Raw genomic sequence first — 56,877 nt, 5'->3', positions numbered from 1 at the left:
CGAAGTCGCCGTTCCAGCCGATGAAGCCGCCCTTGTCGGTGCCGAACGCGAGCCCGAAGCCGTACAGGACCCACAGGATCGTGACGATGCCCAGGCTGATGAAGCTCATCATCAGCATGTTGAGCACGCTCTTGACCCGGACCATGCCGCCGTAGAAGAAGGCGAGCCCGGGGGTCATGATCATCACCAGGGCGGAGCAGATCAGCATGAACCCGGTGTTCGCCGGGCTGAGCGTCACCTTGTCTGCTGCAAGCGTCAGGATGCCTGGGGGCATCGGCGTCTCCTCGTCGTCGATGCGGCCCGTGCGGGCGTGTTTCTGGTGGGCCGGCTTCGCGATGAGGTTGTCGCAGCGCGGTTTCGGCCAAACCTTGCCGGTGTTTCGCCGCAGTGACGAAGAAGGCCCCCGTGTTACACCCCGGTGAACTCCCAGATCAGCCCCGGACCAGCCACAGACCGCCCCGCATCCCCCGGTCAACCCACCGAAACCCACAATTGAGCAACCCCCACGGCGAGCAACCACCTCCGCGAAAGCGGCGCCGGTTTAGGCGCAAAGGGGGCGAGCCCGGCCGCGGCTGCCGCCCGCGTGACCTGGCATGGGGGAGCCGAGTCGGGCTGTACGGGGCGGCGGCCGCGGCCGGAGTTGGGGAGGGCGTGCCGTCAGACGGCCGCCGCTGATTCGGGAAGCTGGCGGGTGAGCTCGTCGCTGAGCCGGATCACCTCGGCGACACCGCCGAATTCCCGCGCCGCGGTGTCCACGGTCTTGCGCAGCCGGGTGTTGACGCGCTCCGAGCGGACCTGCCGGGCGAACGGGATCGCCTGCCGCGCCATCGCCGCGCAGGCTTCCGGCTCCTTCTGCAGCAGATGCACGGTGGCCATCCCGATCAGGTTGAGCGCATACGACCGCTGGTGCTCGGGGTCCTGGCCGAACAGCTCCACGGCGCGCTGCATGACGGGCTCGGCGAGCGAGGCGTAGGTGGGGCTGCGGCCGGCGACATAGGCGAGATCGCGGTAGGAGTGGGCGTTCTCGGCGTTCAGCTCGGCCTCGGAGAAGAAGCGGATCCAGTCCGGTTCGGGTTCGCCGGGCAGCACGTCGGAGAAGGTGTCCTCGGCCATCCGGACGGCTCGCTTGACCTTGCTGGGCTGGCCCATTCCGGCGTAGGCGCGGGCCTCCATCGCATACAACATGGCCTGGGTGCGCGGGGTGGCCGTTTCGCGGCTGCCGTACTGGGCCAGATGGATGAGCTCCAGTGCGTCGTCGGGCCGGCCGAGGTGGATCATCTGCCGGCTCATGCTGGAGAGGATGTACGAGCCCAGGGGCCGGTCGCCGGCCTCCTTGGACGCGTGCAGGGCCAGCACGAAGTATTTCTGGGCGGTGGGCTGCAGCCCGATGTCGTAACTCATCCAGCCGGCGAGTTCGGCGAGTTCGGCGGCGACCTTGAACAGCCGCCGGGACACCGCCGCGGGCTGGGGCTCCTGGAGGAGGTCGGTGACCTCGTGAAGCTGGCCGACCACCGCCTTGCGCCGCAGCCCGCCGCCGCACTGCGCGTCCCACTGCCGGAACATCGCGGTCGTCGACTCCAGGAGGTCCAGCTCCGGCTTGGACAGCCGCGCGTGCCGCCGGCCACGGTCGGGCTCCGCGACGTCGTCCTGGCCCGCGGGCACCGGGACCAGCCAGCGCTGCATCGGCTCGATGAGGCTGGGTCCCGCGGCGAGGGCGAGGGAGGTGCCGAGGAAGCCGCGGCGGGCCAGCATCAGGTCGCTGCGCGAGAACTCACTGATGAGGCTGACCGTTTGGGCCCCGGCCCAGGGCAGGTCCACACCGGAGACGGACGGGGACTGGTGCGCGGAACGCAGCCCCAGCTCCTCGATGCCGACCACACAGCCGAAGCGCTCGGAGAACAGCTCGGACAGGATCCGCGGGATGGGCTCGCGCGGCTGCTCGCCGTCGAGCCAGCGGCGGACCCGGGAGGTGTCCGTGCTGATGTGGTGCGCGCCCATCTGGCGTGCCCGGCGGTTGACCTGCCGCGCCAGCTCGCCCTTGGACCAGCCGCTGCGCATGAACCACGAACCCAGCTGTGCGTTGGGTTGTTTGGCGGCGTCGGTGCCGCCACTGCCGCCGTTGCCTCCCACTGGAAGCCCCCATCCCGATTGCTGCCTTGATGTCTGTGCCCGGTGCGTGCCGCGAACCCGCCACAGCCTGCCGCCTGTTGCGACGCCTGTCCGGGGTACATCTACCCGACCACGGATTCCGGCCACACCTTTTGGCCTGTGCCCCACCGGTCGTTGCCACCGGCATACCCGTGCGAATGATGCCTCTCCGGGGTTCGTGCACCGAAAGTAATCCTACGATCACCCCTCACGCGAGGGCGATTGCGGAAACGCCACCATTCGCCACCCCTTCGTATGAACTCCCCGACAGGCTCCCGCGATTGACTTGACACAGGTCGAGCAAGGCCGGGCGGAGCGAAGCGCGCCAGGGCTCGCACGGCACACCGCACCACCCGGCACACCACGTCACACCACCGGCACCACGGGCCGGCGACGGAGCGTGAAGGGCACGACGCCGTCAACCCGCCGACTCGTAACCACTGGCACGCACCACCCGTTGGAGGGGGCATGGGCTTCACGATCGGCGGCATCCGAGAGATGCGTTCCAGCTCCCGGCGCCGCGCCCGCTCGACCGACATCACGGCGGCGGCGGAGTACACCGGGCTGTGGGGCTGGGACGTCGTCCCCGGCGCCAGAGCGGTGCGCACGGGCAGCGGCGGCACGGACTGCTCGTGCGGCGCCGCGGACTGCCCCGCTCCCGGCGCCCATCCGCTGGCCTTCGCCGCGGAGCTGACGGCCGGGGCGAGCTGGGAGACGGCCGCCGCGGCCTGGGCGGAGACACCGGGCGCCGCGCTCTTACTCCCGGTGGGCCGGACGTTCGACATCCTCGACGTGCCCGAGGCCGCGGGGCGCAACGCCCTGGCGCGCCTGGAGCGGATGGGACTGCCGCTCGGCCCGGCCGCGGTGACCCCGACCGGCCGGGCGCTGTTCTTCGTCGCCCCCGGCGCGGCCAAGGAACTCCCCGACCTGCTCTACCGGATGGGCTGGGACGACGCCACCCTCGATCTGCGCTCCCTGGGCCCCGGCGACCACATCACCGCGCCGCCCTCCGACCTCGGCGGCCACGGCCCGGTGCGCTGGCTGCGCCCGCCGACGCCGGCCACCACGGACCGGCCGCCGCAGGCGCGGCTGGTGGTGGGCACCCTGGCGTATGTGTGCCACCGCGCGGCGGTGTGAGCCGGGGGTCCGGAGCGCACGACGCCGGCCCCCGGTACCCGCCGTGTGCGGGTCCGGGGGCCGGTGACTGTCCGGGGCGTGGTGTCCGGCGGCGTCAGTCGATCAGGGCGTCGACGAAGGCCTCCGGCTCGAACGGCGCCAGGTCGTCCGCGCCCTCGCCCAGGCCGACGAGCTTGACGGGGACGCCGAGCTCGCGCTGGACGGCGACGATGATGCCGCCCTTGGCGGTGCCGTCGAGCTTGGTGAGCACCACCCCGGTGATGTCCACGACCTCGGCGAACACCCGGGCCTGGACCAGACCGTTCTGGCCGGTGGTGGCGTCCAGGACGAGCAGCACCTCGCCGACCGGGCCGTGCTTCTCGACGACCCGCTTGACCTTGCCGAGCTCGTCCATCAGCCCGGTCTTGGTGTGCAGCCGGCCCGCGGTGTCGATCAGTACGACATCGGCGGCCTCGGTGATGCCTTCCTTCACCGCGTCGAAGGCGATCGAGGCGGGGTCGCCGCCTTCGGGTCCGCGGACCGTACGGGCGCCGACCCGCTCGCCCCACGTCTGCAGCTGGTCGGCGGCCGCGGCGCGGAAGGTGTCGGCGGCGCCGAGGACCACGGACTTGCCGTCGGCGACCAGGACACGGGCGAGCTTGCCGGTGGTGGTGGTCTTGCCGGTGCCGTTGACGCCGACGACCATGACGACGCCGGGGATCTCGTCCCCGCCGTTGCCGATGCCATTGGCGGTGTGCACGGTGCGGTCGGCGTCCGTGCCGATGAGGGTGAGCAGTTCCTCGCGCAGCAGGGCGCGCAGCCCCTCGGGGGTACGGGTGCCGAGGACCTTGACCCGCTCGCGCAGCCGCTCGACGAGCTCCTGGGTGGAAGCGACGCCGACGTCGGCGGTCAGCAGGGTGTCCTCGATCTCTTCCCAGGTCTCCTCGTCGAGGTGTTCCCGGGACAGCAGGGTCAGCAGGCCCTTGCCCAGGGTGTTCTGGGAGCGGGAGAGCCGGGCGCGCAGCCGGACCAGCCGTCCCGCGGTGGGCTCGGGGACCTCGATCTCGGGCGCGGCGGGCGCCTCGGGCTCGGCGGCCGGTGCCTCGGCCACGGGGGCCTCGGCGGTGGGCAGCGTGACTTCTTCGATGGTGCGACGTTCTTCGTCGCTGGGGGTCTCGGCCTCCTCGCCGACCTGCGGTTCGGCGGGGGGCGCGGTGACGGAGGGCTTCGGGGCGGCCGGCGGGGACGGCGGCAGCTGCTTCTTCTTACGGCCGCTGACGACGAGCCCGCTGATCGCGCCGAGCACGACCACGGCGATGATGACGGCAAGGATGACGGTTTCCATAACCCCTCCAGTATCAGCCACGCCCCGCCCGTGGGGACCGCACGCGCCGAAGCCACGGCCGGCGGGAACCGGGCACGATCAAGGGGCCGGAAAGGGGCGCCCAGGGGCTCGGTTCGAGCCGGTGGCGAGACGCGGATCTCCTCGCCGGCCGATGCCCCGCAGGAGCTGCCGCGACGGGCTGGCGACCCGGCGGGCGGGGCGACGGAACGTACCGGTGCGGCGACGGTCCGCACTGCCTCCGCCCTGCTCGGAAACGCTCGACTGGACCGTTCGACGAAGGTGGGCGACACTCGTTCTCGTCGTGGGGTCCAACGGATCGAATCGGTAGAAGTTGGATCAAAGTACGATGGTGAGCGGCCGCGCAACGCGCGTAGAGTCCTGGCAACCAATTCTGGCCAAGGCACCACAGCCGCTGCCTGCACCTCCTCTCCCCGGGGGTGCCTCCAGATCCCCGCACGGAGATACCTGCACCAATGGGCACCACCACGTCCGCTCCCGCATCCGAAGGCGCCGTCGAGACCCGCGGCATCGAGCCCGTTCCCGACCACGAACGCCAGGGCCGCGTCCGCGAGCTCTTCCCGACCTGGGTCGCCGCCAACATCAGCGTGTTGTTGCTCACCATGGGCGCCTCGCTCGTGGTCAGCAACGGGCTGAACTTCTGGCAGGTCCTGCTGGTGGCCGCGATCGCCGCAGCCGTCGCGTTCGGCATGGTGGGCGTGCTGTCGGTCTCGGGCAAGTGGGGCGGCGCCCCCGGCGCGATGCTCTCCCGGGCCGCGTTCGGCGTCCGCGGCAACTACTTCCCCGGTGCGATCCTGTGGGTCGCCCGCTTCGGCTGGGAAACGATCAACGCGGTCACCGGCGCCTATGCGGTGCTGACCGTGCTGCACCTGCTGCTGGGGATCGAGACCAACAACGTCCTCGTTGTCGTCACCCTGCTCGCGTTCGTGGCCGTCACCTACCTGGTGAGCGGTCTGGGCCGCAAGGCGCTCAACGTCTGCAACCGGTACTCGACGTACCTGTTCGGCCTGTTCAGCATCATGGTGCTGGTCTACCTGGTCGCCACGATGAACTGGGACGCCATCTTCGCCAAGAAGGCCGGCACCACCGCCATGGTGATCGCGGGCATCGGCACCATCGCGGCCGGCGGGATCAGCTGGGTGCCCACCGGTCCCGACTTCGCGCGCTACCTCCCGCACTCCACGTCCGGCAAGAAGATCGTCGGCACCACCGTCTCCGGCGCGGCCCTGGTGCTGCTGCCGATGGTGCTGATGGGCGGCGTGATGGCCGTCTCCAACCCGAAGCTGGCCGGCCAGAACACCGACCCGATGTCCTTCCTCGGCACCATCCTGCCGCCCTGGCTCGCGGTTCCCTACCTGGTCACCGCGCTGGTCGGCATGGTGCTGATCAACAGCCTGTCGATGTACTCCGCGGGCTTCACCGCCCAGACCATGGGTGTCAAGCTGCCGCGGGCCCTCGCGGTCAGCATCAACGCCGTCATCAGCCTGGTCGGCGGCCTGTTCATGATGCTGGTGGCCAAGGACTTCATCGGCCAGTTCATCGCCTTCCTGACGCTGCTCGCGGTCTCCTTCTCCGCCTGGATCGGCGTCTACGGCGTCGACATGGCCCGGCGGCGCAAGCTGGCGGTGCGCTATGACGCCGACAGCCTGATGAACACCGGCCGCACCAGCCGCTACTGGTACACCGGCGGCTTCTGCTGGCAGGCCATGACGGCCTGGGCGGTCGCGCTCGGCGCGGGGCTGTGCTTCACCAAGGTCCAGTGGTTCACCGGCCCGCTGGCCACCACCTGGATCGGCGAGAACGGCCTGGGCTGGGCGGCCACGATCGCGCTCGCCGCGCTCGTCTTCGCCGTCCTGCCGGCGCCCCGGGAGTCCGTCCCGGCGGCCGGGGCCGGCGACGCGGCCGGGGCCCGGGAGCCGGCCGAGGTGGGCTGACCCGGTCGCCGCGCCGCGGGCCGGAACCGCCCCCTAGTGATCTGACGTAACGTCAGCTAGCGTCCCCTTCGCCAACCGCCTTGGCGAAGGGGACGTTTGCCATGTCTGCCCTGCCCTCCCTGCCTGACCTGCCCTCCCTGCCTGCCCGGCCGGTCACGGTCCTGCGCATCAACCTCGTCGACCCCGCGCCCACACCCGACGCACTGTCCGCCCGCTACCGGGCCGCCGTCGAGATGGCCGCGTTCGCCGACGACCGCGGCCTGACCATGGTCCAGACCGAGGAGCACCACGCCACCACCAACGGCTGGATGCCCTCCCCGCTCACCTTCGCGGGCGCCGTCTTCGGTGCCACCCGCCGCATCGGCGTCACCGTCTCCGCGCTGATCACCCCGCTGCACGACCCGCTGCGGCTGGCCGAAGACCTCGCCTCGCTCGACCTCCTCAGCGGCGGCCGGCTGGTCACCGTCGCCGGCCTCGGCTACCGGCCCGAGGAGTACGCGGCGCACGGGAAGGACTGGCAGGGCCGTGGCGCGCTCCAGGACGAGGTGCTGGAGACCGTACTGTCCGCCTGGACCGGTGAACCGTTCGCCTACCGGGGGCGCACGGTCCAGGTCACCCCCCGCCCGTACACCCGGCCGCACCCCCTGCTGCTGATCGGCGGCAGCTCCCGGGCCGCCGCCCGGCGCGCGGCCCGCCTGGGGCTCCCCCTCTTCCCCAGTGCCCACCTCCCGGAGCTGGAGGCCTACTACCACGAGCAGCGCACCGCCTTCGGCACCGAAGGCTGGGTGATGCAGCCGCCCGCACACACCTCGCTGCTCCACCTCTCCGAGGACCCGGACCGCACCTGGGCCGATTACGGGGGCCATCTGCTGCACGAGGCCCGGATGTACGCCTCCTGGCAGGCGGCCGGCACCCGCTCCGCGGTGCGCTCGTCGGCCCGGGACGTCGCGGCGCTGCGCGAGGAGGGTGTCTACCGCATCGTCACCCCGGACGAGTGCCTGCGGCTCGCCCGGCAGGCGGGCGCCCAGGGCTCGCTGATCCTGCATCCGCTGTGCGGCGGGATGCCCGTCGACGAGGGGTGGCGCTCGCTGCACCTGTTCGCCGAGGAGGTGCAGCCGCACCTCAAGGACTGACGGCCGGGGGCGGGTTCAGCCTTCCGGGGAGAAGACGAAGAGGGTGCAGCCGGCCGCCGGCTGCGCACCGGCGGGCGTTCCGTGCGGCGGGCGGCGCGCCCCGGGCCGGCGACGACGCCTGAGGCGCCGCGGCGCACCGGCACGGAGCAGCGGCGCACCGGCACAAAAAACGGGTACTGCCCGGGGTCCCTGTTGACCCGGGGCAGTACCCAGTACTGAGGAGAAGGACTGGCGGGGGGTTAGCCCATCTCCTCCAACGCCTTGCCCTTCGTCTCCTTGACGTACTTCAGCACGAAGGGGATCGAGAGCAGAGCGAAGACCATGTAGATGACGTACGTACCCGAGAGGTTCCAGTCCGAAAGGCTCGGGAAGCTGGCCGTGATGGCCCAGTTGGCGATCCACTGCGCGGAGGCGGCGACGCCCAGCGCGGCGGCGCGGATCTTGTTCGGGAACATCTCGCCGAGGAAGACCCAGACCACGACGCCCCAGGAGAGGGCGAAGAAGAGCACGAAGACATGGGCGGCGATCAGGGCCACGGTGCCTTCGGTGGCCGGCAGGGTGCCGGCCGCGGTCTTGGCGGAGAAGGCCCACGCCTCCAGGCCGAGCGCGATGGCCATACCGGCCGAGCCGACCAGCGCCAGCGGGCGGCGGCCGATCCTGTCGACGAAGATCATCGCGATCACGGTGCCGATGATGTTGATGATCGACGTCGTGAAGCTGTAGAAGAACGACGCACTCGGGTCGATGCCGACGGACTGCCACAGCGCCGAGGAGTAGTAGAACGCGACGTTGATGCCGACCAGCTGCTGGAAGACCGACAGTCCGATGCCGACCCAGACGATCGGCAGGAAGCCGAACTTGCTGCCGAGCAGGTCCTTGAACGACGCCTTGTGCTCGCGGCGCATCGCGTCCTCGATCTCCGCGACCCGCTTGTCGAGGTCCACGGCCTTGCCCTCGACCTCGGCAAGCACCTCCTTGGCCTTGGAGACCTTGTTGACGGAGATCAGGTACCGCGGCGACTCGGGGATCGCGAAGGAGAGCAGACCGTAGAGCACGGCCGGGATGACCATCACGCCGAGCATCCACTGCCAGGCCTCCAGGCCGGCGATGACGCCGCGCTGCTTGCCGTCGGCGAGGTTGAGGATGCCCCAGTTGACGAGCTGGGAGACGGCGATGCCGATGACGATCGCGGCCTGCTGGAACGAGCCGAGACGGCCGCGGTAGGCGGACGGCGAGACCTCGGCGATATAGGCCGGGCCGATGACCGAGGCCATACCGATGGCGAAACCGCCGATGATCCGCCAGAAGGCGAGGTCCCAGAGGGCGAACGGAAGAGCCGAGCCGACGGCGCTGATGGTGAACAGCACCGAGGCGATCTGCATCACGCGGATACGGCCTATGCGGTCCGCGATCCGGCCCGCGGTGGCGGCGCCGATGGCACAGCCGATCAGCGCGATGGCGATCACCTGGGCGAGTACGGCGGAACCGACGTCATAGCGGCCCCGGATCGCCTCGACGGCACCATTGATGACAGAGCTGTCATAGCCGAAGAGAAAGCCGCCCATCGCGGCAGCCGCGGTGATGAAGATGACATGGCCGAGATGTTCGGGATGGGCCTTGCGGCCTTCCGAACCCGTCGGCTGCGCGGTGCTGGTCAACGTGAACTCCAGTGGCCCGGCTGCGCTGCCGGGTTAGGGGGCTGGCCCTACAAGTGGTGCATAGGTTGGGGGCACCCACCACTTGAAGGTAAAAGCGACGTTGCAGAGACTATGCCTTCAAGTTTCGAAGTCAATAGGCCGAGATGAATTTGTTTCTCGGCCACTCGAGAGGCAGTTCGTTCAAGTTCTGAACTGATGCAGTGTCGGACACTCCGGGCGATCAAAGGCGGCTCCGAGGAGGGCCCCGACAGACACCGATTCCGGTCGATATCACCCCTGACCGACGCGGGCCCGCTCCGCCGCCACCGCGCTCAGTGCAGCCGCTGGCTGATGACCTTGGTGACGCCGTCCCCCTGCATCGATACCCCGTAAAGGGCGTCCGCGACCTCCATCGTCCGCTTCTGATGCGTGATCACGATCAGCTGGGAGCTCTCCTGCAACTCCTCCATGATCCCGATCAGCCGCTGCAGATTGGTGTCGTCCAGGGCGGCCTCCACCTCGTCCATGACGTAGAACGGGCTGGGCCGCGCCTTGAAGATCGACACCAGCAGCGCCACCGCGGTCAGCGACCGCTCACCACCGGACAGCAGCGACAGCCGCTTGACCTTCTTCCCCGGCGGGCGCGCCTCCACATCCACCCCGGTCGCCAGCATGTCGTCCGGATCGGTCAGCACCAACCGCCCCTCGCCACCCGGGAAGAGCCGCGCGAAGACGCCCTCGAACTCGCGTGCGGTGTCGTGGTAGGCCTCGGTGAAGACCTGTTCCACCCGCTCGTCGACCTCCTTGACCACCTGCATCAGATCGGCGCGGGTCTTCTTCAAGTCTTCAAGCTGCTCGCTGAGGAACTTGTGCCGCTCCTCCAATGCGGCGAACTCCTCCAATGCCAGCGGATTCACCTTCCCGAGCTGCTGATACGCCCGCTCGGCCGCCTTGAGCCGTTTTTCCTGCTCGGCCCGTACGTAGGGCACCGGCTGGTGGCGCGGATGCTCCGGATCCTCCGGAAGCACCTCACCGTCGGCGGCCGGCGACGGCGGGACCAACTGCTCGGGGCCGTACTCGGACACCAGCCCGGCCGGCTCCACCCCCAGCTCCTCCAGCGCCTTGGTCTCCAGCTGCTCGATCCGCAGTCGCTTCTCCGCGCCCAGCACCTCGCCGCGGTGCATCGAGTCCGTCAGCTTGTCCAGCTCGGACTTCACCTCCCGGCCCTGGTTGCGCTCGGCCACCAGCGCCTGCTCCCGCTCGGCCTTGGCCCGCTCCGCCGCGCCCCGCTCATCCTCGGCCCGTACGGCCGACACCTCGACATGGGCCAGCAGCTGCCGGGCCCCGGCGGCGACCGCCCCGGCCACCTGCGCCTCGTGCCGCAGCCGTGCGCGCCGCCGCTCGGCCCGCAGCCGCGCCTCGCGTTCGGCGCGCGCCCCCCGGTCCAGCGCATCCGCGCGCCCGGCGAGCGCCTTGACCCGCTCCTCGTGCGTCCGCGCCTGCAGCCGGGCCTCCATCTCGGTCTGCCGCGCATTGGCACCGTCGGCGGCCAGCCGGTCCCGCACGGAGGTATCGGGCTCCTCGTCGCCGACGCCCGGCTCCTCCTCGGCCACCGCAAGGCGCTCGGCCAGCTCCTCGGCCTCCTCGGTGGCCCGCGCCAGCGCCTCCTCGGCCTTGGCCGCCGCCGCGCCGGCCCGCTCGGCCTCCCCCGCGGCCGCCCGCGCCTGCCCGCCGAGCCGGCCGAGGTCCCCGGCGACCTTCGACTTCTCCCGGTCCGCCGCCCGCCACCGCTCGGCCAGCTCCTCCACCAGCGCGGCACACGCCGTATGGCGTTCCGCCGCGGCCCGCTGCGCCCCTGCCAACTCCTCGCAGCGCGCTGCCAGCTCCTCCAGCTCGGCGGCCGCCTCGTCGACGGAGGCCTGCACCTCCAGCAGGCTGGGCGCACCGGCGGAGCCGCCGTGTGCGAAATGCGCCCCGAGCAGATCGCCCTCACCGGTCACCGCCGTCAGCTCCGGGCGCGCGGCCACCAGCTCCTCGGCGTCCTCCAGCGTCCCGACCACCACGACATCCCGCAGCAGCCGGGCCACGGCGGCCGTCAACTCCGCGGGCCCTCGCACCAGTTCCTCCGCGGGTACGGGTCCGGAACGGGGCCCGGGAACGCGGTGCCCGGCGGGCCCGGCGGCGCCCGGTCCCGCGACCGCGCCCCCCGGCACCTGAACGGCGGCCGCGGCGACCTCCGAGGCCCCGGTGATCTCCCCGGCCTCCGCCGCCCGCGCGGGCGCAGGTACCCGCCCCGCACCCCGCAGGCCCCCGCTTCCCCCCAGCACCATCGCCGCCCGCCCCGCGTCCTGGCTGCGCAGCAGCCGGATGGCCTCGGCGGCGGCGTCCGGGCCGGTGACGGCGAGGGCGTCCGCGGCCACGCCGAGGGCGGCCGCCACCGGGATCTCGAAACCGGGGGTGACGGTCAGCAGCTCCGCCGCCGGACCGAGCAGGCCGGTGAGCCGGCCTGCGGCGGCCAGCAGCGCACCGGTGCCGTCCTTGCGGCGCAGTCCCAGCGCCAGCGCGTCATGCCGTGCGGCGGTCGCGGCCCGTTCGCGCTCGGCCGTGCTCAGCGCCTCCCGCGCGGCGGAGAGTGCGGACTCCGCCTCCGCCAGATCGTGGCGGGCCGCCTCGTGCCGCTCGGCGATCTCCTGGTCGTCCGCGTCCAGCCCGTCGACCTCGGCCTTGAGCTGTTCGTACTCCTCCTGGGCGGTGGCCGCCCGGCGCCGGGCGTCGTCCCTGGCCTCGGCCAGCCGGCCGATCTCCGCCTGCGCCGAGGCGGCCCGGCCACGGGCGGCGGTGACCTGTCCGCTCAGCCGGGCCAGGCCCTCGCGGCGGTCGGCGATGGCCCGGGCGGCGTCCCGCAGCCGGCGCTCCTCGTCCGCCAATTGCCGCTCCAGTTCGGCACGGTGTTCGACGGTGTCCTCCAGCGCCCGGCTCGCCGCCTCCAGCGCGGCCGTCAACTCCGCCTCCTGCTCGCGGATCCGGGCCGCCTCGCGCTCCATGTCCTCGGGGTCGCGCCCGTGCCGCTCCTCCGGCGGGGCCGCCGAAGCGCTCTTGACCCGCGCCTCGGCCAGCGAGATCGTGCCGCGCACCCGCTCCGCGAGCTGGGAGAGCTCATGCCAGGTCTGCTGGGCGCGCTGCACCCGGGGCGTCAGGGTGCGCACCTCCTCCTCCAGGGCCGCCTCGTGCTGCTGAGCGGTGCGCAGCCGGATCTCGGCGGCCTCCTTGCGTTCCTTGAGCGCCGCCTCGTCCGCGATCTCGGCGCGCAGCGCCCGGCGCAGGCTGACGAGGTCGTCGGCGAGCAGCCGCAGCCGGGCGTCCCGCAGGTCCGCCTGGATGACGGCGGCGCGCCGGGCGACCGCGGCCTGCCGCCCCAGCGGCTTGAGCTGGCGCCGCAGCTCATCGGTCAGGTCCTGGACGCGGGCGAGGTTGGCCTTCATCGCGTCCAGCTTCCGCAGCGCCTTCTCCTTGCGCTTGCGGTGCTTGAGGACACCGGCCGCTTCCTCGATGAAGGCCCGGCGCCCCATCGGGTCGGCATGCAGGACGGAGTCGAGCTGGCCCTGTCCGACGATGACGTGCATCTCCCGGCCGATACCGGAATCGGAGAGCAATTCCTGGATGTCCAGCAGCCGGCAGGTGTCGCCGTTGATCTGGTATTCGCTGCCGCCGTTGCGGAACATGATCCGGGTCAGGGTGACTTCGGCGTATTCGATCGGCAGTGCACCGTCGGCGTTGTCGATGGTGAGCGAGACCTCGGCACGGCCGAGCGGCGGCCGCCCGGTCGTCCCGGCGAAGATGACGTCCTCCATCTTCCCGCCGCGCAGCGACTTGGCTCCCTGCTCACCCATGACCCAGGACAGCGCGTCCACCACATTGGACTTACCGGAGCCGTTCGGGCCCACGACGCAGGTGATGCCCGGTTCGAACCGGAGCGTCGTGGCGGAGGCGAAGGACTTGAAACCTCGCAGGGTCAGACTCTTGAGATGCACGCCGTGGGACTCTACCGGCCGCCCATCGGGGGACGACTCCCAACATTCCGGCGCCGATCACCCACCCGTACGGCCCCCGGGTATACCGCACCGTTCATTTTCGGTTTCATCGCCGAAAGCGCAGGGCACATCATGCGGTAAGGGAGGGGCGGCACTGCTGAAGTGGCCGGAAGGTCCGAATAGGCCGCAAATCGAAAGAGCCGGAAACGACGAAGGGACGCCGAAGCGTCCCTTGCAGATCTTGAAGAGAGCGGTGCCTCAAGCGGCTGGCGAGCAGCCCTACCGGCCCTGAGGTGGGGGTCAGGTGAGCGCGGGCTCCGCCTGGGGTACGTCGATGTCGAGCATCGAGTCGTCGCGACGTGCGGCAGCGGACAGCATGTCGTTTTCGGCCTGCATCCGAATAAGTTCGGATTCAAGGTCTTGGACGCGCTGCTGAAGCCGTCGCATCTCGGAGAGGACTCGAGGGTCGGAGCCGCCGACGTAACCGAGAAGCGCCTTTGCCATGATGGATGGTCCTCCACAATGAGTGACCGACCGAAGCGGTGTGGGTCGTGAGGGATTCGCACCCGCGGTGCTTGTCATTCTCTGCGTGTACTCAATGCCAAACAGCTAAGGTGCGCGGGGATTCCAGAGTCTCACCAAACGGTTTGACGGTCAACACGATCACGCCCCGTATCCTCGGGCACCTGAGAGTGCGCGGCCGCGAGGGCGCTGCGCCGACTCCCCAGAAAGGTCCCGCGGGGGCGTAGAGATCATCCGTACAGCGGCAGCCTTGCACGGGTCGGCCGGATTGGCAACCACCAGGCCTTATCTCCTGTGAGCAGCCGACAAGGACGCCTTGGCAAGATCGCCCGTGACGGCCGCGGGGGCGGTTCCGGCGGACCCGCTCAGCGGATTTCGAAGCCGTCGTAACCGCCGCGGGGCGTGTCCCATATCTCAGTGACTCCGTCGACCCGCCCGGGCGTGTCTCCGGTGCGGAGCCAGTCCAGCAACGCGTCGCAGTGATCCTTCGGGCCCTCGGCGACCACCTGGACACGGCCGTCACCGAGATTGACCGCAAATCCGGAGAGTTCGCCGATGCGAAGGGCGTTGGCCCGGGTGAACCAACGGAACCCGACGCCTTGGACTTGACCACGCACCCAGGCGGTCACACGGACATCTTCGTTCATGTGTGCACGCTAACTGGCCAATTGCTCAGCAGTCACTTCTGCCCCTCCGTCATGGCGTACAGTCCCCCGACAAGCGAGGCTCACTCTTATGGGTGAGCCGTCTTGACGCCCAAGAAGCTTTGCGGCGTTAGCCGCTCCCGTGGAGCCGGTGCTTGTACCCGGGGGAAGGAAGACAGCAGATGGGCCGCCATCGACGCTCTGCTCCCCCAGTCCCCGACGCCCCTGGTGCGGGACCTGTTGACGCACCGCCGGCAGGGTACCCGGGCCCGTCCGCCGAGGGTCTGCGCCGTGGACGTCGCGCGGCCCCGCGTCGCGGGCGGGCCCCCGTACGCACCGGACTGCTCGGCGCCTCCGCGGTGATGGCGATGGGAGCCGTCGCGGCCGCCTCCGGACTGATCCCGGGCCACGGCCAGTTCGACGGGGGGACAGGCGGCGACCAGGGGGACCGGGGACGGGCCGGCGCGCTGCCGGAGGCCACCGAGCCGCTGGGCGGCGGGTCGGCATCCCCGTCCGACCGTGCCACGGAACAGGCCGGCCGCGGCAGCGCCCGCGCCACGGCCCCCGGCACCGGCCGTCCCTCCTCCCCCACCACCCCCTCGACGTCCCCCTCTCCACACCGGACGGCCGCCTCCCCCGGGAAGTCCGGGGCCCGCCGGTCCGCCGGGCCCGCCGAGCGGCCGTCGTCAGCCACGCCCGCCCGCGGCGCGGCTCCGTCGAAGGCCACCGATACCCAGTCATCCGCCGAGGCCCAGGTCCTGTCCCTGGTCAACCAGGAGCGCGCCCGGGCCGGCTGCTCCCCCGTCACGGCGGACAAGGAACTGGCGGGGCTCGCACAGCAGTTCAGTGACGACATGGCCCGGCGTGGCTTCTTCGACCACGCCGACCCGGACGGCGACACGCCCTGGGACCGCGCCCGTGACGCGGGCATCGACGACCTGGGCGGCGAGGACATAGCCCGCGGCCAGGCCACCGCCCAGGCCGTGATGGACTCCTGGATGAACAGCCCCGGCCACCGCGCCAACATCCTCAACTGCGAGTACAAGACCCTCGGCGTCGGCGCCCATGCCGGGCCGGGCGGCCCGTGGTGGACGCAGGACTTCGGCTTCTGAGGCCCGGACGGACGACGCCCGGCCGGGCTGGGACAACCCCGACGGCATGAGACGCCCGCGCCGCCCCGTGACGGATCACGGGGCGGCGCGGGCGTCTCCCTGTGCGGGAGCCGCGGGCGTGCGGGCCTCGCGGGCGTCTCGCACGCGAGGACCGCAGGGCTTGCGTCCCCGCGCGCCGGTCAGGCAGCGACGGCGGCGCGGCCCGCGGCGAAGATGCGGGCCTGCTCGGCGATACGGCGTCCGAGGTGTTCAGCGGTGGCGATATCGGCCTTGTGGACCGCCTCCGCGCCCTGGTCGTTGTCGGACTGCGCGCCCGCCCCCAGGAAGAAGCCGAGCCGGTTGAGGTCGTTCTCCGAGGCGGTGGAGGAGTTCCAGCCGGGGAGCAGGTTGAGGCTGACCCAGCTCATGCCGTGCTGGGCGGCGAGCACCGTGAAGAACTGCAGGGTGTGCAGCTTGTCCCCGCTCTTGGAGGCGGAGTTGGTGAAACCGGCCGCGAGCTTGTCCTGCCAGGCACGGGTCGCCCAGCGCTTGGCGGTCGCCTCGGCGAAGGTGTGGAACGCCCCGGAGGCCGTCCCCATGTAGGTCGGCGAACCGAAGACGATCGCGTCGGAGGCATCGAGCTGATCCCACTGGGCCTCGGTGATCTCGTCGACCTTGATCAGGTGGACGGTGGCCCCCGCCCCGGCGGCAGCGGCGCGGACGGCCTCGGCCAGTACGGCGGTGTGGCCGAAGCCGGAGTGGCAGGCGACGGAGACAACGGGGGCGGGCAGGGCGGAGCTGGTCACGGCGGTCTCTCCTCAGGGTCAACGACACCCCGGGACGGTCGGCGCCCGGGGACGTCGGGGTGTGATGGGAGAAGAAAAGCACTAACTTTTAGAAAGCGCAATCCATTGGTTAGCGCTGTGCGGGGGTATGGTGTCGGTATGGCGACCGAGGACCCTGCCGAAACGGCCGAGGAGCCGCCCGCCGACTGTGCGGACGACCTGGCCTATGACGTTTTCGCGCGCGACTGTCCCTCCCGTGACGCGCTCAAGCACGTCACCGACCGATGGGGCAGCCTGACGCTGGGCGCACTGCTCGACGGCACCTTCCGCTTCAACGAACTGCGCCGCCGGGTGCAAGGGGTGAGCGAGAAGATGCTGGCCCAGACGCTGCACGCACTGGAGCGGGACGGACTCGTCCACCGCGAGGCGCAGCAGACCAACCCGCCCCGGGTGGATTACGCGCTGACACCACTGGGCCACCAGGTCGCCCGCCAGCTGCAGCTGCTGATCGCCCTGGTGGAGGACCGGATGCCGCAGGTGCTCGAGGCCCGGGAGCGCTATGACGCCCGGCACCCCGCGGGCTGAGCCGGCGACCGCGCCGGCCCGCCGGGTTCAGCCGCGCGGCGGCCGCTGGCAGCGGGGGCAGAAGTAGCTGGACCGGTTCATCCAGGGACGGCGGCGGATCGGGGTACCGCAGCGGCGGCAGGGTTCGTCCTCGCGGCCGTAGGCGTCCAGGGAGCGGTCGAAGTAGCCGGACTCCCCGTTGACGTTGACATAGAGGCTGTCGAAGCTGGTGCCGCCGACGGCGAGCGCGGCATCCATCACCTCCCGTACGTGGCCGAGCAGTTCGGCGGTGCGCGGGCGGGTGAAGGTGGCGGTCGGCCGCTCGTAGTGGAGCTTGCTGCGCCACAGCGCCTCGTCCGCGTAGATGTTGCCGACGCCGCTGATCAGCGTCTGGTCGAGCAGCGCCCGTTTGATGGTGGTGCGGCGACGGCGCAGCGCGTCGTGGAAGGCGGTGTCGTCGAAGGCATCGTCGAGCGGGTCGCGGGCGATGTGCGCGATCACGTCGGGGAGGTGGTCGGCGTCGCCGGGGACGGTGTCGTGCAGCGAGAGGCCGCCGAAGGTGCGCTGGTCGACGAAGCGGAGTTCGGTGCCGAGGTCGTCGGCGAAGCGGAGCCGGATCCGCAGATGCTTCTCGTCCGGGGCGCCCTGCGGCTGGACGAGCAACTGGCCGCTCATCCCGAGGTGGGCGAGGATCGCCAGGCCGTGGGTGACGGACGGTGTGACCCTCGGGGGAAGGCCTTCGGCGGCGGTCTGGGCGGCCGGGCCCCCGCCGGTCACCGGGAGCCAGAGGTACTTGCCGCGCCGGCGTGCCGCGCCGAGCCGCAGACCCATGAGCCGGGCCGCGAAATCGGCCGCACCGGCTGTGTGCCGGCGGATCGCGCGCGGGTGCCGCACCTCGACCTCGTCGATCGTACGGCCGCTGACCCAGCGCTCCAGTCCGCGGCGTACGACCTCGACCTCGGGCAGCTCGGGCACGGGACTCCTTGGGGCAACTGGGGGACGACAGCCGCAGCGTACCTCTCCCCTCCGGGGGCCCAGGCGCCCGCCCGGCACCGCGCGCACGGGGCTTGGGACAAGAAGGACCCCCGGTGCGCCGAAGCGCAACGGGGGTGGGGTGCCGCGCCGCAAAGGCGTGCGCCGTACGGCTAGCCGACGGTGTCCTCCGGGACGGTCTCGGCGGGCTCTGCCGCCTTGGCCGCCTCGGCCACCTTGGCCGCCTCGTCCGCCGCGGCGCGGATCTCGCGCCATGCGGATTCGGCCGCCTGCTGCTCGGCTTCCTTCTTGCTGCGGCCGGTGCCGGTGCCGTACGAGACACCACCGACGCGGGCGGCAGCAGTAAAGGTCTTCTCGTGGTCCGGTCCGGTCTCCGTGACCAAGTACTCCGGAACCCCGAGGCCTTCGGTCGCGGTGAGCTCCTGGAGGCTGGTCTTCCAGTCCAGGCCCGCGCCCAGGCTGGAGGACTTCTCGATGAGCGGGTCGAAGAGCCGGTGCACCAGCTCGCCGGCCGCGTCGAGGCCCTGGTCGAGATAGACCGCGCCGATCACCGCTTCGAGGGTGTCGGCGAGGATGGATGCCTTGTCCCGGCCGCCCGTGCCCTCTTCGCCCCGTCCGAGGCGGATGAAGGCACCGAGGTCGAGGCCGCGGCCCACCTCGGCGAGTGCACGCGAGTTGACCACCGCGGCCCGGAGCTTGGCCAGCTGGCCCTCGGGCAGATCGGGGTGGATGCGGTACAGCGTGTCCGTGACCACCAGGCCGAGCACCGAATCCCCGAGGAATTCCAGCCGCTCGTTGGTGGGCAGACCGCCGTTCTCGTATGCGTACGAGCGGTGCGTCAGCGCACGCACCAGAAGGGCGGACTCGAGCTTGTACCCGAGCCGCCCTTCCAGAAGCGTGTGAGACGAGGCCGTGTCCGCCGGAGTCGGTTCATCCCCGCGTTTGCGGGAAGTCGAATTGGCGTCTGACATGAAGCCTGTCACCAGCCGCTCAGACCTCGAGGACCTGGCGCTTGTTGTAGGTGCCGCAGCTCGGGCACGCGATGTGCTGCTGCTTCGGCTCGTGGCAGCGCTCGCACGCCACCAGGGTGGGGACCGCAGCCTTCCACTGCGACCGGCGGTGGCGCGTGTTGCTGCGCGACATCTTCCGCTTCGGAACAGCCACGGCTACTTCTCCTGCTTCTCGTCGACGCCCGCTTCGGCGCCGCCCATGTTGTCCTTCTCGCCGTCCTTGACGGTCCCGGCGAGTCCCTGCAGTGCCGCCCAACGGATGTCGACGGCGTCGTGGTGGTGGTCCGGGTCGTCCGCCAGCCGCACTCCGCAGTCGGAGCACAGGCCGGGGCAGTCGTCCTGGCACACCGGCTGCATCGGCAGTGCAAGCACCACCGCGTCACGCAGCACGGGTTCGAGGTCGAACAGGTCGTCCTCGAGGAAGAGGGTGTCCTCCTCGTCCTCGGCGTCGTCGCCGGCGTCCTCATGGACCCTGGCGTCGGCGTCGGGGTAGGCGAACATCTCCTGGAAATCCGCGTCGAGCTCTCGCTCCAGCGGCTCCAGACACCTTACGCACTCCCCCTTGACGGTTGCACGGCCGGTGCCTGTGACAAGCACCCCGTCCATGACCGATTCCAGGCGGAGGTCGAGCTCGATCGGTGCGCCCTCGGGCACGCCGATGACCTCATTGCCAAGGTCCCGGGGGGCCTCGACGGAGCGGGAAGTCTTCTTGAGCGCACCGGGACGCCGGCCCAGCTCGCGCGTGTCGAACACGAGAGGGGAACGGTGGTCGAGGCGGGCGTTGATGGCTTCCTGCTTTCTGTGGGTTTTCCGTGCCGTCCGTACTCCTGCGGGACAGGATCCGGGCAGCAGAGATCGCGGAGATACGCGCGACCGAAGAGCCAGGATACTGGACGGGCCCCGATAGGCCCAATCCGCTCCCGGCCCCCTCCCCGGCCCGCGGGCGGGGCCGCCTACTGGCGTCCCTCTTCGTACGCCCTGAGCTGGTCCAGGTCGATCATGCTGGTGTCGAAGAGGCTGGTCTCGTCCAGGGCGCCGGGCTGCGCGGGGTGGCCGTGCGGGGGCTGCTGGGGCTGCTGGGGCACCTGCTGCTGGAGGTAGGCGTTCGGGTCGTAGCCCTGCTGCTGGGCCTGCTGCCAGTCGTAGCCGTACGGGTCCTGCTGCTGGGCGTACGGGACCTCCTGGGGCTGCTGATAGCCGTAGACGTCCTGCTGCGGGTAGACCGCCGGGTCGGTGTAGTAGCCCTGCTGCTGGAGCTGTGGCTGGAGGGGCTGCTGGTGCTCCTGGGGCTGGGGTTGCGCCTGGGGCATGGGAGGTGCCTGGGGCATCGGGGGCGCCTGGGGCGGCTGCTGCTCCTGCTCGGCGCCGATGCCCGCCAGGCCGGCGAGATAGTCGGCGTCGGCCTGGTGCCCGGCCTGCGGGTCGCCCTGCGCGGCCAGGTGGAGGCCCAGCTCATCGATCGCACGGGCCCCCTGGAGTTTGTCGCGGCCCCGGCCGACCGCCTCCAGTGTCTTGGTCAGTACGGCCTGGAACGCCCCGAACTTGGCGTCCACATAGGCGTCGGCGCGCTGCCGCAGGGTCTCCGGGTCCGCGCTGCGCTCCGGGGGCTGGGTGCCGTCCTCGTCCGGGAAGGCCTGCCCCTCCGAGGCCGGGTCGCGGCCGAGCAGCTTCTCGCGCCCGCGGTCGACGGACCCGATGGTCTTGGTCAGCACGACCTCGAAGTTGGCGAGCTTGCTGTCGACGTAGTCGTCGGCCTCGGCGCGGATCTCCTCCGCCTCCCGGCGGGCCTCCGCGAGGATCCGGTCCGCCTCGTCCTGGGACTGCCGGGCGACCTCGGTGTCCGAGATCAGCGATCCGCGCTGGGCGTGCGCGGTCTCGATGATCCGCTCCGCCTCCGCCCGCGCCTGCTCGACCATCTGCTCCCGCCCGCCCAGCAGCTCCTGCGCCTGCGCGAGGGAACCCGGGAGCGCCGCCCGCACCTCCTCCAGCATGGCAAGCAGCTCGGCGCGGTTGACCACGCACGAGGCCGACATGGGCATGGACCGGGCACCGCCGACGGTCGCGACGATGTCGTCGAGCTTCTTCTGCACGTCCACCTTGGACTCGCCACTCTCTGAAGGGGTTGGAACGACGGAACGGGACGACTGTACGTCCACGGCCCCTTTCCCCGACACCAACTGACGCCCCATCAGCCGGGCATCGGGCCGGTGCGCCCGGCGGGCGTCAGCCCTTGTTCCGCAGGCGCTCGGTCAGCGCCTCCAGGACGAACGACGGCACCAGATGCGAGACATCACCGCCCCAGGCGGCGACCTCCTTGACGAGGCTGGAGGAGAGGAAGCTGTAGGTGGGGTTGGTGGGGACGAACAGCGTCTCCACCCCCGACAGGCCGTTGTTCATCTGGGCCATCTGCAGCTCGTAGTCGAAGTCGCTGACGGCGCGCAGCCCCTTGACGATCGCGGGGATGTCGCGCTGCTTGCAGAAGTCGACGAGCAGGCCGTGGAAGGACTCGACCTCCACATTGCCGTACTCGGCGGTGGCCCGGCGGATCAGGTCGATCCGCTCGTCGACCGTGAACAGCCCCTGCTTGGACTGGTTGATCATCACGGCGACGTGGACGACGTCGTACAGCTTGGAGGCACGGGCGATGATGTCCAGGTGCCCGTTGGTGATGGGGTCGAATGACCCCGGACAGACGGCGCGGCGCAACTCGGGTTCCTCGCTCTCCGATCCGGTCATGACACGCTTACTGACGTCGATTCGGCGGACGTCGAAGCGGCGCGACCGTACCAAAGCGTCCCCTCGCCGTAACGACGGGCCTTGATCGCTGCGAAACCGTCCGGCCAGGGGAACGCGCCGCCTCGGGTACTGCGTTCCACGGTGACGAGTGCGTCGTCGGCAAGCCAGCCCTGACCACGGAGTGTGAGCAGGATCTCGCACAGTTCCGCGTCGGTCACCACATAGGGCGGGTCCAGGAAGACGATGTCGTACGGCTCGCCCGGGGGCGGTGCGGCGGCGGTCTGCTCGGCCTTGCCGGCCCGGACGTCGACGCCCGGGAGGCCGACCGCACGGACGTTGTCCCGGATGGTGCGCACGGCGCGGGCATCGGCCTCGACCAGCAGGACGTGTGCGGCGCCGCGGGAGAGCGCTTCCAGGCCGACCGCGCCGGAGCCGCCGTACAGGTCGAGCACCCGGGCGCCGCCGAGCGGCCCGTCGAGGGATTCCCAGGTGGAGAACATGCCCTCGCGCGCACGGTCGGAGGTCGGGCGGGTGCCGTTTCCCGGGGGTACGGCCAGGCGGCGGCCGCCGGCCGTACCGGCGATCACGCGGGTCATGGGCCCGTCCTTACGTTGCGCGTGGTCGGTGAGGAGGAGCCGGGCGGGCTCCGCTCCTCCACGATATTCCGTCGGCCGGGGCCCGGCGTCCGGCCGGGGCTTCCCGGAGGCACACCCGGTGGTGATCGATCTCACGTGGTGGCGGGCCGTTGGGCCGTGGGCGGGCGGTCCGGGGCCGCGGGCGGCGGTCCTGAGCGGGGGCGGACGGTGAACCGGACGCCGCCGGACGCGTCCCGACAAGGCCGCGGACCCGGCTCACCCCTTGTCCAGATACTGCTCCCGGTCCTCGTCCAGCAGGGCGGACAGGGCGATCCGCAGCTCCGGATATCCGGTCAGCTCGGGGTCGGCGGTGACCAGCGCGGTGGCCTCCTCGCGGGCGGCCGCGATCACCTCCTCGTCCTCGATGACCGCGAGCATCCGCAGCGACGAGCGGACGCCGGACTGTGCCTGGCCCAGGACATCGCCCTCGCGCCGCTGTTCCAGGTCGATACGGGAGAGTTCGAAGCCGTCGAGGGTGGCGGCCACCGCGGCGAGCCGGGCGCGGGCCGGGCTGGCCTCGGGCATCTCGCTGACCAGGAGGCACAGGCCGGGCGCGGCGCCACGGCCGACCCGGCCGCGGAGCTGGTGCAGCTGGGAGACGCCGAAACGGTCGGCGTCCATGATCACCATGGCGGTGGCGTTCGGGACGTTCACCCCGACCTCGATGACGGTCGTCGCCACCAGCACATCCAGCTCACCGGCGGCGAACCGGCGCATCACGTCGTCCTTGTCGTCGGGCGCCATCCGGCCGTGGAGGACCGCCACCCGCAGCCCGGCGAGCGGCCCCTCGGCGAGCTGCCCGGCGATGTCGAGCACCGCGAGCGGGGGCCGCTTCTCCTCCGCGTCCTCCGGTGAACCCGCCTGGTCGGCGGCCCCCTTGGAGCCGGCCCCCTTCTTCGCCCCCTTGGGCGCGTCCTCCTCGTCGCCGATCCGGGGACACACCACATAGCCCTGGTGTCCGGCCGCCACCTCTTCGCGGACCCGCTCCCAGGCGCGAGCGAGGAAGTGCGGCTTGTCCTTGGCGGGCACCACATGGGTGGCGATCGGCGAGCGTCCGGCGGGGAGTTGGTCCAGGACGGAGGTCTCCAGATCGCCGAAGACGGTCATGGCGACCGTGCGCGGAATGGGGGTCGCCGTCATGACCAGGAGGTGCGGCGGTTGCTTGCCCTTGCCGCGCAGCGCGTCCCGCTGCTCGACGCCGAAGCGGTGCTGTTCGTCGACGACGACCAGGCCCAGGTCGTGGAACTGCACCTTGTCCTCGATCAGGGCATGGGTGCCGACGACGATGCCGGCCTCGCCGGTGACCAGATCGAGCAGCGCCTGCCGGCGGGCGGCGGCGCCCATGGACCCGGTCAGCAGCACCACCTTGGTGCCCTGCTCCGCGCCGCCGAGCATCCCGCCCTCGGCCAGCTTCCCCATCATCTCGGTGATCGAGCGGTGGTGCTGCTGGGCAAGGACCTCGGTCGGCGCCAGCATCGCGGCCTGGCCGCCGCTGTCGACCACACCGAGCATGGCGCGCAGCGCGACCATGGTGTTGTGGGTGACGGTGAAGTGGTCGGTCACATAGGCATGGTCCGGGTGCCGGACGCTGATGCACCGGACGGGCTTGCGGCCCACGTACTCGATGGCCCGGATCGCGCGCCCGAAGCCTGCTCCGCCCTCCTCCGGCAGCGCCACGTCGACGTCGTAGGTCCCCTCCCCCACGGCGCTCAGCAGCGCCCGTCCGCCCAGCGAGCGCACCAGCCACGCGAGGTCGTCGGCCAGCGGGCGGTGCGCGGCACGGAACACCGCGGCGGCGCCGGCGGTTCCGTTTCCGGCCTCCAGCAGGCCCCGCAGGACGGCCAGCCGGTCCTTGAGCGGCGCGTTGCGGTAGGCGTCCGGCACCCGGGCCGCCGGGTCGCGGTCCGCGGCCAGCCCCCGGCCCAGCAGATACGGATCGAGCGGCCGGTCCCCGCCGTCGTCGAGGTCCACCGCTACGGCCGCGGCGATGGACCACCGGGGGCGGCCGTCGGGGTCGTTCAGGTCCCGGCGCAGCTCGCGGGTGGTCAGCACCCTCTCCTGGGCCTCGCAGGACCGGACGATCCACAGATGCTCGTCGTCGCACTCGACGGCGCTGCCGTCCGAGAGCACCAGCCGCCACACCTCGCGCTCGCCCTGCGGGAAGACGCCGTCCACCACGGCGAGCTCACCGGTGGGCACCACCACTTCGGTGCCGACGGTCATCTCCCCCATGGGACGGAAGCCGCGCGGTGTCAGCACCAGCGCGTCCAGCGGCTGGGCCTTGCCGGAGCCCACCTCGCCCTGGAGGAGGCGGTGCATGGGGTGTTCGGTCGCCAGGTCGTCGAAGATCTCCCGGCTGACCTTCCGCTGGCCGTCGGTGAGCGTGAAGGGCAGCTTCGCGTCGAAGGCGTCGAGGATGCCGCCGGCGGTCGACGTCCTTGCCACCGCGGGGAGTTGGGTCTCCGCGAGGCGGCGCCGGGCGAGCGCGACCTGCAGGACGAACGCCTCGTCCCACTTCAGCCGGTCCCGCGCGGCGGCGATATCGGCCTTGCTCGCCGGGCGGTGGATCTTGAGCAGCGCCTCGGTGAGCGGGACCAGCTCCCGGCCGTCCCGGAGCGCTCCGGGCAGCGGATCGACGGCGTCGCGCGCGCTGGGCAGCACCGCGTCGACCGCCTTGGAGATCTTCCAGGACGCCATCTGCTGGCAGGCCGGGTAGATCGGCAGGAGCTGGCCGGCGAAGGCGCTCACCGCATCCGCCCCGCCCTCGGCGTCGCCGTCGAGGAGCTCGTAATCGGGGTGGGCGAGCTGGAGTTTGCGCTGGAAGACCGACACCTTGCCGGCGAACATCGCCCGGCGTCCGGGCACCAGATCCTTGTGCGGCTTGTGGATGCCCTTGCCGAAGAAGACCAGCCGGAGGCGGCCGCTGCCGTCGGTGAGCGTCACCTCGAGGCGCTGTCCCCGGCCGCCGTTGAACTTCAGCACCCGGGAGTCGGCGACCTGGGCGACGACCGTGACGTGTTCGTCCAGCGGGAGGTCCGAGAGGCGGGTCAGTTCGCCACGCTCGGCATAGCGGCGCGGATAGTGGTGCAACAGGTCGCCGACCGTATGCAGGTCGAGATGCTCGGCCAGCACCTTTGCGGTGGTGCCACCGAGAATTTTCTTGAGAGGTTCGTCGAGCGCTGCCACGCCTCTATTGCACACCACGCCTGTGACAATCGCGGCCGGCGCAGCCGCCCGGCGCGCTCCCACCGGCCCCGCACGCTCGCGCGGGCCCCGACGCCCGCCCCGGCCGCACCGCGCGCTCGCCCCGGCCCGCCCGGCGCGCTCACTCCACGCCGATGAGCAACGGCGTGGCGTGCTGGCCCCCGTCGTAGACGACCGTGTCCACGGCGAGATGACGCTCGCGGACGTACTCCTCCAGCCGCCCGGCGAGCCCGTCGGGCGCCTTGGCGCCGAGGACCAGGGTCACCATCTCCCCGCCCGCCGACAGCATCCGGTCGAGCACCGTCATCGCGGTGCCGGTGAGGTCGGAGCCGATCACCGCGACATCGCCGTCGATCAGGCCGAGGACGTCCCCGGCCTGGCAGACGCCGGCCATCGTCCACGACTGCCGCTCGGCGAGGGCCAGCTCGGCGTAGCGGGTGGCGCCCGCGGCCGCGGTCATCGCGACCACGTCCTCGTCGAAGCTGCGGCCCGGTGCGTGCACGGCCAGCGCCGCGAGTCCCTGGACGGCGGAGCGGGTGGGGATGAGCGCGACCCGTACGCCGTCGGCGCGGGCCTCCTCGGCGGCGGCCGCCGCGGTGTGCCGCAGCTCGGCGTCGTTCGCCAGCAGCATCACCTCACGGGCGTGCGCCTGCCGGATCGCCTGCACCAGTTCGCCGCTGGCGGGCGGCTCCCCGGGGCGTACCGGGACGGGGGTCGCGCCGGCCTGGGCGCACAGTCCGGCGAGCCCGGCACCCGGCACCACCGCGACCACGGCCCGCGCCGTCATCTCCGGTTCCTTGGTGCGGGCGCCGCCGAAGTGCGTGATCCGGATCCGGTACGGGCGGCCCGCCTCGATGCCGGCCTCCACGGCGGCGCCCGCGTCGTCGACATGGACGTGGACGTTCCACAGGCCGTCCCCGCCGACCACCACCAGGGAGTCGCCGAGCCCGTCGAGCCGGGCCCGCAGCCCCGCCACGGCGTCGTCGTCGGCCTCCAGCAGATAGATCACCTCGAAGGCGGGCCCGGCCGGGTCCCCCCGGCCGTCCGCCACCGCCACCCGGCCCGCGACCTCGCAGCCGGCCGGCTCGGGGAGCGGCGCGTCGGCGCGTACCGCGACCGGCACCGCCGAGACCTCTCCGGACAGCGCATCGGCGAGCGCGCCCAGCAGCGCGACCAGTCCGCAGCCGCCGGCGTCCACGACACCTGCCCTGCCCAGCACCGCGAGCTGCCCGGGGGTCTGCTGCAGGGCGCTGCGGGCGCCGTCGTGGGCGGCGCGGGCGACCCCGGCGGCCCCGGCATCGTCGCCCGTGGCGCGCTCCGCGGCATCGGCGGCGGCGGTCGCCACCGTCAGGACGGTGCCCTCCACCGGGTGGGCGACGGCCTCGTAGGTCGATGCGGCGGCCCGGCGCAGCGCCCGCCGCAGGGCGTCGGCGGAGCCGTCGGTGGCGGCCAGCACCTCGGTCATCCCGCGCAGCAGCTGCGCCACGATCGTGCCGGAGTTGCCGCGCGCCCCGATGAGGGCGCCGTGTGCCATGGCGCCGATGGCATCGGCGAGACGGGGGGCGGTGCCGGCCGAGGCGTGCCCGTCGAAGGCGGCCTCGACCGCGCGGGCCGCCGATTCGAGGGTCAGATAGAGGTTGGTGCCGGTGTCGCCGTCGGCCACCGGGTAGACGTTGATCGCGTCGATCCGCTCGCGTTCCCGTCCCAGCGCCTCCAGTGCCAGTCCGCACCAGGAGCGGACCGCGGCGGCGTCGAGCGGGTACGGCACGTCGTCCTCCTGAGTCGCGGGATGCCACCGCACAGTAGCCGCGCTGCGGGGGCGGGGCCGGGGCGGGGGCCGGTGGGTGCGTGGTAGTTTCGCTCTACGGGAGCGGCCGTTGTATGCTGCTCCGGTTGCCCGATGCGAATCGGGCCATTCCTCTCCTGACGGCGTCGTTCGGGCAATGCACTCGGCTCGTCGGGATTTCACCGTAAGTGCATCTGAAGTCTTTGGAGTGACCCGTGGCTGCCAACTGCGACGTCTGCGGCAAGGGGCCGGGCTTCGGCAAGAGTGTCTCGCACTCGCATCGCCGTACCAACCGTCGTTGGAACCCCAACATCCAGACGGTGCGTGCAGTGATCGGGCGCACGCCGAAGCGGCTGAACGCTTGCACCTCGTGCATCAAGGCCGGCAAGGTCTCGCGCTGACGTCTTAGCCGTAGCGCAGCCCAGCCGGTTGCTTGGAAAGCCGGTCCACCTTCGTGGTGGACCGGCTTCTTCCTTTTCCGGGACAGGACACCGCGGCACCGCGCCCGGCCGCGGTGCACCCCCTCAGTGCGCGTCGCGCCGGCGCCAGCCGTGGTCCACGGGGCCGATGCCCGCGCCCAGCCGGAAGCCGGCCGCGAGGGCGCCGGTGACATAGTCCTTCGCGGCCGCGGTGGCCTGCGGGACCGTATCCCCCTTGGCGAGCTGCGCGGCGAGCGCGCTGGCGAGGGTGCAGCCGGTGCCGTGGGTGTGCCGGTTGTCGTGCCGCGGGGCGCGCAGCCAGTGCTCCTCGGTGCCGTCGGTGAGCAGGTCGACGGCGCTCTCGCCACGGCCGGCGGCGAGATGGCCGCCCTTGATGAGCGCCCAGCGCGGACCGAAGTCCAGGATCGCGGCGGCCGCCCGGCGCATATCGGCCTCCTCCTCGACGCGGATACCGGTCAGCTGGGCGACCTCGTCCAGGTTGGGGGTGGCGACGGTCGCCGTCGGCAGCAGCGCCGTGCGGACCGCGTCCAGGGCGGTGGCGGCGAGCAGTGCGTCGCCGTGCTTGGAGACCCCCACCGGGTCGATGACGACGGGGGCCCGCAGTCCGGCGAGCAGTTCGGCGACGGTCTCGACGAGTTCGGCCGAGGAGAGCATCCCGGTCTTCACCGCCTGGACGCCGATGTCGTCGACGACGCTGCGGAACTGGGCCCGCACGGCCTCGGCCGGCAGCTCCCACGCGCCCTGTACGCCCAGGGAGTTCTGGGCGGTGACGGCGGTGACCACGCTCATGCCGTGGGTGCCGAGCGCCAGCATCGTCTTGAGATCGGCCTGGATGCCCGCGCCGCCGCCGGAGTCGGACCCGGCGACGGTCAGGACGCGTGGAGGTATGTGCATACCGCCGAATCTACTCGGCGGCGCCCCGTGGTTCTGCGGGCGCCCGTGGTGGCACTGCCCGTGGCGTCGCCGCCCGTGGCCGTACGCGGCCTACTCGGCATCCCCGTTGTCGCCGAAGTGGTCCCAGCCGGCCTTCACCCAGGGGGCGCCGTCCACCGTCACCTGGGGCAGTGCGGAGGGGTGGAGCACTTCGCCGATGACCTTCCACCGGGCGGGCAGCTTCACGTCGGGCGGGAAGGTGGCGACGATCGCGTGGTCCTCGCCGCCGTTGAGCACCCACTGCATCGGGTCCACGCCGACGGCCGTGCCGATGTCGGACATCTGCGAGGGGATGTCGATACCGGCGGACCGCAGGTCGATCCGGACCTTGCTGGCCTCGGCGATGTGCCCGAGGTCGGCGACCAGTCCGTCGCTGACGTCCGTCATGGCGGTGGCGCCGAGTCCGGCGGCGGCCGGGCCCGCGTGGTACGGCGGCTCGGGGCGGCGGTGGGCCTCCACGAACGCGCGCGGCGAGCGGAAGCCGCGGGAGAGGACGGCGTGCCCGGCGGCGGACCAGCCGAGCCAGCCGGTCACCGCGACCACATCGCCGGGCTGGGCGCCGGCCCGGGTGACCGGCTCCTGGTTGCGCAAATCGCCGAGCGCGGTGATGGAGACGGTGATGGTGTCGCCGCGCACCACGTCCCCGCCGACGACCGCGGCGCCGGCCACCTGGCACTCGTCACGCAGCCCGTCCATCAGCTCGGTCGGCCAGGTGGCGGGGAGCTCCGCGGGCACCACCAGGCCGAGCAGGATCGCCGTGGGCACCGCGCCCATCGCCGCGATGTCGGCGAGGTTCTGCGCGGCGGCCTTGCGGCCGACGTCGTAGGCGGTGGACCAGTCGCGCCTGAAGTGCCGGCCCTCCAGGAGGATGTCGGTGCTGGCGACCACCCTCCGGTCCGGCGCGGTGACCACCGCGGCGTCGTCACCCGGCCCGATCCGTACGGCCGGAGTGGTGGTGAGCCGGGAGGTGAGCTCCCTGATCAGCCCGAACTCCCCCAGCTCGCCCACGGTGCCCTTCATGCTGTTGCCCTTCCCATGTGTACGGACGGTCCGTACGTGGCTGACGACTGTGCCGTACTTGCCGTGTTCACCGCGCGGGTCTCCCCGCTCCGCTCGGTGACGCGGTACCGTGGCGTCCCTTCTTCCCACATGATCCTCGTAGCCGCCCTGGAGGTTCCGTGGTACAGGCCTACATCCTGATCCAGACCGAGGTCGGCAAGGCCTCGGCGGTAGCTGAGACGATCTCCACGATCCATGGTGTGCTGCAGGCCGAGGATGTGACCGGTCCCTACGACGTCATCGTGCGCGCTCAGGCCGGCACGGTCGATGAGCTGGGCCGCATGGTGGTCGCGAAGGTCCAGCAAGTCGAAGGCATCACGCGCACCCTTACCTGCCCGGTCGTCCATCTCTAGCACCCCCGTATCCTCGGCCGGGTGATCTCTACGCGCCGCCGGTACCTGGCCCTTCCGGTGCTCACCGTGCTCTTCGCCGCGGTGAGCTGTTCCTCTTCCGAGGAGGTGGCCGCGCCCTCCCCCAAGGGTGCGGCGGCGCGGTACTGCAAGGCGTTGCACAAGGAGTTGCCGCCGACCGTGGACGGGCTGAAGCGGGGTACCCCCGAGCCCGTATCCGACTTCACTGCCATATGGGGCGATCCTGCCGTGAAACTGCGCTGCGGGGTGCCGAAGCCCGACGTCCTGACGTACGGGAGTGAACATTACAACCCCGGTGCCGACGCGGCGGAAGTCAACGGGGTCGAATGGCTCTTTGAGAAGCAGGACGACGGTTACCGCTTCACGACGGTGCTGCGCAAGGCCTACGTCGAGGTGACCGTTCCCGGGAAGTACGCCCCCGAGGTCGATGTGCTCACCGATCTCGGGGGCGCCGTGAAGAAGACGGTTCCCACCGGGGTGTAGGGGCCCTGGGACGACTCCCCCGAAAGGGCGGACCGGCCGCCCGGCACGGGCAGCCGGCTCAGCGCAGTCCCGTGGAGCGCTGCAGTGCGGCCTGCAGGAGCCGGTCGATCAGCTCCGGGTAGCTCACACCGCTCTCCTGCCACATCCGCGGGTACATCGAGATGGGCGTGAAGCCGGGAAGCGTGTTGATCTCGTTGATCACGAACTCGCCGTTGTCCTGCAGGAAGAAGTCCGCCCGCACCAGTCCCTCGCAGGACGCCGCCTCGAAGGCCGCGACGGCCAGCTCCTGGACCTTCGCGGTCTGCTCCTCGCTCAGCGGGGCCGGCACGATCCCGTCCGCCGAGTCGATGTACTTGGCCTCGAAGTCGTAGAAGTCGTGCGCGGTGACCGGCGGAATCTCGGCCGGCACGCTGGCCCGCGGGCCGTCCTCGAACTCCAGCACCCCGCACTCGATCTCGCGGCCGCGCAGCAGCGACTCCACGAGGATCTTGGGGTCGTGCCGGCGGGCCTCCTCGATCGCCTCGTCCAGGCCGCCGAGGTCGTCGACCTTGGTGATGCCCATGGACGAGCCGGCCCGGGCGGGCTTCACGAAGAGCGGCCAGCCGTGCTCGCCGGCGAAGTCCACGATCTTCCTGCGGGCGGCCGCAGGATCCTTTTCCCACTCGCGGGGGCGGATGACCTCGTACGGGCCGACCGGCAGCCCGAAGGAGGTGAACACCCGCTTCATGTAGTCCTTGTCCTGGCCGACGGCGGAGGCGAGCACGCCCGAGCCGACGTAGGGCACGCCGGAGAGCTCCAGCAGGCCCTGCAGGGTGCCGTCCTCGCCGTAGGGGCCGTGCAGCACGGGGAAGACGACGTCGACCTCGCCCAGCGCCTTGGGGACCGAGCCCGGCTCGCTGTAGACGACCTCACGGTTGGTGGGGTCGACGGGGAGCACCACGGCGCCCTCGGTGGACTCGGCGAGCGCGGCCACCGAGGGCAGCTGCCGGTCCGCGATGGCCATCCGCTCGGGGTCGTCGGCGGTCAGCGCCCAGCGGCCGTCGGTGGTGATGCCGATGGGCAGCACGTCGTACTTCTCACGGTCGATGGCGCGCAGCACGGCGCCGGCCGTGAGCACGGAGATCGCGTGCTCGGAGCTGCGGCCGCCGAACACGACGGCGACGCGGGGCTTGTGTGGGGAGGTCTCGCTGCTCATATCGGGTTGAGGGTACCTGCTGACCGGCGCGGAGTCAGTGCTGTGGCGGCCGTTGGTGGCGTCGCGCCGACCTCCGCCACTGGGGCCGGGGGCCGGGCACCCGGACGGAACGGGACCGGAGCGGACGTTTCGGCTCCGGTTTCAGTGCCGTTCGGACTTGGCGCTGCGCGACATCAGCTCCTTGAGGGCGACCATCGGCGGCTTGCCCTCGTGGACGATCTCCACGACCGTCTCGGTGAGCGGCATGTCGACACCGTGCCTGCGGGCCAGATCCCGTACGGATTCGCAGGACTTGACGCCCTCGGCGGTCTGTTTGGTGACCGCGATGGTCTCCTCGAGCGTCATCCCGCGGCCGAGGTTGGTGCCGAAGGTGTTGTTGCGCGACAGCGGCGAGGAGCAGGTGGCGACGAGGTCGCCCATGCCGGCCAGCCCGGCGAAGGTGTGCGCGTCGGCGCCCATCGCCAGGCCGAGCCGGGTGGTCTCGGCCAGACCGCGGGTGATCAGGGACGCCTTGGCGTTGTCGCCCAGGCCCATGCCGGTGGCGATGCCGACGGCGAGTGCGATGACGTTCTTGACCGCGCCGCCCAGTTCACAGCCCACCACGTCGGTGTTGGTGTACGGGCGGAAGTACGAGGTGTGGCAGGCGGTCTGGAAGCGCCGGGCGACCGCCTCGTCGGCGCAGGCCACCACGGCGGCGGCGGGCTGCCGGGCGGCGATCTCCTTGGCGAGGTTGGGCCCGGTCAGCACGGCGACGCGCTCCGCGGGGACCTTGGCCACCTCCTCGATGACCTCGCTCATGCGCTTGGCCGTGCCCAGTTCGACGCCCTTCATCAGGGAGACCAGGACCGTCCCGTCGGGCAGCAGCGGCGCCCATTCGGCGAGATTGCCGCGCAGCGTCTGGGCGGGCACCGCCAGCACCGCGAACTCCGCGCCGCGCGCCGCCTGTGCCGGGTCGGTGGTGGCCCGTACGGACGCGGGCAGCTCGACCCCCGGCAGGTAGTCGGGGTTGGTACGGCCGTTGTTGACGGCGTCGACCAGGGCCGTACGGCGTCCCCACAGGGTCACCTCGCATCCCGCGTCGGCGAGCACCATCGCGAAGGCGGTACCCCAGGACCCCGTGCCGTAGACGGCGCAGCGCGTCACTTGCTTTCATCCTCCTGTGCCTGCTGGGTGCTTCGGGCCTGCTGCGGGCCGACGGCCGGTTCCGGGGCGGCGGCCCGCTCGGCGGGAGCCCGGTCCGCAGCGGCGCCCTGAACCGCCTTGGCGGCTTCCCGGGCGGCGCGGCGCTCCCGGGCGATCGCCTTGCGCCAGTCGTACGGTTCGGCCGGCGCGGGCTCGCCGCGCACGACGGCCAGCTGCTCGGTGATCGCGGCCATGATGACCTCGGTGGCGGCCCGCAGCACCTCGGCGGTCGGCTCCTGGTCGTAGAACGCGCTCAGGTCGACCGGTGGCCCGGCCTGCACCCGCAGCGTCTTGCGCGGCAGGAGGCGGAGCTTCTTCTCCTTGGCGTACGGCGGCATCGCGTCGTTGGCGCCCCACTGCGCGACGGGAATGACCGGCGCCTTGGTCAGCAATGCCACCCGGGCGGCACCGGTCTTGCCCTGCATGGGCCACAGCTCGGGGTCGCGGGTGAGGGTGCCCTCGGGGTAGAAGGCGACGCATTCACCCTTCTCGATGGCGCTGACGGCGGCGCGGAAGGCGGTGGCGGCGTCGGTGGTTTCCCGGTAGACGGGGATCTGCCCGGTGCCGCGCATCATCAGGCCGACAAAGCCGCTCTTGAAGAGTCCGGCCTTGGCGAGGAATCGGGGGACCCGCCCGGTGTTGTACTGATAGTGCGCATAGGAGAGCGGATCAAGATACGAGTTGTGGTTGACCGCGGTGATAAATCCGCCGTCGGCCGGAATGTGCTCCATTCCCTGCCAGTCCCGCTTGAACAGAACCAAGAGCGGCGGTTTGCAGATGACCGCGGCCAAGCGGTACCAGAAGCCGATTCTGCGGCGGGACACTGGGACACCCTCCTTGTGGGACCTGCAAAGCTGCTGCGGGCCGGCAGCCGCACAAGTGTCGCCCCAGGTACCCGCTATGTCGAGGACACCGTAACCCCGACGCTCCCGGAGAGCGGCGGCAGCAGGTGACAATGGCGCCGATGCGAAGAGACGGAGCGGATGTGGGCTGGAGCCTGGTGGTACCGCTGAAACCGCTGCTGCAGGCCAAGAGCAGGCTCTCCCGGGCCGCTGGGGAGGAGTTTCGGCCACGTCTGGCCCTCGCGTTCGCCCTGGACACCGTGACAGCCGCGCTGGCCTGCAAGGACGTCCGGGATGTGGCGGTTGTCACGGACGACCGGGTGGCCGGTGAGCGACTGGCGGCGCTGGGCGCGCGCATCGTGCCCGACACACCGGCCGGCGGGCTCAACGCGGCGCTGGCCCATGGCGCGGGCGCGGTCCGGGCGCGTCGCCCGGGCGCGGCGGTCGCCGCGCTGAACGCCGATCTTCCGGCGCTGCGCCCCGCCGAGCTGGAACAGGTGCTCCATTCCGCTTCGCTATTTCCCCGTGCATTTCTCGCGGATGCGGCGGATATCGGGACAACACTTCTGACCGCGACTTCCGGAGTGGAATTGGAACCGGCATTCGGAGGTGCGTCCCGGGCCCGTCACCTGGCATCCGGGGCCCGGGAGATCATCACGTCCACGGTGCCCTCGGTACGCCGGGACGTGGACACCGGCGAGGATCTGCTGGCCGCGCTGGCACTGGGCGTGGGCCCGCACACGGCGCTCCAGGCGCCGCATCTGGCGGGCGTGGCGGGCCGGTCCGCCACGGTCACCGAGGCGCCGGACGGCTCCTCGCGGCTGCTGCCGCCGCAGGTCAAAGCGTCCGGAGCGTGATCGCTCAACGCGTCCGGAGACGAGCGGTCAAGGCCCCCGGAGCGGGACCGGTCAGAGCGTCTGGAGCGTGATCAGGGCGATATGCCGGTCGTCCCCTTCGCCGGTGACGTCGATACGGACCCGCTGACCGGGCCGCAGCAGCAACAGACCGCCGGCGTCGAAGGCCGCCGCGTCGAAGGGCAGCGGGGTGCCGTCGTCCAGCAGCACGCTGCCGGAGCGGGTCTGGGAGTCGTACGTATACGCGGTGGCCTGCATGGGAGAGAGCCTAGACGAGCGGCCCCGGCCCCCTCCTGGCGCCCGTGGACCAGGAGAACCAGGGAGAGACCGGGGAGGTGGCCGGCCCCCGAAGGGCCCCGAACGCACCGCGGGCCGGGCTCCCCGAAGGGAGACCGGCCCGACGCGTGGCGTCGCCGCTGCTGCATTACCGCTTGCGCGCGGTGGTCTTCTTGGCGGTGGTCTTGCGTGCGGTGGCCTTCTTCGCGGGGGCCTTCTTCGCCGTCGCCTTCTTGGCGGGGGCGGTCTTCTTCGCGGTGGCCTTCTTCGCGGTGGTCTTCTTGGCCGGGGCCGCCTTCTTGGCGGTGGCCTTCGTGGCGGCCTTCTTCGCCGTCGTCTTCTTCGCCGTGGTCTTCTTCGCCGCGGTGGTCTTCTTCGCCGTCGTCTTCTTCGCCGTCGCCTTCTTCGCGGCGGTCTTCTTGGCGGTGGCCTTCTTGGCGGCGGCCTTCTTGATGGCCGTACCACCGGTGAGGCTGCCCTTGGGGGCCTTCTTGACCGAGACCTCTCCGCCCTTGGGGAGCTTCTTCGAGCCGCTGACCAGGTCCTTGAAGCCCTGACCGGCGCGGAAGCGCGGCACGGAGGTCTTCTTGACCCGCACGCGCTCACCCGTCTGCGGGTTGCGGGCGTAGCGGGCGGGGCGGTCGACCTTCTCGAACGAGCCGAATCCGGTGACCGAAACGCGGTCGCCGGAGACAACTGAACGGACGATTGCGTCCAGTACGGCGTCCACCGCGTCCGCGGCGTTCTGGCGGCCGCCGAGCTTGTCGGCAATGGCTTCTACGAGCTGCGCCTTGTTCACGTCTTCCCCTTCGGAGACATTGCTGGAACGAAAGTTTCCAAGCTTTTTCGCACGTTAGGCAGATATATACCGCAAATCAAACACGAAACGGGCTAATCACCCTTGTGCCGCAACGAACTCGACCTTCACGGACTTCCGTCGGCGCGCACATCTTCGGGATAACGACCTTCGTCGAGGTCTTCCATGAACCACTCCAGACGCCTTGCCGCGTCCGCAAGATCGTGTTTAGCCGCGGCCGTGATGACGAGCAGCTTCCGGGTCAGCGCCATCCGTACGCCCTCCGGGACTTGCAGTGTGCGCACTCTTGTATGCGCGTCCTTGAGCCGGTCGGCGACGAGACCGTAGAGCTCGAGTTGGTCGTCGCGTTCCATGCGCTAATTGTGCCATCTGCGGCGAGTTGTCGCTTCACGGGGCCTCAACAGCGGCCTCGACAAGCAGAAGCGCCCCCTGCCAACTGCACAGGGGGCGCATCGTACGCAATATAGCTTTGAGCCATAAAACCCGAGGTCAGACCTCGAGGGTACGCGGCTTGAACGACGGCCTGTTCGCCTCGTACTCCACGATGGCCGGCTCCTCCCGAAGGGTGAGACTGATATCGTCCAGCCCCTCCAGCAGGCGCCAACGGGCGTTCTCGTCCAGCTCGAAGTCGGCGCTGACGCCCTCGGCGCGTACCTGCCTGCCGACCAGGTCAACGGTCACCTCGGCAGCCGGGTCGGCCTCCAGCAGCTGCTGCAGCCGGTCCACGGTCTCCTGCGGCAGGACCACCGTCAGCAGCCCGTTCTTGAGGGAGTTGCCCCGGAAGATGTCCGCGAACCGCGAGGAGATGACGGCCTTGAAGCCGTAGTTCTGCAGCGCCCAGACGGCGTGCTCACGCGAGGAGCCGGTACCGAAGTCGGGGCCGGCCACCAGCACCGTGGCGCCCTGGTACCGCTCCTGGTTGAGGACGAACTGCGGGTCCTTGCGCCAGGCCTCGAACAGCCCGTCCTCGAAGCCGTCGCGGGTGACCTTCTTCAGCCAGTGAGCAGGGATGATCTGGTCGGTGTCGACATTGCTGCGGCGCAGCGGGACGGCCCGGCCGGTGTGGGTGGTGAAGGCTTCCATGGTTCTCAGACTCCCGCGGGCGTGGCGACGGCGACATCGGACAGGTCGGCCGGTGAGGCCAGATGGCCGAGAACCGCCGTTGCGGCGGCAACCTGCGGCGAGACCAGGTGCGTGCGCCCGCCCTTGCCCTGCCGGCCCTCGAAGTTGCGGTTGGAGGTCGAAGCGGAGCGCTCACCGGGCGCCAGCTGGTCGGGGTTCATGCCCAGGCACATCGAGCAGCCCGCGTGCCGCCATTCGGCGCCCGCCGCCGTGAAGACCTTGTCCAGCCCCTCGGCGACGGCCTCCAGCGAGACCCGGACCGAGCCGGGCACGATCAGCATGCGGACGTCGTCGGCGACCTTGCGGCCCTCCAGGATCGCGGCGGCCGAGCGCAGGTCCTCGATACGGCCGTTGGTGCACGAACCTACGAAGACGGTGTCCACCTTGATGTCCCGCAGCGGCTGACCCGCCGTCAACCCCATGTACTCCAGGGCCTTTTCGGCGGCGTAGCGCTCCGAGGCGTCCTCGTACGAAGCCGGGTCGGGGACGCTCGCCGAAAGCGGTGCGCCCTGGCCGGGGTTGGTGCCCCAGGTGACGAACGGGGCCAGCTCGGAGGCGTCGATGCGCACCTCGGCGTCGAAGACCGCGTCGTCGTCGGTGCGCAGCGTCTTCCAGTAGGCGACGGCGGCGTCCCAGTCCTCACCCTGGGGCGAGTGGTCGCGGCCCTGCAGGTAGTCGAAGGTGGTCTGGTCGGGGGCGATCATGCCCGCCCGCGCGCCCGCCTCGATCGACATGTTGCAGATGGTCATCCGGGCTTCCATCGACAGCTTCTCGATGGCCGGGCCGCGGTATTCCAGGACGTAGCCCTGGCCGCCGCCGGTGCCGATCCTGGCGATGATCGCCAGGATGAGGTCCTTGGCGGTCACACCCTCGGGCAGCTCACCGTCGACGGTGATCGCCATGGTCTTGAACGGCGCCAGCGGCAGCGTCTGGGTGGCCAGGACGTGCTCGACCTGGCTGGTGCCGATGCCGAACGCCAGCGCGCCGAAGGCTCCGTGAGTGGAGGTGTGGCTGTCACCGCAGACCACCGTGGTGCCGGGCTGGGTCAGTCCCAACTGCGGTCCCACGACGTGGACAACGCCCTGCTCGACATCGCCCAGCGGGTGCAGCCGGACGCCGAACTCCGCACAGTTCTTGCGCAGCGTCTCCAGCTGGGTGCGCGAGACCGGGTCGGCGATCGGCTTGTCGATGTCGAGGGTGGGGGTGTTGTGGTCTTCGGTGGCGATGGTCAGGTCCGTGCGGCGCACCTGGCGGCCGGCCTTGCGGAGGCCGTCGAACGCCTGCGGGCTGGTGACCTCGTGCAGCAGGTGCAGATCGATGAAGAGAAGGTCGGGCTCGCCTTCCGCGCGCCGGACGACATGGTCGTCCCAGACCTTCTCCGCGAGTGTCCGTCCCATCGCTTTCCCTCCGGCCGGCCGCATCGCCGGCCTTTCTCGTCCGTGCGCGATGCCCGCAGAAATCCCCCTGCCGGGCCTTACGCCGGGCCCTGGTCCAGGGCCACACCTACAGATTGACGACTTCCCCGGAAAATTGAACTTGCGTTTCACAGTGTGAGACGCGAGTATCGTTGCATGGACAACTCTAGCGGCGTCGGCGTTCTCGACAAGGCAGCTCTGGTATTGAGCGCTCTGGAGTCCGGTCCGGCCACCCTCGCCGGGCTGGTCGCGGCGACAGGGCTTGCGCGACCCACGGCCCACCGGCTGGCCGTGGCTCTGGAACACCACCGGATGGTGGCGAGGGACATGCAGGGCCGGTTCATCCTGGGCCCCCGCCTGTCCGAGCTGGCCGCGGCGGCCGGCGAGGACCGCCTGCTGGCCACGGCCGGCCCGGTGCTCACGCATCTGCGCGATGTGACGGGAGAAAGCGCCCAGCTCTACCGTCGGCAGGGCGATATGCGGATCTGCGTGGCGGCGGCGGAACGGCTGTCCGGATTGCGGGACACCGTCCCGGTCGGCTCCACGCTCCCCATGAAGGCGGGCTCGGCCGCCCAGATCCTGATGGCCTGGGAGGAGCCCGAGCGGCTGCACCGCGGTCTGCAGGGCGCACGCTTCACGGCCACCGCCCTCTCCGGCGTCCGGCGCCGCGGCTGGGCCCAGTCGATCGGCGAGCGCGAGCCGGGCGTGGCCTCGGTCTCCGCCCCCGTACGCGGCCCCTCCAACCGCGTGGTGGCCTCCGTATCGGTCTCCGGCCCGATCGAACGGCTCACCCGCCACCCCGGCCGGATGCACGCCCAGGCAGTCATCGACGCGGCGGCCCGCCTCTCCGAGGGCCTGCGGCGCAACGGCTGAGCACCCCGAGACGGGGCGGGCCGGGGCGGGGCCGCTGTCGGCCGCGATCACGGCACCGAGAAAGCCACCCACGGGCTGGGACCCCGCGACCGGACGGGCCGGGCCAGGCGCCGCTGTCGACCGCGGCCACGACACCGGAAAGGGGTGGCCCCGCGCGGACTGTCCGCGCGGGGCCACCCCGGACGCTCAGACCACCATCCGGTCCGCGGCCCGCTCCCCGCGGCGGCCGACCGGCACCGTCCCCGGGGGACGACTCGCTCGACCACCACCGGCTGGGCGCGGCCGTCCGGGCACTGCCCTGCGGCCCGGCCCCGCGCACCTGCTGCCGTACGCACGCCAGGCGGAACACCTCGCCGTCGCGGACCTGGACCTGCTCGAGGAGTTCGAGACGCCGGAGGAGCAGGTGGAGGCGGCGGTGGCGCTGACCGTGCTCTACGAGCCGGTGCTGCTGAGCCTGCGCCGGCCGGCCGAGTCGGAGGAGTCCAACCGGCGCTTCGGCAGCGGCAGTTGACACGAAGAAGCCCCCCGCATGATGCGAGGGGCTTCTTCTTGTGGTACCCCCGACCGGATTCGAACCGGCGCTACCGCCTTGAGAGGGCGGCGTGCTAGGCCGCTACACAACGGGGGCAAGTTTTCCTGCAGTTGAGTGTCCCGAGGACACACCGCGCTGGGCTACCAGGACTCGAACCTAGACTAAATGAACCAGAATCACTCGTGCTGCCAATTACACCATAGCCCATGGTGGTTTAGACCAGTACCCCCGACCGGATTCGAACCGGCGCTACCGCCTTGAGAGGGCGGCGTGCTAGGCCGCTACACAACGGGGGCCCTAGCGATCCTGCATGAACGACAGTGGGTGCGACCCGGACTGTCCCCCTGGGAAGGATCTGTACCCCCGACCGGATTCGAACCGGCGCTACCGCCTTGAGAGGGCGGCGTGCTAGGCCGCTACACAACGGGGGCCTTGCAGATGAGCTCTGCGAGCTGGCCTACCAGGACTCGAACCTAGACTAACTGAACCAGAATCAGTCGTGCTGCCAATTACACCATAGGCCATCAAAGCGCAACCCCCCGTGGGGGGCTTGATTTGATCTGCGCTTTCCGGCCGGGCCTTTCGGCCCTCTCGGGCGGCGCAGGAAGAACATTACCTGATCGTGGACGGCGCACCAAAACCGATAGTTCCGCGCAACAGCTCGGGGAGCTCCGCCAGACTCACGATCCGCCGCACCCCCGGAGGCGGCTCCTCCCCCGCCTCCTCCCCAGTGCCCGCACGGTCCAGCCATACGGCGCTCAGCCCGGCGTCCCGGGCACCGAGCGCGTCGATGTCGAGCTTGTCGCCCACGTAGACCACGTCGCCGGGCGTTAGGCCAAGCGCCTTACAGGCGCCGAGGAATGCCTCAGCGGCCGGCTTGGCGCACCCCAGCTCATCGGCGCAGAGCACCGCCTCGAAGGATTCACGGATCCCGAGGACGGCCAGCTTGCGCTCCTGGTTGGCAGTGGCGGCGTTGGACAGCACCGCCTGCCGTACCAGCGGCGCCAGCGCCTCCAGTACGGGCGCGGAGTCCGGGAAGAGGACCCAGGACGCCTCGTAGTGGGCGATGTACCGGCCGAACCAGGCGTCGGCCTCGGCGTCGGAGAGGAGCGGGGTGCCCAGAAACGTCCGGGCGCGGGCCCTGCGGTGATCGACAAAGCCCACCTCCCCGGCGAGGAAACGGGCGAACTCGGTCTCCATGACCGTCCGCCAGCGCTCCAGTGCCGCCTCCTCGCCACCGTGGGCGGCGAGGAGCCCTTCGGCCCGGAGGTGGCGCAGCGCACCCGCGCGGTCCGAGCCGGTGTAGTCGAAGAGGGTGTCGTCGAGGTCCCAGAGGACAGCGCGCACGGGCATAGGGGCAATGTACCGAGCGCCGCGGACAGGCGGCGGGCCCGGACGCCGTGCGGCGTCCGGGCCCGTGGGCAGTGCTGCCGGGTCAGCCGGCCAGCTTGGCCAGGGCGGCGTCGATGCGCTGGACGGTGCGCTCCTTGCCCAGGATCTCCAGGGACTCGAAGAGGGGCAGGCCGACCGTGCGGCCGGTGACCGCCACCCGGACGGGGGCCTGTGCCTTGCCGAGCTTGAGGCCGTGCTCCTCGCCGGCGGCCAGGACGGCCTCCTTCAGGGGCTCGGGGCCGGCCGTCCAGTCGGCGTTTTCGAGCTTGGCGCGGGCCGTGGTGAGCAGCGCGACCGGGTCGCCCTTCATCGCCTTCGTCCAGGACGCCTCGTCCTCGACCGGCTCCTTGCGGAACAGGAAGTCGACATTGGCGGTGATGTCGGAGAGGACGGTCAGGCGGGTCTGGGCGTGCGGGGCGATGGCCTGCCAGGCGGCCTCGTCGAAGTCCGCGGGCTCCCAGTTGGCGTGCGGGGCCCGCAGCCAGGGCTCGCAGGCCGTGATGAAGTCCTTCACGTCCAGCCGGCGGATGTGGTCGGCGTTGATCGCCTCGGCCTTCTTGAGGTCGAAGCGGGCCGGGTTGGCGTTGACGTCCGCGATGTCGAACTTCTCGATCAGCTCGGCGACGGAGAAGAGGTCCTGGTCCGCCGAGAAGGACCAGCCGAGCAGCGCAAGGTAGTTGAGCAGGCCCTCGGGGAGGAAGCCGCGCTCGCGGTAGAGGTTGAGGTTCGCCTGCGGGTCGCGCTTGGAGAGCTTCTTGTTGCCCTCGCCCATGACGTACGGGAGGTGGCCGAAGGCCGGGATCTCCTTGGCCACGCCCAGCTCGATCAGCGCCTTGTAGAGGGCGATCTGGCGGGGGGTGGAGGAGAGCAGGTCCTCGCCGCGCAGGACGTGGGTGATCTCCATCAGGGCGTCGTCGACGGGGTTGACGAGGGTGTAGAGGGGCGCGCCGTTGGCGCGGACGATGCCGTAGTCCGGGACGTTCTCCGGGGTGAAGGTCAGCTCGCCGCGCACCAGGTCGGTGAAGGTGATCGGCTCGTCGGGCATCCGGAAGCGGACGATGGAGGCGCGGCCCTCGGCCTCGTACGCGGCCTTCTGCTCGTCGGTGAGCGTGCGGCAGGTGCCGTCGTAACCGGAGGGGCGGCCGGCCTTGCGGGCCGCGTCGCGGCGGTCGTCCAGCTCCTCGGTGGTGCAGTAGCAGTGGTAGGCGTGGCCCGCCGCGAGCAGCTTGCCGGCGATGTCCTGGTAGAGGTCCATGCGCTGCGACTGGCGGTAGGGCGCGTGCGGGCCGCCGACCTCGGGGCCCTCGTCCCAGTCGAAGCCGAGCCAGTGGAAGGAGTCCAGCAGCTGGTTGTAGGACTCTTCGGAGTCGCGGGCCGCGTCGGTGTCCTCGATCCGGAAGACCAGGGTGCCCTTGTTGTGCCGTGCGTAGGCCCAGTTGAACAGGGCGGTACGGATCAGGCCGACATGGGGGTTACCGGTCGGGGAGGGACAGAAACGGACGCGGACGGGGGTGCCGGGGGTCGCGTTAGCCACGCTTGATCACCTTGTTGGTGAGAGTGCCGATGCCTTCGATGGTGACGGCGACCTCGTCGCCGACGTTGAGCGGGCCGACCCCGGCCGGGGTGCCCGTGAGGATGACGTCGCCCGGGAGCAGGGTCATCGCCTCGGTGATGTGGACGATCAGGTCCTCGACCGGACGGACCATGTCGCTGGTGCGGCCGAGCTGGCGCTGTTCGCCGTTGACCGTGCACTGGACGGCGAGGCCCGCGGCGATGTCCTCGGGGGTGAGCCCGGTCTCGACCCAGGGGCCGAGCGGGCAGGAGCTGTCGAAGCCCTTGGCCCTGGCCCACTGCTTCTCACGCTGCTGCACATCGCGTGCGGTGACGTCGTTGGCGCAGGTGTAGCCGAGGATCACGTCCTTGGCGCGCTCGCGGGGCACCTCCCGGCACATGCGGCCGATCACGACGGCGAGCTCCGCCTCGTGGTGCACCTCCTGCGAGAAGGAGGGGTACGCGATGGGGTCGCCGGGGCCGGTCACCGAGGTGGACGGCTTGAAGAAGGTGACCGGCACGTCCGGGACGGCGTTGCCCAGCTCGGCGGCGTGATCGGCGTAGTTGCGGCCGATCGCCACGACCTTGTTGGGCAGGACCGGCGGCAGCAGCCGGACCTTGTCGAGGGGGACCTTCTGGCCCGAGCGCTCGAATTCTGCGAAGGGATGCCCCTTGATGACGTCGAGTTCGTCGCCTTCGAGGACGCCGAAGCCGACGTTGCCGTCGATGGAGAATCTGGCGATGCGCACGGGTTGCCGCTGCCCCTCAATTGATCACTGGCCGGAGTTGACACTCCAGGCTATCGCGGGGCCGCTGCCGATCCGGTGACGCTTTACGCCGGGACGTCCTGCGCGGGCGCGTCCATCAGGACGGTGCGGCGGGGATTGGCGGTCTGGGCCGGGAGGTCGACGGTGTGCTCCGGCGCCTGGAGTGCCTCGGTGCCGAGCTCGCCGGCGTCGTTGAGGTGAGCCAGGGTGGTGCGCCGCGGGTTGGCTATGTTGCGGAACATCGTCGTCGTCTTCACTGCTGCTTGCCTCGCGTCATCAAAAGTCGGGAACGGGCCTGCGGAAAGCTGCCTTGTCACATCCGGCAACTGTGTAAAGCGTCAGGCTATGCACGCTATTCCCTGCGAAGTGCTGGGAAACTCAATGATCTTCCTGTGAGTTTGCTCACGAACTGTGCGACAAATGCCACATTTCCCATGATCAACATCCCCGGGCGAAACGGACAATGGCGGATTGAACTGCACGTTCCGCTCCCGATCACCGCACCTGGGACAGTCGCTACGGGCGAACGACTCGCGGGCAAACGTCCGTTATGAACAGGGGCACGTTCTACAAGTCGTGACGCGCTCCGTACGTTGCGTCACCCACGTCACAGTGCGCGGTTCCGCTCTTGTTGGAGATCCTGCACTGTGCTGGAATTCCACGGACCGCCGCACGTTTCAGCCGGCGCGCAGGGCGCAACGTAGCGCCGCGCGGTGGTGCCGCTCTCTCGGCCAGAGAGAGCAGCCCGCCGGTCACTCACGACCGCCATGGGGGACTCAGCGGTCCCCCATAAGACTCGACACCGTCCCGCCGAGGTGGGACGCCTGGTCCAGAGGTTGCGACGCTAGTGCAGGGACGTTTCAAGAGGGATGGCAGCGCTGCGGCGGACCCGGAGCTGCGCGGCGGGACAGACCGCGCCTCCTCGCCCCAGCGCGCCCAGAGCAGCGGTTCCGCGGGGGGCACTCTGCCCGTCGACGGAGGCGGTCAGGCGCCGGGCAATGACGCCGCGGACAGTGGTAAGGCCAAGGCGCCGAAGGGTGCCGGGGGCCCCGGTTCGCGAATAGCGTTGCGCAACTGGCGCATCAGCACCCGCCTGGTGTCCCTGCTCGCGCTTCCCGTGGTCGCCGCGACCACGCTGGGCGGTATGCGCATCGGCACGTCGATGGAGAACATCGACCAGCTCGACAAGATGCAGCTGCTCACCGAGATGACCCGGCAGGCGACCGAGCTCGCCGACGCGCTGCAGGTCGAGCGGGACAAGTCGGCCGGTCCGCTGGCCGGCAGCGGCAACTCCAAGGACGACGCGAACGTCGTCGCGCCCCGTGAGGCGACCGACCGCGCCAAGCTGTCCTTCAACCAGGCCACCGGCGACATCCAGGGCCAGGACGCCACGATGGCCGGTGTCCGGGCGACCGTCCTGGAGATCGGCCGCCAGCTCAACACCCTCAACGAGATCCGCGCCAACGCCTACAAGGACGACGACAACTCCGCGCGGACCGTCACCAGCTACAACCAGCTGATCAACTCGCTGCTCTCGCTGTCCCAGGACATGGCGCAGGCGACCAGCAACCCGGAGATGATCCGCAGTACCCGTGCGCTGGCGGCGTTCTCGTCGGCCAAGGAGTACGCGTCGATCCAGCGTGCCCTGGTCAGTGCCGGTCTCGCCCACAAGGGCGGCCCCCAGCTGTCCTCCAACGACCGGCTGGCCGGCCGTAACGCCGAGGACAGCGAGAAGGCGGCCCGCGACCGCTTCTCGCAGATCTACACCAACAACGCCGGCGCGCTCACCCGCGGTCTGGACGGCAACAACGACGAGATCAAGGCCGCGGTCGCCTTCGCGCACCGCGCCTTCGCCAGCGGTTCCGGCATCCGCAGCCAGGACTACCGCTACCTCGACTGGTACGACTCCGACACCGTCAAGATCGACGAGATGTCGCGGATCGAGACCACGCTGCTCTCGGAGATGGAGCAGAAGTCCCGCAAGCTGCGCAGCGAGGCCACCCAGTCCGCGATCATCAGCGGTGCGCTGATCCTGCTCGTCCTCGGCGTCTCGCTGGTCGGCGCGTTCGTCGTGGCCCGGTCCATGGTCCGCTCGCTGCGCCGGCTGCAGGACACCGCGCAGAAGGTCGCCCAGGACCGGCTGCCCGAGCTCGTCAAGCAGCTGTCCGAGTCCGACCCGCAGGACGTGGACACCTCCGTCCAGTCGGTCGGTGTGCACAGCCGGGACGAGATCGGCCGGGTGGCCGCGGCCTTCGACGACGTGCACCGCGAGGCGGTCCGCCTCGCCTCCGAGCAGGCGCTGCTGCGGGGCAACGTCAACGCGATGTTCACCAACCTCTCGCGCCGTTCGCAGGGCCTCATCCAGCGTCAGCTCTCGCTGATCTCCGAACTGGAGTCCCGCGAGGCCGACCCGGACCAGCTGTCCTCTCTCTTCAAGCTCGACCACCTCGCGACCCGTATGCGCCGTAACGGCGAGAACCTCCTGGTCCTCGCGGGTGAGGAGCCGGGGCGCCGGTGGACGCGTCCGGTGCCGCTGGTCGACGTCCTGCGTGCCGCCGCCTCCGAGGTGGAGCAGTACGAGCGGATCGAGCTCAACGCCGTTCCGCAGACCGAGGTCGCGGGCCGGGTCGTCAACGACCTCGTGCACCTCCTCGCCGAGCTGCTGGAGAACGCCACCTCGTTCTCCTCCCCGCAGACCAAGGTCAAGGTCACCGGTCACGCGCTGCCCGACGGCCGGGTGCTGGTCGAGATCCACGACACCGGCATCGGCCTGTCCCCCGAGGACCTGTCGGCGATCAACGAGCGGCTGGCCAGCCCGCCGACCGTGGACGTCTCGGTCTCCCGGCGGATGGGTCTGTTCGTGGTCGGCCGGCTGTCGCTGCGGCACGGCATCCGTATCCAGCTGCGCCCCTCCGACTCCGGCGGCACCACCGCGCTGGTCATGCTGCCGGTCGATCTCGCCCAGGGCGGCAAGAAGCCGGCGCCGAGCAACGCCAAGGCCGGCGGCGACCACGGCGGCGGGCAGTCCAGCCGGCTCGCCGGGCTGCAGCCGCGCGGACAGGTCGGCTCGGGTCCGACGGCCGGCGGGCGCCCCGCGCTGCCCGGCCGCGGCGGGCCCGGTGGCGGCCCCGGCGGCGGTGCGCCGAACGCCTTCGGTGCCCCGGCACCGGCCGGCCGTACGGCGCCTCCCGGCGCGGGCTCGCCCGGCGCCCCGGCGCGCGGCGGCGATGCCCGCCCGGTCGCCGGCCGTCCCGGCGACTCGCGTCCCTCGCTGCCCACCCGCGGCGCGGACAACGGCCCGGCGCCCACCGTGGCACCGCCCACCGGCGCACCGCGCCGTGAGGAGCGTCCGCAGCTGCCGGCCCGGAATCCCGCTGCCGAACTGCCGGGCGGTTCTCCGGCCGGCGGCCAGGGTGGCCAGGGCACTGCGCAGCCGGGCGGTACGAGCTGGGGTGCGCGCCGTGAGCGCGGCGGCTCCGACGACTGGCCGCTGACGCCCCGCGAGGCGCAGGACCGGCCCCGTGGGCACGAGGAGCCGGAGAGCACCGGCAGCTTCGAGCGGCCCGCGCCGAGCGGCGGCCCCGGTGACACCGCGGCGTTCGCCCGTCCCGACTTCAACGGGCCGCCGCCCGCCGCGGACGGCTCCCAGGGCGGACGCGGCCGGCCCGGCGCGCGTCCGGCGGGCCGGGGCGCGGGCAATGAGCCCGAGGGCACCGGGCAGTTCGCCGTGCCGGAGACCGGGACGGGCCGGCCCGACACGGGTCAGCGCGAGACGGGCCGGTACGAGACGGAGCAGTACGACGCCGGGCGGTACGACACCGGCCAGTACGAGACGGGCCAGTTCCCGCAGTCCGGCAGTGACACCGGGCAGTACGAGCAGCCCGGCAGCAGCACCGGCCAGTACGAGCAGCCCGACAGCAGCACCGGCCAGTACCAGCGGCCCGACAGCGACACCGGCCAGTACGAGCAGCCCGGCAGCAGCACCGGCCAGTACCGGCGGCCGGACGCCGACCGCGGTGGGTACGCCGACGAGTCGCAGGGCACCGGGCAGTTCCCGGCGCCGCAGCCGCAGGAGGGCGGTGCGCCGTCCGCCGATGTGCTCGGCAACGCGGACGCCGGTCCCGGCGACGGCCGTACGCCGATCTTCGACACCATCGAGTCCAACTGGTTCAACACCCCGCGGCCACCGCTGCCGGGGTGCCGCCCCAGGGTGACGCCGAGCCCGAGGCCTCGCGGCTGCCGCGCCGCGGATCCGCCCAGGACGGCGAGGTACGCGGTGGCGCCCGCGGCGAGGCACCGGTCAACGGCGCCCGCAACGCGGCGCCCGCCGAGGCCTCGCAGTGGCGCAGCTCGCCGAACGACGAGACCTGGCGGCAGGCGGAGCAGATCCGCCAGCCCGCCGCGGGCGGTATCACCACCTCGGGGCTGCCCCGCCGGGTGCCGCGCGCGAACCTCGTCGCGGGCACCGCGCAACAGCAGCCCACCCAGAGCGGTCCGCAGGTCTCGCGTGCGCCCGGCGATGTGCGGGGGCGCCTGACCAATCTCCGTCGGGGTATCCAGCAAGGCCGGCAGGCCGGGACGTCGTCCACCGGCAATCACGGCATTGTCGATCCCACACACCAGCAGGAGCGTTAGTTGAGTCCGATGAGCCAGGCGGCGCAGAACCTGAACTGGTTGATCACCAACTTCGTGGACAACACCCCCGGGGTGTCGCACACGGTGGTGGTCTCCGCGGACGGACTGCTGCTCGCGATGTCCGAAGGCTTCCCCCGCGACCGTGCCGATCAGTTGGCGGCGGTGGCCTCCGGCCTGACCTCGCTGACCTCCGGCGCGTCCCGCATCTTCGAGGGCGGGACGGTGAACCAGACCGTTGTGGAGATGGAGCGGGGGTTCCTCTTCATCATGTCCGTCTCCGACGGATCGTCGCTGGCCGTTCTGGCGCACCCCGAGTGCGACATCGGCCTGGTCGGCTACGAAATGGCGCTGCTGGTCGATCGCGCAGGCACGGTCCTGACGCCCGATCTGCGCGCCGAATTGCAGGGCAGCCTGCTGCACTGAAGCGGCGCCCGCAGCGCCGCACCGTTCAGCACCCAACCACCCGTGTGCCGCACCCCCCACCGGCCCAACCCGACGACACGTCAGTTGTCCCGCCCGGAGGACCCATGACCCCGCCACCTGCCACTTCCGGCCCGTACGGCGCCTACAGCCAAGCGCCGTACGGGAGCGAAGGTGACCAGCCGCTGGTGCGCCCGTACGCCATGACCGGAGGCCGGACCAGGCCGCGTTACCAGCTCGCCATAGAGGCGCTGGTCAGCACGACCGCCGACCCCTCTCAGCTGCCCGGGCTGCTGCCCGAGCACCAGCGGATCTGCCACCTGTGCCGTGAGGTGAAGTCGGTCGCCGAGGTCTCCGCGCTGCTCCACATCCCGCTGGGTGTGGCGCGGATTCTGGTCGCGGACCTGGCAGAGGCCGGCATGGTGGCGATCCACCAGCCCGGCGGCAGCGGTGAGGCCGGCGGTACGCCGGACGTGACCTTGCTCGAGAGGGTGCTCAGTGGACTTCGCAAGCTCTGACAGCAGCTCCGACGGGAACGGGACCCGCGCCACCACGTCCGCCAAGATCGTGGTGGCGGGCGGCTTCGGCGTGGGCAAGACCACGTTCGTCGGGGCCGTCTCAGAGATCAATCCGCTGCGCACGGAGGCCGTGATGACCTCCGCCTCGGCGGGGATCGACGACCTCAGCCACGTCCAGGACAAGACCACGACGACCGTGGCGATGGACTTCGGCCGGATCACCCTGGACCAGGACCTGATCCTGTACCTCTTCGGTACGCCGGGCCAGGACCGCTTCTGGTTCATGTGGGACGACCTGGTCCGCGGTGCCATCGGTGCCGTGGTGCTGGTCGACACCCGCCGGCTGGCCGACTGCTTCGCCGCGGTCGACTACTTCGAGAACAGCGGACTGCCGTTCGTCGTCGCCCTCAACGGTTTCGAGGGGTATCAGCCGCACACGCCCGAAGAGGTGCGTGAGGCGCTGCAGATCAGCCCGGGGACCCCGATCATCATGACCGACGCCCGGCACCGCAGCGAGGCCAAGAGCGCGCTCATCACGCTCGTGGAGCATGCGCTGATGGCCCGGCTGCAGTAGCGCTCGGGCGGCCCGCTCCCGCACCGGGAGCGGGCCGCAGGGCAGTTGTCACCGGCGGGGGCGTTCTCCCCTGCCCGGGCCGGGTTCCCGGCATCCGTGAGTGGATCTGTGTCCTTCGACACGCCATCAAATTTGCTTCATAACGTTTCGACAGTGAATCAGCGGGCTTTCGACACCCCGCGCGCATGCCCGGCTTCGCTGCGCTCACAAATCTCCTGCATTTTGGCGCCGCTCGCCCTTAACGCCCCTTTTATCTCAGGCCCTTTCGGCCCCGCTCCGGCTTTACCCAGTGTTTGGAACGCACCGCCCTGACGTGCTGAAATTCGCTGAAACTCCGGAGTAGGAACGCCCAGAAGAAACGGCACAGCAAATCAGTGCCGGCGCCGAGAGGTTGTTGGTCGAGTGAGGCGAAGCAAGGCGAGCCCCGAGCCGCAGGAACCGCGGCGGGGCAACTTCACCCCGCCACCCAGAGGTGGCCTACCGGCTTCCGACGCGCCCGAAAATCCGGCCGCGAAGCCTCCGGTCAGTGGCGGTAAGTACTCCCCGCGCAACTGGCGCGTGGCGACCCGCCTGAACGCCATTCTGCTGATCCCCGTACTGCTCGCCCTGGTCTTCGGCGGTCTGCGCGTGGACAGCTCGTTCGGCACCTGGCAGGAGGCGCAGGACGCGGAGAACACCGCGAAGCTGGTGCGCGCCGCGCTCTCCTACAGCACCGCCCTGATCGACGAGCGTGACCGCACCGCGGCGCCGCTGCTGAAGGGCAAGAAGGACGACCCCGTCGTCCAGCAGGCGCGGGACACCACCGACGCCGCCGCCGACGCGTTCCACCAGGCCGCCAAGACCATTCCGGACAAGCCGGGCCTCAAGCGCCGTCTCGCCGCGTTCGAGAAGGTCGAGCCCAAGCTCCAGAAGCTGCGTCAGGCCGCCTACACCTCCCGGCTGCACGGTGTGCAGACCGAAGAGGGCTATGTCGAGGTCCAGCACCCGCTGATGGAGTTCGCCAACGAACTCGGCCTGGGCACCGGCAACATCACCTCCTACGGCCGTACGGTCTACGCCATCGCGCTGGCCAAGGCCGCCGAGTCCCTTGAGCGCTCCATCGGCACCCACCTCCTGGTGGACCCGGCGACCCCGCAGGGCGGCAAGGAGCACAAGCTGCAGCTGACCGCCTTCGCGTCGTACCGCTACCTGGAGGGCATCGCCATCGGCGAGTACACCTCCGGCGGCACGCCCGAGGACGTCGAGCGGCTGACCAAGGACGCCGGCGCGCTCAAGCAGGCCGCGCAGCAGAAGATCGCACGGGCGAAGGCGCAGGCGCAGGCCGCCGGCCGCCCGTTCCGCACCCCGCCGTCGATCGACCAGATGGGCACCCTGATCGGCACCGGCGCGGCGCCCGAGACGCTGGGCGCGCGCGGCGTCACCTCGGACAGCTACTTCGCGGCTGCGACCGGCAAGTTCGACATGTACCGGTCCATCGAGAAGGACCTGGCGAACAAGGCCGTGAACGAGGCGGCCCAGATCTCCGAGGACGCCCGGCGGTCCACCTTCGTCGACTCCGGCATCGTGCTGGCCGCGCTGATCATCGCCTTCGTGGTGGCCGGTCTGATGGCCCGCCGGATGAGCCGGAACATGCGCCAGCTGCGGACCGCCGCCTTCGGCATCGCCGAGCAGCGGCTGCCGATGCTGGTCGACCAGCTCTCGCGGACCGACCCGGGCCGGGTCGACACCCGGGTGCAGCCGATCCCGATCGCCACCACCGACGAGATCGGCGAGGTCGCCCGCGCCTTCGACCAGGTGCACCGCGAGGCCGTCCGGCTCGCCGCCGAGCAGGCCCTGCTGCGGGGCAACGTCAACGCGATCTTCACCAACCTTTCCAGCCGCAACCAGGGTCTGATCGAGCGCCAGCTGGAGCTGATCACCGACCTGGAGAACAACGAGGCGGACCCGGACCAGCTGGAGAACCTCTTCCGGCTCGACCACCTCGCCACGCGTATGCGGCGCAACGGCGAAAACCTCCTCATCCTCGCGGGCGAGGAGCCCGGCCGGCGCTGGAACCAGCCGGTGCCGCTGGTCGACGTCCTGCGGGCGGCGACCTCCGAGGTCGAGTCCTACGAGCGAATAGAACTCACCGGCGTCCCCGAGAGCGAGATCCACGGCACCGCCGTGACCGACCTCGTGCACCTGCTGTCCGAGCTGCTGGAGAACGCCACCACGTTCTCCTCGCCGCAGACCAAGGTGCGGGTCGCCGCGACCCGGCTGCCCGACGGCCGGGTGATGATCGAGATCCACGACAAGGGCATCGGGCTCACCCCCGAGGACTTCGCGGACATCAACCACAAGCTGGCCAACCCGCCGAGCGTGGATGCCGCGATCTCCCAGCGCATGGGCCTGTTCGTGGTCGGCCGGCTGGCCGACCGGCACGGGATCCGGGTGCAGCTGCGCCCCTCCGGCGAGCAGGCGGGCACCACGTCCCTGGTCATGCTGCCCGAGGCGATCACCCACGGTGGTGGCGGCGACGAGCAGGCCGCCGACTACGATGCCGACTTCACGGTCTCCCGGATCGTTCCGGAGCACCAGCAGGCGTCGTACGAGCCCCATCAGCGCACCGCCGCCGAGCTGGGCTTCGACGACAGCCGCTACGGCCGTACGGACGGCGCGGATCTGGACATGATGGGCCGCTCGCTGCTCCGCGAGGAGCGCCGGGCAGCCCTGGAGGCCCAGACGGGCGGTGAGCAGGCCGCCGAGTACGAGGGCGGCGAGCGTCCGCTCTTCCGTGACGAGGCGCCGTCCGCCGGTGGCTACCAGGAGTCCCCCGGTGCCTACCAGGACTACCCGTCCCAGGCATATGCGGAAGCCGATCAACCGCTCTACGACGACCGGTCCCAGGGCCACCAGGCGTTCGGCGAGGGGAGCTTCGCCGAGACCACGGGCCAGCAGCCCTTTGTCTCCCGCGAAGCGGGACCGTCGGACGACTGGCCCGAACGCCCTGCCTTCGAGGGCTACTTCGGGGCCGAAGCGGAATCCGACCGGAATACCACTGCCGCTCCCGCTGACGCCCCCGAGCGCGTACCATTCGAGCGTCCGGGCCCCACACCGAGCGACGCCCCGTCGCTGACGGACGCCGGCCTTCCGCGCCGCGGAGGCCGCGACCAGCAGGCACCGCAGGTGCAGCAGCAGCGGAGCGCGCCGGAGACCGGCCAGGATGGCTCCGACTGGCGCAGCTCCAACGACCAGCGCTGGGAGCGGGCGGAGCAGCTGCGCGAGCCGAAGGCGGGCGGAGTCACCTCCTCCGGCCTCCCCCGGCGGGTGCCCAAGGCCAACCTGGTCGAAGGTGCCGCGGAGCAGACGCCGCAGGGCGGCCCCCAGGTCTCCCGCGCCCCGGAGGACGTCCGTGGCAGGCTGAGTAACCTGCGCCGCGGTGTCCAGCAGGGACGCAACGTCGGCACGGACCCCTCCGGGGTCCCCCAGAATGACCAACAGGGCTTCGGCCCCGGCAGCACCTACGATCAGGAGCGTTAGTGTGAGCCCGATGAGCCAGGCGGCGCAGAATCTGAACTGGTTGATCACCAACTTCGTGGACAACACCCCCGGGGTGTCCCACACGGTCGTGGTCTCCGCGGACGGGCTGCTCCTTGCCATGTCCGAGGGTTTCCCTCGTGACAGAGCCGATCAGTTGGCGGCGGTGGCCTCCGGCCTCACCTCGCTGACCTCCGGCGCGTCCCGCATCTTCGAGGGCGGGAGCGTCAACCAGACCGTGGTGGAGATGGAACGCGGCTTCCTCTTCATCATGTCCGTCTCGGACGGATCGTCGCTGGCCGTGCTCGCACACCCCGAGTGCGACATCGGTCTGGTCGGCTACGAGATGGCTCTGCTGGTCGACCGCGCGGGCACGGTACTGACGCCGGATCTGCGTGCCGAACTGCAGGGCAGCCTTCTCAACTAAAGGACAGGCAGTGCGTTTCCCGCCACCGCGCCTTATGGTTCGGTGGCGCGACCGGCGTCAGACAGGCAAGTTGGAGGAGGAGACGTGGCAACGCCCCCGAGCGGATACCCGTATGGTTCCGGACAGCAGTCCGGGCCTGTGGGCGAAACCCATAACAACCGCTTCAACTTCCCGTCTGCGCCGAGCCGCCGGCCGCAGCGGCCCCCGCAGCAGCAGCCCCGGCCGTACGACTCCCAGCCGTACGAGCCCTCGGTGTACGACCAGCCGCAGGCACCGCGCATCCAGCCGGTGCAGCCGCAGCGGCGCGCGCCCGAGCCCTCCCCCACGGGCTCGAACAACCCGCTCGTGCGCCCGTACGCCATGACCGGAGGCCGGACCAGGCCGCGCTACCAGCTCGCCATCGAGGCGCTGGTCAGCACGACCGCCGACCCCGCGAAGATGCAGGGCCAGCTGCCGGAGCACCAGCGCATCTGCCACCTCTGCCGCGAGATCAAGTCAGTAGCCGAGATCTCCGCGCTTCTCTCCATCCCCCTCGGCGTCGCCCGGATCCTCGTCGCCGACCTGGCGGAGGCCGGACTCGTCGCCATCCATCAGCCCGGCGGGGACGAGACCGCCGGCGGACAGCCAGATGTGACACTGCTCGAAAGGGTGCTCAGTGGACTTCGCAAGCTCTAGCGGTGCAGCCCGCTCCACCACCTCCGCGAAAATCGTGGTGGCGGGCGGCTTCGGCGTGGGCAAGACCACGTTCGTCGGGGCCGTCTCAGAGATCAATCCGCTGCGTACCGAAGCCGTGATGACTTCCGCTTCGGCGGGGATCGACGACCTCACGCACGCGCCGGACAAGACGACCACGACCGTGGCGATGGACTTCGGCCGGATCACCCTGGACCAGGACCTGATCCTGTACCTCTTCGGTACGCCGGGCCAGGACCGTTTCTGGTTCATGTGGGACGACCTGGTCCGTGGCGCCATCGGCGCCGTGGTGCTGGTCGACACCCGGCGCCTCGCCGACTGCTTCCCCGCGGTCGACTACTTCGAGAACAGCGGACTGCCGTTCGTCATCGCCCTCAACGGCTTCGACGGCCACCAGCCGTACACGCCGGACGAGGTGCGTGAGGCGCTGCAGATCGGCCCGGACGCGCCGATCATCACCACCGACGCCCGGCACCGCAGCGAGGCCAAGAGCGCGCTCATCACGCTCGTGGAGCACGCGCTGATGGCCCGCCTGCGCTAAGGCCGCGCCAAGCGGTCCACGGGACGCGTGCCCGCACGCGCCGTACGACGAAAGGCCCCCACACCTCTTGGTGCGGGGGCCTTCGTCGTACCCGGCCTCAGGGCCCGTACGCGGCGCCGTACGGGCCCTGAGGCCGGCGGCGGGGCTCACTTGCGCGCGGGGCACTCCTTCCATGCGAAGTGGTACACCGTGTTGATGCTGCCGTCGGTGGAGTCCATGGCCATGTAGCTGGTGGCCTTGGGGTCCGCCGACTTGGCGTCCACCCTCATCTCGGTGTTGATGTTGAAGTAGCGCTCCTCGCCGCAGGGGGCGTACACCAGGGCGTCGACGTCGGTCTCGTCCGAGGTCTGCCAGTTGGAGTCGTAGGGGCCGACGAAGGTGTGGCTCTTACGGGCCGTCTGCTGCTGGCCCTGGAAGTAGTAGCCCGCCTGCTCCAGTCCTCTGGCACCTGGGGCCAGGGACGCGTAGCCCCGGTAGTCGGCCCGGGCGACCGCGTAGGTGAAGCCCTGCGGGACGTGCACGTTCAGCGCGATCTGGCAGTTCTTGCGGGAGTCGGTCGGCTTGCTGCCGGCGCCCGCCTGGGCGAGGTACTCGCTGTACGTGACGGTGAAGGCCGTGTTGTCGGGGGCGATGGCCACGGCGGCGCTGCCGGGTCTGCAGCCCGAGCCGTTGACCGTGGCGACGGTAATGGTGATCTTCCCGCTCGGCGGGTCGTCGCCGAACCGGTTGGCGGTGGTGGGGGATGCCGATCCGGCGAGGAGCAACGATGCCACGGCGGCACCAGCACTCAGCGTGCTGAGCATGGGCTTTCCTTCCGGTCGTCCTAGAGCCCGCGGTGCGGGAACGCCAGGAGTGGGTTGACGAGCGCATGCCAGCACGGGCAGAGCGGCTTGAACAGCTCTGCTCCGCATGGTTGGGGGGAACCTACGCCTTGATCCGGACACCACCTGCCAAACCGGAATACTGCGTCCGGAAAGTGATGAGGCCTCATATCGGTGCGGATGGTGGGGTGTTGGGCGGTATGCCCCTGGCTGGCGCCGGTTCGCCCAGTCGTTGTGGGTGGTGGGCCGGAGGGGACGCCCGGTACCCCGTCCTCGGCGCGGGCGCATCTGGTACGTGGCATAGACCGGCCCGGCGTTCGCTCCAGTCCTGCGGGCGGGGCACCGGGCATCCCCTCCGACCTCCGCGCGTCGGCGACCGTCCCGCCATACCGATCACCGTTACGGCCCCAGATGCTGGTCCCTTGGCAGGGCGCTGGCCGGCGCACCAGTTTCAGCGGCCCAGCAGTCGTCATCCGCGGCCGAGCTCACTCCGGGCGAGGCTTGCCGGAACCGACGCGTGGATCGGTGAGGAACGGTGCCACCGGGCCGCAGTCGGGAATGGGCGTAGGTCGGAGGGGATGTACCGGAGCCCGCCCGCAGGACCGGAGCGAACGCCGGGCAATTCTGTGCCACGTAGCAGATGCGCCCGCGCCGTGGGGGCACCTCCCGGCCGAAGGCTGGGGGAGGGCTGCGGTGCGTCCCCTCCGGCCCCCGCGGCAACCACACAAGCCGCCCGAGGGCGAGCCCCACACAGCCGCACCGAACAACGGCCGGCACAACGACGGCGCCCCAAAGGGGCGCGGGGAACTGCGCGCCCAGCCACAACGCCCCCGCAGACAAACGAGGGACCCCGCACCACGCGGGGCCCCTCGTCGGCAAAATCAGCGAAGCTATCGCTGCCAGCTAGTCGCCCCATGGAAGCCACCCTGCCGCTCCAGACGCCGCCAGCGCGCGGCGGTGGCGTGCGGGCGGGACGGGGCGGCGGCGGCCGGCCGGTGGGCGGCGCGGGCCAGGAGGACAGCGGTCAGGGCGGCGAGTTCTTCCTCGCTGGCCTGGCCCTTCTCCACGCGGATGGAGTCGGTGCGGTGGGCAGTGTTCACGGTGTGGTCTCCGTCGTCGCGGTGGGCGTGGTGCCGAAAGCGGGTGCGGGTGTGGCTACTGGGGCGGGTTGCCGTGCTTACGGGCCGGCAGGTCCGCATGCTTGGTGCGCAGCATCTCCAGGGCCCGGATGAGCGTGTGGCGGGTTTCGGCCGGGTCGATGACGTCGTCGACCAGGCCGCGCTCGGCCGCGTAATA

General features: G+C 71.0%; 51 protein-coding genes, 5 tRNA genes and 2 pseudogenes (2 of these 58 only partly in view). 19 read left to right on the top strand and 39 right to left on the bottom strand.

Translation table 11 applies throughout. From position 1 onward, the window contains the following. Positions 1-274: the start of an ammonium transporter gene (locus CFW40_RS25855; RefSeq protein ID WP_088800277.1), read on the bottom strand. It extends 1,067 nt beyond the left edge of the window; the window shows 274 of its 1,341 coding nt (coding positions 1-274); its start codon is at positions 272-274; its stop codon lies beyond the left edge, outside the window. Between the two features lie 383 nt (positions 275-657). Then, positions 658-2,130: a hypothetical protein gene (locus tag CFW40_RS25850; protein WP_088800276.1), complete on the bottom strand. Its 1,473-nt coding sequence runs from the start codon at positions 2,128-2,130 to the stop codon at positions 658-660. 486 nt (positions 2,131-2,616) lie between these two features. Here CFW40_RS25850 and CFW40_RS25845 point away from each other — a divergent pair, with 486 nt between their 5' ends. Beyond that, positions 2,617-3,285: a bifunctional DNA primase/polymerase gene (locus CFW40_RS25845; protein WP_088800275.1), complete on the top strand. Its 669-nt coding sequence runs from the start codon at positions 2,617-2,619 to the stop codon at positions 3,283-3,285. A gap of 94 nt (positions 3,286-3,379) precedes the next feature. On the opposite strand, the gene ftsY is transcribed toward CFW40_RS25845, so the two are convergent. Continuing rightward, positions 3,380-4,609: a signal recognition particle-docking protein FtsY gene (gene ftsY / locus CFW40_RS25840; protein WP_088800274.1), complete on the bottom strand. Its 1,230-nt coding sequence runs from the start codon at positions 4,607-4,609 to the stop codon at positions 3,380-3,382. Positions 4,610-5,082: 473 nt separating this feature from the next. Here ftsY and CFW40_RS25835 point away from each other — a divergent pair, with 473 nt between their 5' ends. Both CFW40_RS25835 and CFW40_RS25830 read left to right on the top strand, forming a co-directional pair. Further along, the gene (locus tag CFW40_RS25835; protein ID WP_088800273.1) at positions 5,083-6,561 is read left to right on the top strand and encodes a cytosine permease; all 1,479 of its coding nucleotides are present in this window, start codon (positions 5,083-5,085) and stop codon (positions 6,559-6,561) included. Positions 6,562-6,662: 101 nt separating this feature from the next. Continuing rightward, positions 6,663-7,694: an LLM class flavin-dependent oxidoreductase gene (locus CFW40_RS25830; protein ID WP_088800272.1), complete on the top strand. Its 1,032-nt coding sequence runs from the start codon at positions 6,663-6,665 to the stop codon at positions 7,692-7,694. A 239-nt stretch (positions 7,695-7,933) separates the two neighbouring features. Here the strand turns inward: CFW40_RS25830 and CFW40_RS25825 are convergent, their stop codons facing one another. The 4 genes from CFW40_RS25825 to CFW40_RS25810 all read right to left on the bottom strand — a co-directional run bounded on the left by CFW40_RS25825 (position 7,934) and on the right by CFW40_RS25810 (position 14,531). Continuing rightward, on the bottom strand, positions 7,934-9,352 hold the full coding sequence (locus CFW40_RS25825) for a sugar porter family MFS transporter (RefSeq protein ID WP_088800271.1): 1,419 nt from the start codon (positions 9,350-9,352) through the stop codon (positions 7,934-7,936). A gap of 311 nt (positions 9,353-9,663) precedes the next feature. After that, positions 9,664-13,362 carry an AAA family ATPase gene (locus CFW40_RS25820; protein ID WP_088800270.1) on the bottom strand — a complete coding sequence of 1,233 codons (3,699 nt, stop codon included), beginning with the start codon at positions 13,360-13,362 and terminating at the stop codon, positions 9,664-9,666. Between the two features lie 300 nt (positions 13,363-13,662). After that, entirely contained in the window at positions 13,663-13,866 is a 204-nt protein-coding gene (locus CFW40_RS25815; RefSeq protein ID WP_006602857.1) for a hypothetical protein, read from the bottom strand. Positions 13,867-14,249: 383 nt separating this feature from the next. Continuing rightward, positions 14,250-14,531, bottom strand: a complete 282-nt coding sequence (locus tag CFW40_RS25810) for an acylphosphatase (protein WP_088800269.1) — start codon at positions 14,529-14,531, stop codon at positions 14,250-14,252. Between the two features lie 365 nt (positions 14,532-14,896). Here CFW40_RS25810 and CFW40_RS25805 point away from each other — a divergent pair, with 365 nt between their 5' ends. Next, entirely contained in the window at positions 14,897-15,640 is a 744-nt protein-coding gene (locus CFW40_RS25805; protein WP_256331291.1) for a CAP domain-containing protein, read from the top strand. A 179-nt stretch (positions 15,641-15,819) separates the two neighbouring features. Here CFW40_RS25805 and CFW40_RS25800 read toward each other — a convergent pair whose 3' ends face one another. Next, positions 15,820-16,425: a flavodoxin family protein gene (locus tag CFW40_RS25800; protein ID WP_088800267.1), complete on the bottom strand. Its 606-nt coding sequence runs from the start codon at positions 16,423-16,425 to the stop codon at positions 15,820-15,822. A gap of 138 nt (positions 16,426-16,563) precedes the next feature. On the opposite strand from CFW40_RS25800, the gene CFW40_RS25795 reads away from it, so the two are divergent. Next, positions 16,564-16,989, top strand: a complete 426-nt coding sequence (locus CFW40_RS25795) for a helix-turn-helix domain-containing protein (RefSeq protein WP_088800266.1) — start codon at positions 16,564-16,566, stop codon at positions 16,987-16,989. Between the two features lie 27 nt (positions 16,990-17,016). Here the strand turns inward: CFW40_RS25795 and mutM are convergent, their stop codons facing one another. The 9 genes from mutM to CFW40_RS25750 all read right to left on the bottom strand — a co-directional run bounded on the left by mutM (position 17,017) and on the right by CFW40_RS25750 (position 27,314). Further along, positions 17,017-17,943 (bottom strand): bifunctional DNA-formamidopyrimidine glycosylase/DNA-(apurinic or apyrimidinic site) lyase, encoded by a 927-nt coding sequence (mutM, locus tag CFW40_RS25790; protein WP_088800265.1) that lies wholly within the window; start codon positions 17,941-17,943, stop codon positions 17,017-17,019. A 170-nt stretch (positions 17,944-18,113) separates the two neighbouring features. Continuing rightward, positions 18,114-18,932, bottom strand: coding sequence for a ribonuclease III (gene rnc / locus CFW40_RS25785; RefSeq protein WP_088800264.1), 819 nt, complete (start codon positions 18,930-18,932; stop codon positions 18,114-18,116). A gap of 19 nt (positions 18,933-18,951) precedes the next feature. Further along, the gene (gene rpmF / locus CFW40_RS25780) at positions 18,952-19,125 is read right to left on the bottom strand and encodes a 50S ribosomal protein L32 (protein ID WP_003951102.1); all 174 of its coding nucleotides are present in this window, start codon (positions 19,123-19,125) and stop codon (positions 18,952-18,954) included. 2 nt (positions 19,126-19,127) lie between these two features. After that, entirely contained in the window at positions 19,128-19,757 is a 630-nt protein-coding gene (locus tag CFW40_RS25775; RefSeq protein WP_088800263.1) for a YceD family protein, read from the bottom strand. 167 nt (positions 19,758-19,924) lie between these two features. Beyond that, positions 19,925-21,067 carry a cell division initiation protein gene (locus tag CFW40_RS25770; RefSeq protein ID WP_088800262.1) on the bottom strand — a complete coding sequence of 381 codons (1,143 nt, stop codon included), beginning with the start codon at positions 21,065-21,067 and terminating at the stop codon, positions 19,925-19,927. A 127-nt stretch (positions 21,068-21,194) separates the two neighbouring features. Then, positions 21,195-21,707 (bottom strand): pantetheine-phosphate adenylyltransferase, encoded by a 513-nt coding sequence (gene coaD, locus CFW40_RS25765; protein WP_088800261.1) that lies wholly within the window; start codon positions 21,705-21,707, stop codon positions 21,195-21,197. Then, positions 21,704-22,303 carry a 16S rRNA (guanine(966)-N(2))-methyltransferase RsmD gene (rsmD, locus tag CFW40_RS25760; RefSeq protein ID WP_088800260.1) on the bottom strand — a complete coding sequence of 200 codons (600 nt, stop codon included), beginning with the start codon at positions 22,301-22,303 and terminating at the stop codon, positions 21,704-21,706. Before rsmD ends, coaD begins: the two co-directional genes overlap by 4 nt. A gap of 255 nt (positions 22,304-22,558) precedes the next feature. Further along, positions 22,559-25,528 (bottom strand): helicase-related protein, encoded by a 2,970-nt coding sequence (locus CFW40_RS25755; protein WP_088800259.1) that lies wholly within the window; start codon positions 25,526-25,528, stop codon positions 22,559-22,561. A gap of 139 nt (positions 25,529-25,667) precedes the next feature. Further along, positions 25,668-27,314, bottom strand: a complete 1,647-nt coding sequence (locus CFW40_RS25750; RefSeq protein ID WP_088800258.1) for a DAK2 domain-containing protein — start codon at positions 27,312-27,314, stop codon at positions 25,668-25,670. Positions 27,315-27,547: 233 nt separating this feature from the next. Between CFW40_RS25750 and rpmB the strand changes: the two genes are divergently transcribed. Further along, positions 27,548-27,733: a 50S ribosomal protein L28 gene (rpmB, locus tag CFW40_RS25745; RefSeq protein ID WP_018087178.1), complete on the top strand. Its 186-nt coding sequence runs from the start codon at positions 27,548-27,550 to the stop codon at positions 27,731-27,733. Positions 27,734-27,856: 123 nt separating this feature from the next. Here rpmB and thiD read toward each other — a convergent pair whose 3' ends face one another. Together thiD and CFW40_RS25735 are read right to left on the bottom strand one after the other, a co-directional pair. Continuing rightward, complete coding sequence (gene thiD, locus CFW40_RS25740; RefSeq protein ID WP_088800257.1) at positions 27,857-28,666, bottom strand: bifunctional hydroxymethylpyrimidine kinase/phosphomethylpyrimidine kinase; 810 nt, start codon at positions 28,664-28,666, stop codon at positions 27,857-27,859. A gap of 90 nt (positions 28,667-28,756) precedes the next feature. Then, positions 28,757-29,725, bottom strand: coding sequence for a thiamine-phosphate kinase (locus CFW40_RS25735; RefSeq protein ID WP_086720456.1), 969 nt, complete (start codon positions 29,723-29,725; stop codon positions 28,757-28,759). A 158-nt stretch (positions 29,726-29,883) separates the two neighbouring features. Here CFW40_RS25735 and CFW40_RS25730 point away from each other — a divergent pair, with 158 nt between their 5' ends. Both CFW40_RS25730 and CFW40_RS25725 read left to right on the top strand, forming a co-directional pair. Further along, a complete protein-coding gene (locus tag CFW40_RS25730) occupies positions 29,884-30,117 on the top strand; it encodes an Lrp/AsnC ligand binding domain-containing protein (RefSeq protein ID WP_088800256.1) in 234 nt (77 codons plus the stop codon). Between the two features lie 21 nt (positions 30,118-30,138). After that, on the top strand, positions 30,139-30,618 hold the full coding sequence (locus CFW40_RS25725) for a DUF3515 domain-containing protein (RefSeq protein WP_088800255.1): 480 nt from the start codon (positions 30,139-30,141) through the stop codon (positions 30,616-30,618). Between the two features lie 58 nt (positions 30,619-30,676). On the opposite strand, the gene CFW40_RS25720 is transcribed toward CFW40_RS25725, so the two are convergent. The 3 genes from CFW40_RS25720 to CFW40_RS25710 all read right to left on the bottom strand — a co-directional run bounded on the left by CFW40_RS25720 (position 30,677) and on the right by CFW40_RS25710 (position 33,819). Next, positions 30,677-31,813, bottom strand: a complete 1,137-nt coding sequence (locus tag CFW40_RS25720; protein ID WP_088800254.1) for a D-alanine--D-alanine ligase family protein — start codon at positions 31,811-31,813, stop codon at positions 30,677-30,679. Positions 31,814-31,954: 141 nt separating this feature from the next. Further along, complete coding sequence (locus tag CFW40_RS25715; RefSeq protein WP_088800253.1) at positions 31,955-32,956, bottom strand: NAD(P)H-dependent glycerol-3-phosphate dehydrogenase; 1,002 nt, start codon at positions 32,954-32,956, stop codon at positions 31,955-31,957. Next, complete coding sequence (locus CFW40_RS25710) at positions 32,953-33,819, bottom strand: 1-acyl-sn-glycerol-3-phosphate acyltransferase (RefSeq protein WP_088800252.1); 867 nt, start codon at positions 33,817-33,819, stop codon at positions 32,953-32,955. Before CFW40_RS25710 ends, CFW40_RS25715 begins: the two co-directional genes overlap by 4 nt. Positions 33,820-33,950: 131 nt before the next feature. On the opposite strand from CFW40_RS25710, the gene cofC reads away from it, so the two are divergent. Continuing rightward, positions 33,951-34,694 (top strand): 2-phospho-L-lactate guanylyltransferase, encoded by a 744-nt coding sequence (gene cofC, locus CFW40_RS25705; protein WP_088800251.1) that lies wholly within the window; start codon positions 33,951-33,953, stop codon positions 34,692-34,694. 51 nt (positions 34,695-34,745) lie between these two features. On the opposite strand, the gene CFW40_RS25700 is transcribed toward cofC, so the two are convergent. The 5 genes from CFW40_RS25700 to leuC form a co-directional block, all read right to left on the bottom strand. Continuing rightward, on the bottom strand, positions 34,746-34,949 hold the full coding sequence (locus tag CFW40_RS25700) for a hypothetical protein (RefSeq protein WP_088800250.1): 204 nt from the start codon (positions 34,947-34,949) through the stop codon (positions 34,746-34,748). Positions 34,950-35,115: 166 nt separating this feature from the next. Further along, on the bottom strand, positions 35,116-35,766 hold the full coding sequence (locus CFW40_RS25695; RefSeq protein WP_088800249.1) for an HU family DNA-binding protein: 651 nt from the start codon (positions 35,764-35,766) through the stop codon (positions 35,116-35,118). Between the two features lie 125 nt (positions 35,767-35,891). Next, on the bottom strand, positions 35,892-36,137 hold the full coding sequence (locus tag CFW40_RS25690; protein ID WP_088800248.1) for a hypothetical protein: 246 nt from the start codon (positions 36,135-36,137) through the stop codon (positions 35,892-35,894). Positions 36,138-36,273: 136 nt separating this feature from the next. Further along, entirely contained in the window at positions 36,274-36,867 is a 594-nt protein-coding gene (gene leuD / locus CFW40_RS25685) for a 3-isopropylmalate dehydratase small subunit (protein ID WP_088800247.1), read from the bottom strand. 5 nt (positions 36,868-36,872) lie between these two features. Beyond that, positions 36,873-38,303 carry a 3-isopropylmalate dehydratase large subunit gene (gene leuC / locus CFW40_RS25680; RefSeq protein ID WP_088800246.1) on the bottom strand — a complete coding sequence of 477 codons (1,431 nt, stop codon included), beginning with the start codon at positions 38,301-38,303 and terminating at the stop codon, positions 36,873-36,875. A 174-nt stretch (positions 38,304-38,477) separates the two neighbouring features. On the opposite strand from leuC, the gene ndgR reads away from it, so the two are divergent. After that, a complete protein-coding gene (gene ndgR, locus CFW40_RS25675) occupies positions 38,478-39,194 on the top strand; it encodes an IclR family transcriptional regulator NdgR (protein ID WP_088800245.1) in 717 nt (238 codons plus the stop codon). A gap of 316 nt (positions 39,195-39,510) precedes the next feature. Further along, positions 39,511-39,705, top strand: a pseudogene (locus tag CFW40_RS25670) (transcriptional regulator); the annotation flags it as partial. Between the two features lie 41 nt (positions 39,706-39,746). On the opposite strand, the gene CFW40_RS25665 reads toward CFW40_RS25670, so the two are convergent. From CFW40_RS25665 to CFW40_RS25625, 9 genes are all read right to left on the bottom strand, one after another. Then, positions 39,747-39,822: transfer RNA gene (locus tag CFW40_RS25665), tRNA-Glu, on the bottom strand. A 39-nt stretch (positions 39,823-39,861) separates the two neighbouring features. Continuing rightward, positions 39,862-39,933, bottom strand: a tRNA-Gln gene (locus CFW40_RS25660). A gap of 16 nt (positions 39,934-39,949) precedes the next feature. Next, positions 39,950-40,022: transfer RNA gene (locus CFW40_RS25655), tRNA-Glu, on the bottom strand. 62 nt (positions 40,023-40,084) lie between these two features. Next, a tRNA-Glu gene (locus tag CFW40_RS25650) sits at positions 40,085-40,157 on the bottom strand. Positions 40,158-40,178: 21 nt separating this feature from the next. Beyond that, positions 40,179-40,250, bottom strand: a tRNA-Gln gene (locus CFW40_RS25645). A gap of 88 nt (positions 40,251-40,338) precedes the next feature. Then, a complete protein-coding gene (locus CFW40_RS25640; protein WP_088800244.1) occupies positions 40,339-41,079 on the bottom strand; it encodes an HAD family hydrolase in 741 nt (246 codons plus the stop codon). 82 nt (positions 41,080-41,161) lie between these two features. Further along, the gene (gene gltX, locus CFW40_RS25635) at positions 41,162-42,652 is read right to left on the bottom strand and encodes a glutamate--tRNA ligase (RefSeq protein WP_088800243.1); all 1,491 of its coding nucleotides are present in this window, start codon (positions 42,650-42,652) and stop codon (positions 41,162-41,164) included. Then, positions 42,645-43,418, bottom strand: coding sequence for a fumarylacetoacetate hydrolase family protein (locus CFW40_RS25630; RefSeq protein ID WP_088800242.1), 774 nt, complete (start codon positions 43,416-43,418; stop codon positions 42,645-42,647). The genes gltX and CFW40_RS25630 overlap by 8 nt, the downstream gene beginning before the upstream one ends. Positions 43,419-43,501: 83 nt before the next feature. Beyond that, positions 43,502-43,693 (bottom strand): hypothetical protein, encoded by a 192-nt coding sequence (locus tag CFW40_RS25625; RefSeq protein WP_088800241.1) that lies wholly within the window; start codon positions 43,691-43,693, stop codon positions 43,502-43,504. 590 nt (positions 43,694-44,283) lie between these two features. On the opposite strand from CFW40_RS25625, the pseudogene CFW40_RS25620 reads away from it, so the two are divergent. The 8 genes and pseudogenes from CFW40_RS25620 to CFW40_RS25585 all read left to right on the top strand — a co-directional run bounded on the left by CFW40_RS25620 (position 44,284) and on the right by CFW40_RS25585 (position 54,760). Then, positions 44,284-48,071: pseudogene (locus tag CFW40_RS25620) on the top strand (nitrate- and nitrite sensing domain-containing protein). Positions 48,072-48,080: 9 nt separating this feature from the next. After that, positions 48,081-48,494, top strand: coding sequence for a roadblock/LC7 domain-containing protein (locus CFW40_RS25615; protein WP_018087200.1), 414 nt, complete (start codon positions 48,081-48,083; stop codon positions 48,492-48,494). A gap of 104 nt (positions 48,495-48,598) precedes the next feature. After that, entirely contained in the window at positions 48,599-49,009 is a 411-nt protein-coding gene (locus CFW40_RS25610) for a DUF742 domain-containing protein (protein ID WP_030087818.1), read from the top strand. Then, a complete protein-coding gene (locus CFW40_RS25605) occupies positions 48,990-49,583 on the top strand; it encodes an ATP/GTP-binding protein (protein WP_088800240.1) in 594 nt (197 codons plus the stop codon). The genes CFW40_RS25610 and CFW40_RS25605 overlap by 20 nt, the downstream gene beginning before the upstream one ends. 402 nt (positions 49,584-49,985) lie before the next feature. Next, positions 49,986-53,102 carry a nitrate- and nitrite sensing domain-containing protein gene (locus CFW40_RS25600; RefSeq protein WP_176956388.1) on the top strand — a complete coding sequence of 1,039 codons (3,117 nt, stop codon included), beginning with the start codon at positions 49,986-49,988 and terminating at the stop codon, positions 53,100-53,102. A 10-nt stretch (positions 53,103-53,112) separates the two neighbouring features. Next, positions 53,113-53,526, top strand: a complete 414-nt coding sequence (locus CFW40_RS25595; RefSeq protein WP_018087204.1) for a roadblock/LC7 domain-containing protein — start codon at positions 53,113-53,115, stop codon at positions 53,524-53,526. Between the two features lie 84 nt (positions 53,527-53,610). Further along, positions 53,611-54,201, top strand: a complete 591-nt coding sequence (locus CFW40_RS25590; RefSeq protein ID WP_088800238.1) for a DUF742 domain-containing protein — start codon at positions 53,611-53,613, stop codon at positions 54,199-54,201. Beyond that, positions 54,182-54,760, top strand: a complete 579-nt coding sequence (locus CFW40_RS25585) for an ATP/GTP-binding protein (protein WP_073447656.1) — start codon at positions 54,182-54,184, stop codon at positions 54,758-54,760. Before CFW40_RS25590 ends, CFW40_RS25585 begins: the two co-directional genes overlap by 20 nt. A gap of 146 nt (positions 54,761-54,906) precedes the next feature. On the opposite strand, the gene CFW40_RS25580 is transcribed toward CFW40_RS25585, so the two are convergent. The 3 genes from CFW40_RS25580 to CFW40_RS25570 all read right to left on the bottom strand — a co-directional run. Continuing rightward, positions 54,907-55,563: a DUF4360 domain-containing protein gene (locus tag CFW40_RS25580; protein WP_088800237.1), complete on the bottom strand. Its 657-nt coding sequence runs from the start codon at positions 55,561-55,563 to the stop codon at positions 54,907-54,909. Positions 55,564-56,471: 908 nt separating this feature from the next. Beyond that, positions 56,472-56,681, bottom strand: a complete 210-nt coding sequence (locus CFW40_RS25575; RefSeq protein ID WP_088800236.1) for an acyl-CoA carboxylase epsilon subunit — start codon at positions 56,679-56,681, stop codon at positions 56,472-56,474. A 55-nt stretch (positions 56,682-56,736) separates the two neighbouring features. Beyond that, positions 56,737-56,877, bottom strand: the 3' portion of a protein-coding gene (locus CFW40_RS25570; RefSeq protein ID WP_088800235.1) for an acyl-CoA carboxylase subunit beta. The gene runs 1,443 nt beyond the window's last position; the window shows 141 of its 1,584 coding nt (coding positions 1,444-1,584); its start codon lies beyond the right edge, outside the window; the stop codon is at positions 56,737-56,739.

The sequence above is a fragment of the Streptomyces sp. 2114.4 genome, from assembly GCF_900187385.1.
Lineage (GTDB): Bacteria > Actinomycetota > Actinomycetes > Streptomycetales > Streptomycetaceae > Streptomyces > Streptomyces mooreae.
The sequence above is the reverse complement of the archived record's forward strand: the minus strand, read 5'-3'. Positions and strand labels throughout refer to the sequence as shown.

What these genes read in the sequence shown, in the direction of transcription:
- CFW40_RS25580 (WP_088800237.1), bottom strand. Translation starts at nt 55,563, where the DNA reads ATGCTCAGCACGCTGAGTGCTGGTGCCGCCGTGGCATCGTTGCTCCTC.
- CFW40_RS25810 (WP_088800269.1), bottom strand. Translation starts at nt 14,531, where the DNA reads ATGAACGAAGATGTCCGTGTGACCGCCTGGGTGCGTGGTCAAGTCCAA.
- CFW40_RS25805 (WP_256331291.1), top strand. Translation starts at nt 14,897, where the DNA reads ATGGGAGCCGTCGCGGCCGCCTCCGGACTGATCCCGGGCCACGGCCAG.
- CFW40_RS25815 (WP_006602857.1), bottom strand. Translation starts at nt 13,866, where the DNA reads ATGGCAAAGGCGCTTCTCGGTTACGTCGGCGGCTCCGACCCTCGAGTC.
- CFW40_RS25720 (WP_088800254.1), bottom strand. Translation starts at nt 31,813, where the DNA reads ATGAGCAGCGAGACCTCCCCACACAAGCCCCGCGTCGCCGTCGTGTTC.
- thiD (WP_088800257.1), bottom strand. Translation starts at nt 28,666, where the DNA reads ATGCACATACCTCCACGCGTCCTGACCGTCGCCGGGTCCGACTCCGGC.
- CFW40_RS25700 (WP_088800250.1), bottom strand. Translation starts at nt 34,949, where the DNA reads ATGCAGGCCACCGCGTATACGTACGACTCCCAGACCCGCTCCGGCAGC.
- CFW40_RS25640 (WP_088800244.1), bottom strand. Translation starts at nt 41,079, where the DNA reads ATGCCCGTGCGCGCTGTCCTCTGGGACCTCGACGACACCCTCTTCGAC.
- ndgR (WP_088800245.1), top strand. Translation starts at nt 38,478, where the DNA reads ATGGACAACTCTAGCGGCGTCGGCGTTCTCGACAAGGCAGCTCTGGTA.
- leuC (WP_088800246.1), bottom strand. Translation starts at nt 38,303, where the DNA reads ATGGGACGGACACTCGCGGAGAAGGTCTGGGACGACCATGTCGTCCGG.
- ftsY (WP_088800274.1), bottom strand. Translation starts at nt 4,609, where the DNA reads ATGGAAACCGTCATCCTTGCCGTCATCATCGCCGTGGTCGTGCTCGGC.
- CFW40_RS25795 (WP_088800266.1), top strand. Translation starts at nt 16,564, where the DNA reads ATGGCGACCGAGGACCCTGCCGAAACGGCCGAGGAGCCGCCCGCCGAC.
- CFW40_RS25830 (WP_088800272.1), top strand. Translation starts at nt 6,663, where the DNA reads ATGTCTGCCCTGCCCTCCCTGCCTGACCTGCCCTCCCTGCCTGCCCGG.
- coaD (WP_088800261.1), bottom strand. Translation starts at nt 21,707, where the DNA reads ATGACCGGATCGGAGAGCGAGGAACCCGAGTTGCGCCGCGCCGTCTGT.
- CFW40_RS25595 (WP_018087204.1), top strand. Translation starts at nt 53,113, where the DNA reads ATGAGCCAGGCGGCGCAGAATCTGAACTGGTTGATCACCAACTTCGTG.
- CFW40_RS25835 (WP_088800273.1), top strand. Translation starts at nt 5,083, where the DNA reads ATGGGCACCACCACGTCCGCTCCCGCATCCGAAGGCGCCGTCGAGACC.
- CFW40_RS25690 (WP_088800248.1), bottom strand. Translation starts at nt 36,137, where the DNA reads ATGGAACGCGACGACCAACTCGAGCTCTACGGTCTCGTCGCCGACCGG.
- CFW40_RS25610 (WP_030087818.1), top strand. Translation starts at nt 48,599, where the DNA reads ATGACCCCGCCACCTGCCACTTCCGGCCCGTACGGCGCCTACAGCCAA.
- CFW40_RS25735 (WP_086720456.1), bottom strand. Translation starts at nt 29,725, where the DNA reads ATGAAGGGCACCGTGGGCGAGCTGGGGGAGTTCGGGCTGATCAGGGAG.
- CFW40_RS25615 (WP_018087200.1), top strand. Translation starts at nt 48,081, where the DNA reads ATGAGCCAGGCGGCGCAGAACCTGAACTGGTTGATCACCAACTTCGTG.
- leuD (WP_088800247.1), bottom strand. Translation starts at nt 36,867, where the DNA reads ATGGAAGCCTTCACCACCCACACCGGCCGGGCCGTCCCGCTGCGCCGC.
- cofC (WP_088800251.1), top strand. Translation starts at nt 33,951, where the DNA reads ATGGCGCCGATGCGAAGAGACGGAGCGGATGTGGGCTGGAGCCTGGTG.
- rsmD (WP_088800260.1), bottom strand. Translation starts at nt 22,303, where the DNA reads ATGACCCGCGTGATCGCCGGTACGGCCGGCGGCCGCCGCCTGGCCGTA.
- CFW40_RS25845 (WP_088800275.1), top strand. Translation starts at nt 2,617, where the DNA reads ATGGGCTTCACGATCGGCGGCATCCGAGAGATGCGTTCCAGCTCCCGG.
- rnc (WP_088800264.1), bottom strand. Translation starts at nt 18,932, where the DNA reads ATGTCAGACGCCAATTCGACTTCCCGCAAACGCGGGGATGAACCGACT.